The following is a 57,671-nucleotide window of genomic DNA, read 5'->3' as shown; positions in this document are numbered from 1 at the left end:
CAACATTACCTGCTGCATTTGTAAAGTCCCCAAATACAAACCAGAAGTATGTGTTCATTACGTGGTGTAAACCAATTGGGATTAATAAACGGTTTAATAAACCAAATAATCCTGAACCAATTGCACCTAAATTAACAATTCCATGAGCTAATGCATCAATACCATTTTGAATTGTGGGCCAAATTTGTGCAAATAGAATTCCTAATATCAGCATCACGACTGATGTAACAATTGGAACGAAACGTTTTCCAGCAAAGAAACCTAACCATTCTGGAAGTTTAATCTTATGGAATTTATTATAAAGAAGTCCTGCTATAACACCAACAATAATACCACCTAAGACTTTCATATCTACTTTAGTCGATAATTCAGCAGCCTTAGATACTTGTGTCATTGTATCCGCAAGCTTAGATGGATCTACATTTGCGCTATTACCTATTAAATCTTGGACTTTACCTAATTTATCTTGTAATTCAGCAGTTGAATACCCTTTGCTAAGTGCATCAATACTATTTTTCATAACAAGATAACCAATTGCACCTGCAAGACCTGCTGCACCACTACCATCCACTGAAAGACCGATTGCAATACCAATTGCAAAAATAAGTGCTAAGTTATCAAAAACTGCTGCGCCGGCCTGTGCCATAACAGGAATATCAAATACATCTGGTTGCCCTAAACGAAGCAATAATCCTGCTGCTGGTAGTACTGCGATCGGAAGCATTAAAGCTTTACCAATACGTTGTAAAAACTGCAACATTTTAATTCCCCCTAATCAAATTTATGAAATCGTTATCATTATAAGTACGCTTTAGAAAACGCTTTCTATTACATAACCATAATAACATATAGTTGTATAGATGTGTAGTTTTTATTTCTGAACTTTTTATGGATAAATCTCCTATTTCCAAACTGTTATATAAAAGGAAAATTCTCCTTTTTAAAATACAGAATACTCGAAACGAAAGACCTATTATAGCACATTGAACTTTCGTTTTATCATTCCACTTTTTCATGTTATTATTTATTTCCGAGCATATCGGGAAAAGTAAACTTAGTTAATTCAAAATAGGAGCGTTGGTACTATGCAGTGCATTGAAACAAACAACTTACAACAGTTGTTAGAACAAGTAAAACCATATACGAAAAAAGGAAAACTTGCTACTTATATCCCCGAACTAGGAAATGCAAATCCAGACGATTTAGGGATTGCCATTTTCCATAAAGAAACAGAATATATCCATGCAGGCAACTCACAAACACTATTTACTCTTCAAAGTATTTCCAAAGTAATTACACTTGCCCTTGCCCTTTTAGACCGTGGTGAAGAATATGTATTTTCTAAAGTTGGAATGGAACCAACGGGTGACCCATTTAATTCTATTATTAAGTTAGAAACGACAAGTCCATCCAAACCCCTTAATCCAATGATAAATGCAGGGGCTTTAGCTATTACAAGCATGCTAGCAGGAAAAGATAACGAGGAAAAAATGGAACGTATTCTTCATTTTGTACGTGAAATAACAGATAATCCTACTATTAATTATTCCTCTAAAGTTGCCGATTCAGAACTAGAGACAGCTTACCTAAACCGTTCACTTTGTTATTATATGAAACAAAACGGAATTATCGATTGTGATATTGAAGAACTTATGGATTTATATACTCGTCAATGCGCAGTTGAAGTAAACTGCATCGATTTAGCACGTATCGGCTTAATTTTTGCAATGGATGGATATGATCCATATAAGAAAAAACAAATTATCCCTAAGCATATTACAAAAATTTGCAAAACATTTATGGTCACATGTGGTATGTATAACGAATCTGGTGAATTTGCAATTCGTGTTGGTATTCCTGCAAAAAGTGGTGTAGCCGGTGGTATTTTTGGCTGCGTAAAAGGAGACATGGGAATCGGTATTTTCGGACCAGCTTTAGATGCAAACGGAAATAGTATTGCCGGTTTTAAAATTCTTGAACTTCTTTCTGCTCAAGAAGGTTGGAGCATTTTTTAATCGTGAGTTATCCTGCTATACTAGCAGGATTTTTTATTTCGCCAAAACCTCACTTTTGTCAGTTATCAATCCTCTTACAAAAACAGTGCTGAAAGTTTCTCTATATCATGCATATTTGTTCCCCCCTCCTGAATAATATAGTACAACCTAGCGCTATATGTGGAGGTGTGAAAGATGAAACTAATATTTCAAATGGGAAAACAACCTGTTCTTGAAAAAACAATCCTTCTTTTTATATTGAGTATTGTAGAAAGCTTGAAGTTAAAAGTTGTTTCACTCGACGAAGCTCACCGATACATATTCAATTTAGAAGTACTTGAATTATTAATGGATCGGAACATCGATGATCAAGTACTTGAACTTATTCATTTCGGGATGGGACTTGAAGACATTTATCATGTGCTTCCTGAAGAACTTGAGCATACGATTGAGGAATTAAAGTGGCTTTGCATTCAAGTATTAAGTGAGTACAGTATGCATGAAGAATCCGAACAATTAATTGAAGATATACGGTAAAAAAGCACCTATGTAGGTGCTTTTAATGTTTTTTTAAACTATTTTTATACGCCTCAATATTTACTGGTAGCTCTTCCTCTTCCAAAGTATGTTCATTTACATCTTTATGAATGAACGCACCTTTAGGTGGTTGATGATCATGCCCTTTTTTCTTATGATCAAATGCTTTCCCGCGTCCCATACAAATCCCCCTTTCTTAAAAGAAATCCGTATTAGTATGGAGAAAAGTACGTCGATATATGCAATCTCTTGCTGTATTTCCAAGGAAATACTCGAACCTTGTTTTCTACTCTCCTTACAACAACTGATCTATCCCAATAAGAATTAATAATAGTCCTGCGATAACTGTCGCCCATTTCCCTAAGTATTCTGCTAAAAATCGTTTTCCTACATACGCAAAACCACTAATACAAATAAAACTAAACACCCCAGAAATAGTCGCTGTAAGCCAAAGATTTAAATTTGTTACCCCTGCATCAAATCCACCTGCAATATTATTAATAGACAACGCAACTCCTAAAACAATTGCTTCTGAGAAACTAATTGTTTTAGAACCATCAAAATCTGCTTTTTCCGGATCACGTAAAATGCCCATAAGCACATTATCATCTTTAGAACCTGCAGTATTTTTTTGACCCAAGAAAGGCTGGCACAAAATAAACACACCGATTATCCCTAAAACGATTGCTCCAATCAGATTTGCTGTAAACTCTGAAATAAATAACGCAATCCAGTTCCCAAAAAATCCAGCTAGTAAAGTAAATAAAAATCCAAAGAATGCGATGATAAAATTGTTAAACCACGAAATACGAATTTTACGAATACCATATGCAATTCCAACACCTGCATTATCTAAATTAGAAGCGATCCCGATTAAAAAAATTGAAAATAAGCCTACTGTACTCATAAATAGTCACCCCTTTTTCTCACTTTTCAATGCATATTATGAAAATGTTGAGCAACTGTGCCTGTCTGTTTCATATACTTGTAATAAATGCTCAATATTTTTTCAATACTAAAAAAGGAGTGCCTACACTATGGCTAATGAAAACCCGAATGATCGGCTTGGCAAATTAATAAAAAAACTTTTAAAAGAACGCGCCTTATCTATGCGCCAACTAGGAATACTTACAAATATTGATCCTGCAACAGTCTCAAGAATTATTAACGGCAAACAACCGCCAAAACAAAAGCATCTACAAAAATTTGCAGAATGTCTTCAAGTTCCACCCCAATTGTTATTTGATGAAATGTACCCTGATTCTCCTCACATAAATAAAGAAAAAACAGATATGTACACATCTCTTGATACCATTCAGCAAACGCTGCACTCCTCTAACTTATTCGATTTCGATTACACTACAACTCGCGTAAAACAAGAACTCGAAAATTACGAACGCTATGCCCAGACAACAGAAGGCGAAAAACGTATTCATGACAGTTTCGCAAGCAAATTAGAGCAAATTGATAGTGCTGGTCCTTTTATTGAACAATTAACAGATATGTATCAACAATTTTGCAATGAAACCATTTCAAAAGAAGAACGTGCAGTTCTTGGGAGCGCATTACTGTATTTCATTTTATCGACAGATATTATTCCCGACTATCTCTTTCCAATTGGCTATTTAGATGATGCGATCGCCGTTGAATTAGCAAAAGAGAAATTACTTGAAATAAAACGAAAGACATAGCAAAATAAAGAACTATTTCAGTTGTTTATTTTCACCTCTGAAATAGTTCACTAAAAAATCGTACAAGTATACATACTCGTACGATTTTACTATACAAATCTATTTTTTCGTGTGGCACCATTCATATATAAATGCTGTTATTACTTTTGTAAATTCAATTAACTGTTCAATTTCAACTTTCTCATTTACAGAATGTGCTTCTTCTAATGTACCTGGTCCATATATAATCGCTGGAATATGAAACTCACTAAACCAACCGCCATCAGTTACCGTTGCAGACATATCTAAAATTGCATTTTTTGATAAAATAGACTCGTGTACTGAGCTAAGTTTTTTTACAGCTGCATGTTCCCTATCTACTTCTAATGAAGGGAAAATTTCACCACGATCTACAATCATTGATTCTCCGCCCCACTTAAATTGTGGCGGATTTTCACTTAACCATGGATCGGCAGCTGCTACCTTTCCAATATATTCTTCAATTTCTTTTATTATTTGTTCATGTGTTTCGTTCGGATAGAAGTGCACTGTTATCCATAACTGGCACTCATCCGCAATAAACGCCGCATGCCTTCCCCCCTCAATAACAGCTGGATTAATTGTTGTTGTTCCAGATGGATAGCCTTCATATGTTTTCATGACTGCCCAGTGACGCTCTAATTCTTGTAAGCTCTGCACAATTTTCATCATTTTTTCAATCGCACTCGCTCCAAATAAACGTCCTCCAGCATGGATCATTTGTCTGCGCGTTGCATCATGAAACGTTTGCGGACTTTTCACTGTAATCCATCCAGTAATGACACCACCTTGCCCTTGCATATGTAAATCACTCGTATCCACTACGACTGCAAAATCAGCATCGTAACCTCGCCTGCAGCATTGAAGTGTTCCTGCCTCTCCAACTTCTTCCCCTATTACTGATTGAAAGATTAAATCTCCAGGTAATTCAATACCAGCTTCTTGTAAAAGTTGAATGGCAAATAGCGCTCCAGCCAGCCCACCTTTCATATCTGCTGCGCCACGTCCAACTAACCAGCCATCTTTTATAAATGGATCAAATGGATCAGTTTCCCACGCCTCATCTGCTGACACTTCAGCTACATCCATATGACCATTAATAATAAGACTTTTATATGAGTCACTTTTTATTCCTTTTTTTACCCCAACAACGTTCGAATCATTCGGATATACATCCCATTTATTAATACTAAAATTTCGTTTTCTTAAAAACTCTGCAACAAATTCTTGCGCTTCATTTGTATTTCTCGCTGGCGGTGCTGGTGTTTCAAAACGAATTAATATTTTTGTAAGTTCTAACAATTCCTCTTTCCTTGAATCTATTTGTTTTAACAACTGCGAAATTTCTCGATTCATCGCTAATTCCCCTTTGCATACATAGTATGTTTCCAGCTTTATTTTCACAAAAAAAGAGACTGTTTACAATTTTACAGTCTCCTAATTGATCACTATTATAAACTCTCTACTTCCGTTGTATTTGTCTTTTCAATATGCTCTACATTACTTCCCTTATTTCTTGTAGCACGATAAAACAGTAAACAAACAATCATAAATGGAATACCACAATACAATGCCATTCTTTGTTCTGGAATAAAGGCCATGCCAACGATTACTGTTACATTTAATACTAACGCAAGCAGTGGTACGAATGGATACAGCGGTGTTTTAAATTTCAGGTCTTTCACATCCCCGCCCTGCTTTATGTATGACCTTCTAGCTAATAAGTTAGATAGAGCAATAGATGCCCAAACTAGTATCGCTCCAAATCCAGCGATAGAAAGCAGCCATAAATAAACTGTATCTTCCGCATAAATACCTGATAATAATGAGAGACAACCTACAATTGTGCTTACAATCAATGCATAAATAGGAACACCGTTTTTAGATAACTTACCAAAAATCGGACTAATCATTCCTTGATTAGACATAGACCATAGCATACGAGAAGTTGCATATAATCCTGAATTCGCAACGGATAGAACTGCTGTAATAATAACGAAATTTATAATATCGGCTGCATAAGGAATACCAATTTTATCAAATACAACTACAAATGGACTTTCTATTACTCCTGCTTGCTGCCAAGGGAATAGTCCAGCAAGAATAAAAATAGATAGTACAAAGAAAACAAGTATACGCCAAACTGTATTGTTAATTGCCTTCGGGATCGTTTTCTCTGGATTTTCACTCTCACCTGCTGCAATACCAACTAGTTCTGTTCCTTGGAAAGAAAAATTAACTGCAATCATCGTAATTAAAATGGCTGATAATCCATTCGGAAACAGTCCCCCGTAATCAGTAAAGCTAGAGAACATCGGTGCTGGTTCATTTCCTTTCATATCTAGAAAACCAAACATTGCCGCCCCGCCTAAAATAATAAATGCAATAATTGTAATTACTTTAATACTTGCAAACCAAAATTCCACTTCCGCAAAACTTCTTGAAGATAACGCATTAATAGCAAAGAGCAGTACCGCGAACACTACACACCAAATCCATGACGGTACATCAGGAAACCAACGTTTCATCAAAATACTAACTGCAATTAATTCAATACCTATCGTAGCAGACCAGTTTAACCATGACATCCATCCCACTACATAACCTGCTGCAGGGGAAATATGCTTTGTCGCATACGTTTGATAAGACCCTGCGTCAGGCATCGCAACAGCTAATTCTCCAAGACAGAGCATCGTTAAATACATTACAAATCCACCGACAAGATACGCTACAATTGCTCCTCCAGGTCCAGCCTCATGAATCGTATAACCTGACCCTAAAAAAAGTCCTGTACCAATAACTCCACCGAGTGCAATCATAAATATGTGCCTGCTTTTCAATTCTCTTTTTAATCCTTGGTTTTGATCCATCATATAAATCCCCCCTTTTCACTTTGCCAATCCATTTAATGTAAGCGTTTTTAAAATCCTTCACCGTAAAAATAATGATTTAAAAGAGCAAAAATACACATCACTTACATTAATCACTGCCTGTTACTAAAAGGTCATCCCTTACTGTTATTAATAACTTTTGATCAGCAATAGCTTGTCCTTCTACTACTTCTAATGATTCAATATAACCACTGATTCCTATCTTAATTTCTACTTTCTGTTTATCTATCGTTTCAATTAACGCTAATTTCTCCCACTCGTATACGTAAGAACTTTCCGTAACAAATAACTTCTCTACTTTTCCATAACAAGGACTATACACACCTTCTATAACTGTCTTCACTTTATAAATCCCTCCCTCTTATTAATTGACACCGAAACGTTGTATATCCTGTAAAAATTCATATTCTCCCCTCTAGAGATTTCAAATATTATTTATGCAAAATACGTACCAAGTCTCTAATTCATGTATTAAATGAGAGTTTCATACAAAAAAATGTGCACAACCGCAAAATTTTTCGATCATTTAAAAAGTTTTAAACGAAAAATAGCAAAAATTTTTTGCGATTTTATAAGAATTTTAATAAAATTATAAAAAGTCAGTCTTCATAGGGTGAAATGAGGAGAAGATGTTACATGCATACAGAAGAAATTAATTTCAAACAAATTATTGAAATGAATATGCTATATGAAACTTTAATCAATGAACTCGATATCGGGATTCATATTATTAATGAGGAAAGTAAAACGATTGTCTATAACCGCAAAATGATGGAAATTGAATCAATGGATCGCTTAGATGTGCTATATAAAAGTCCTTTAGAGGTATTTGCATTTGAAGAAAATAAAAATAGTACTCTTATAGAGGCATTAAAATTTGGAAAAACAAAGAAAAATATAAAACAAACGTATTTTAACAATAAAGGACAAGAAATTACAACGATTAACGATACTTTTCCTATAATAGAAAATGGAAAAATTAAAGGCGCTATTGAAATATCAAAAGAAATTAGTAACTTAAAGCAAACAATAAGAATGGGCCCTTCTCGAAAACAAAGTACTAAATTTACCTTTGATCACATAATTGGTGATTCTGAAGCTATTCAATCAATCATTACTGAAGGAAAAAGAGTAATTCGTACATCTTCCTCCATACTTCTAGTAGGAGAAACAGGCACTGGGAAAGAACTATTTGCACAAAGCATCCATAATGAAAGTCAGCGTTCAACAAAACCCTTTATTTCACAGAACTGTGCCGCTATACCTGATACACTCATGGAAAGCTTATTATTCGGTACAAACCGAGGTGCATTTACAGGAGCTATCGATAAAGCTGGTTTATTTGAAGAAGCGAACGGAGGAACTTTGTTATTAGATGAAATCAACTCATTAAGTCCAGCACTTCAAGCGAAGTTACTACGAGCTATACAAGAAAAAACAATACGAAGAATCGGAGGCACACACGAAAAAGAAATTGATGTTCGTATTATAGCAACTATCAATGAAGATCCTTTCGAAGCCATCGCACATAATCGATTAAGAGAAGACTTATATTACCGATTAAGCGTCGTTACTTTATGTCTTCCGCCTTTACGTGAAAGAAAAGAAGATATTCCAGATCTTGTTCAGCACTTTATTGAAAAATATAATACTCAATTTGGGCTCAACGTAACCGATGTAGATGTAAATGTAAGAGAATTTTTCTATGCATACGATTGGCCTGGAAACGTACGGGAGTTGGAACATATAATTGAAGGTTCCATGAACTTGATAGAAGATGAAACCATCATTACAGCTTTTCATATGCCTACTCGCTTTCGTGAACGAATAAAAACAGAATTCAATATGCAGCATGCACTAACTAATCACAATACTGATGCACCTAAAACTTTAAAACACACAATAGAAAAAATGGAAAAGAACTACATTAATCAAATTCTTAAAGAGAATCATGGCAACATTTCACAAGCTGCAAAATTTTTAGGATTAAGTAGGCAAAACTTACAATATCGAATTAAAAAACTGCATTTACACATATGAAATGAACATGTCTCCAAGTGCAAAAACAACTTGGTAAAATATGTTATAATAAACATATAACATGCTAGAAAGGGGCTATATATATGAGTAATGATAAAAAATTAAAGTTATTACAATACTTATACTTTTTCCCTGCCATGCTCTGTATGATGTTATTCATTAATGCCGATGTAAGCAGCTCTCCTTATGCAAAGCTATTAGGAACAATTTTTGGCTCCTTTGCAGCTATTATGCTTGCTGCTTTTTGGAATTTAAAGCTACGTATAAAAAATGAAAAATCTTCGTAATACTAAAAAAATCGAGCTACTTAGCCCGATTTTTTTATTTGCCATTAAAACTCAACATTCTCTAAATACAACCCACTTGCCTCAGCAAGACAATTAATTTGATTGCGCTGCTTTTCTTCTAAAATGTTTGGAATTGCTTCAGCATCTAATTGTCCTAATCCAACTTCAATTAATGCCCCAACAATTTTTCTTACCATATTATGAAGGAAGCCGTTACCACTTACTCTAATTTGTACAAACCCTGCCTCTTCCATCACATCAAGTGTATATACTTCTCGAACCATAGATTTTTTCTTTGATTTCGCATTTGAAAAAGCAGTAAAGTCATGTGAACCAACTAAATGTTTTGCAGCTGCTTTCATGCTTTTCACATTTAATTTTTTATTCACATGCATGCTGTATTTACGCATAAATGGATTTGTATGCTCTTCATTCCAAATTTTATACAGATATGTTTTTGCTTTAGAATTGTAACGAGCATGGAAACGATCATGTACTTCTTCCACATTCGTAATGCTAATATCATTAGGTAAATATTGATTTAAATATTTTTTCACTTTATGTTCCACTAACTTCTCATCACTTTGAAAGTTAGCAACTTGATTCAAAGCATGTACACCAGCGTCTGTTCTACTACAACCGATAATTTCAATTTCTTTTCCGATCATTTCAGATATGACACTTTCGATTTTTCCTTGAATCGTATTATCGTTATTACCAAGACGTTGCCATCCTTTAAAACGTGCACCATCGTACTGAATCGTTAATTTATAATTATGCATAATATTCTCCTTCATAGAAAATATTCCCTCATACCATGAGGGAATATTAATAAACTTTACTTTCTAACAAGCTTCACTACATTTTCTACATGCGCAGTATGCGGGAACATATCAACTGGTTGCACATACTCCACTTCATAGCTCTTCATTAATGCTTGTACATCACGTGCTAATGAAGAAGGATTACAAGACACATACACAACTTGTTTCGGCTTCACCTTTAAAATTGTTTCCAGTAATTTATCATCGCAACCTGTACGTGGTGGATCGACAACAATTACATCTGGACGCCATCCTTCTTTTACCCATTTCGGTAACCATTGTTCAGCTTTACCTGCTTCATATTTCGTATTTGTAAATCCGTGACGCTTTGCATTTTTTCTTGCATCTGCAATCGCTTCTGGAATTACATCCATACCACGTACTTCCGCTGCATCATTTGCAAGCCAAAGACCGATTGTACCAACGCCACAATACGCATCTACAATTTTCTCATCGCCTGTTAACGCAGCGGCTTTTTTTGCTTCATTATATAAAACAACGGTTTGCTCTGGATTCAACTGGAAGAACGCACGTGCTGATAATTCAAATGATAAATCACCAAGTGTTTCTTGAATTACTTCTTTTCCAGCTAATTTAAATGTTTTGTCGCCAAAAATAACAGATGTTTTACGCCAGTTTACATTTTGCATAATTGATTTAACCGCTGGCATCTGTTTTTGTACTTCTGCAATAAATTGTTCTTTATTTGGTAATTCTTCTTTTGTTGTAATAAGTGTAACTTGTACTTCACCTGTTTGAACTGCAGTACGTGTTACAATTGTGCGTACTAAACCTTTTTGTTTTTTCTCATTGTAAATAGAAACATTTAATTTTTCTAAAATACGTCTTACAACTTTTGTCGCTTCATTCGTTGCTTTATGTTGAATCATACAGTGAGCGATATCAATTAACTGATGTGAGTTTTGTTTATATAGCCCTGTAATAACCTTTTCGTCTTTACGCCCCACTTGTAATTGACTCTTATTACGATAATGCCATGGATTTTCCATGCCAAGCGTTGGACGAATTTTCTCTTCCATACTATTTTTCATGTACTTCTCAAATGCTTGTACAACGATATCACGCTTTTGATTCAATTGTTCTTTATAATCTAAATGTTGCAGCTGACAACCGCCACACTCCTCATATACTGGACACGGTGCTTTCACACGATGCGGTGAAGCTTTACGAACTTTTTTCACTTTCGCTTCAGCGAAGCCACGCTGAATTTTCGTTGTTTCTGCAACAACTTCTTCTCCTGGTAATGCCCCTGGAATGAAAACAACTTGTCTCTTAAAATAACCAACGCCTTCTCCGTTAATCCCAAGACGTTTAATTGTCACAGGAAACGTTTGACCAACTTCCAACTTACTCTCATGTTGCTTTTGTATCATTATTACACCTCTACTCTATACTTTTCCATAAATATAACGCTGCATAACTGCAGTATGGTTCACACTCTTGTTTCAATTTTTCTAAAAATGCATCATCAGGTTTATCATCTAATTGAAATATACCTTGCACTGCACGCTGAATCCCAATGTCCGCTTTCGGGAACATATTTTTCCGTCCAAGCCCAAACATTAAAAAGTTTTGCACTGTCCATGCACCAATTCCCCTAATTGGCAACAATTGTGCTGAAATGTCTTCTTCCGTCCCATTTTCTATACTCGCTAAATTTAATGTACCACTGACAATACTTCGACCTAATCCTACTATATATTCAGCCTTTCGCTGACTAAACTTCTGCTCTCTCAATTCTTCTATTGAAATATTTGCTACTATTTCCGGAGTGGGGAAAAAGAATACACCGTTCTTCTCTGTTCCATACCGTTTCACAAATTGTTCTGTTAACACAGTAGCAAATTTCAAATTTATTTGTTGGTGAATGATACAGCGAAGCAGACAAGCAAAATAATCAAATTCTAAAATAATTGGAGTATAAGCATATGTTTCAAATAGTGGACGTAATGATGTGTTTAAAAAATGATTTTGTATATCTTGAAACGGTTCATTCCAATGAAAAATGGCTCTCATTCGTTTCATGACTTTCTCTGGATCTCCTGTCTGACTAGAGATCCAAAACTGTGGATTTTGAACAGTACCAATCCCTTGTAAGCGAACAACAACCTGTTCCTCGTCGATACAAAGCGGGATATAAATAACTTTCTCATCTAATTGAATGACGTTAAGAGGATCAAAAGATAAACGTTTTAATACCTCTTCAAAATGATACGGATACTCTAACGTAACATGCTCGCTCCACATACGTTTCCCCATCCTTTTTACACATCATTATAGCATGAGAAAACCGTAAGCATACATGCTTACGGTTGATTGCCTTTTACTAAGTCATCTAGACTTTTAAAATGATACCCTTTCTCGCGCAAATCATCAATGATTTTTGCAAGTGCTTCTGCATTATCTTTTGATATTGCATGAAGTAATAAAATAGATCCTGGATGAATCATCGTCATAACATTATTATGCGCATATTGCCATCCTCTTTGCTGATCCACTTTCCAATCCAAAAATGCAAGTGACCAAAATACATTATAATAGCCCATTTCTTTCGTAAGAGCTAACGTTCTTTCACTAAATACACCGCGCGGAGGACGTACATATTTCACTTCTTTTTGCCCAGTTACTTTTTTAATTTCTTCTGTTACACTCGTTAATTCTTCACGAAGTTTCTCATCATTTACCGCTGTAAAATCAGGATGACTCCAAGAATGGTTTCCAATAATGTGTCCTTCATCCTTCATTCTTAACAATAAATCTTTTTGTGTTTTAATGTAATGTCCCGTTACAAAGAAAGTTGCTGGTACTTTTTTCTCTTTTAGTACATCTAATATTTTCCCTGTGTATCCATTCTCATATCCATTATCAAATGTTAAATAAATATCTTTTTTCTTCGTATCTCCTAAATAAAACCCGCCATTTTTTTGTAGTAAATCTGTATATAACTTTCCTGCATCTGGTACTGTTTCATTTTTAGGACGCGGGATTCCCCAGTTATGTGGAGTATTTGTATAAGCCAGTGCTGAAACTGGAACAAGTGCCATCATAATTGAAAAAATGAGACCGATATATAACCATTTATATTTCATAAATAGTCTCCTTTCCATATATAATCGTACTTGTAGTTTCTGTTGCAACGCATTCTTTCATGCTGAACATGTTTTTCTATATATACCAAAAAAATGCATCTCGAATCATTCGAGATGCATTTTTTATTTACTTAAATACTGGCTCTTTAAAGCTAGCTAATTTTTCAAGTGATGTCTTATCAACATCTGCATGTAAGCTATTACCATGAGAGTCCATCGTTACAACTGCTTTAAACCCGTCGATACGTAAATGCCACATTGCTTCTGGAATACCAAATTGTAAGAAATCAACATCTTTCACTTCTTTAATACATTCAGCATAATATTGCGCTGCACCACCGATTGCGTTTAAATATACACCGCCATGTTCTTCTAAAGCCGCTAATGTTTTCGCACCCATACCGCCTTTTCCAATGACAGCGCGAATACCGAATTTCTTCATAATATCGCCTTGGTACGGTTCTTCACGAATACTTGTCGTTGGACCTGCCGCTTTAATTTGCCAATTGTCATTTTCATCTTTCACAACAACTGGACCACAGTGGTAAATAATTTGTCCATTTAAATCTACTGGACAATCATTATCCATTAAATGCTTATGGATTGCGTCACGACCTGTATACATCATGCCATTAATTGTTACAACATCACCAACGCGAAGTTCACGAATTTGCTCTTCTGTAATTGGTGCTTGTAATACAATCTCACGTTGCTCTGTTTTTTCTTGTACTTCATGCTGAAGTGTATCTTCCCCTTCTTGATATAACCAATCCATAATTTCACCTGTTTCAGGATGGATTGTTACACCTAGGCGGCGATATGCCCAACAATTATACGCCACAGATACGTAGAAGCTAGCCGGCAGGCGGTTATACACGCCAATTTTACAGCCCAGTAAAGTTGTTTCTCCACCAAATCCCATTGTACCAATGCCAAGCTTATTCGCATTTTCTAATACGTACTCTTCAAGTTGTTGTAACTCTGGTACTGGATTGACATCATCTAATGTACGGAATAATTGATTTTTTGCTAATTCATAACCTGATGTGCGGTCTCCCCCGATACCAACACCAATTACACCAGCGCTACATCCTTGCCCTTGTGCTTGATATACTGCATGAAGAAGGCATTTACGAATCCCTTCTAAATCACGGCCAGCTCGTCCAAGTCCTTCTAGTTCACACGGTAAGCTATATTGAATATTTTTATTCTCACAGCCACCACCTTTTAGGATTAAACGTGCATCAATATAATCTTTTTCCCATTGTTCAAACTTAATCACCGGTGTACCTGGTCCTAAATTATTTCCACTATTATCTCCAAAAAGAGAATCAACAGAATTGGGACGAAGTTTACCATCTTTTGTCGCCCGCTCAAGCGCATTATAGATAGCTTCCTTCAACTTTAATTGATTCACACCAACTGGTGTATAAATTTTAAACGTTGGCATCCCTGTATCTTGGCAAATCGGCGAGATGTTATCATCGGCCATTTTAATATTATTTGTAATTGTGCCAAGTGCCATCGCAGAACGAGTCCCTGCATTTTCTCGCTCTTTCGCTTGTTGAATCGCACGACGAACATCTTTCGGTAAGTTCGTTGACGTTTCAACAATTAGTTGATACATGCTTTCTTGAAGCTTTTCCATTGTTACTTCCCCCTCAATTGTGAACGCTACCAAAACGTTATGAGCTGAAAATTCAATTGTTATGCTCTTTAGCTATTTATTTCACGCTATTAGAGCATAAATGAAATTTTTCACAACTTGATTATACCTCTTTTTCTATCGTCCTTCTATTACCCGAACAGAAAAAGGCTACCAAATTGGAATTGGTAGCCTTTTTAATATATTATTCGTCTTTTTTAAATTGCTCACATTTTAATTCTAATTCATCTAACATTGCAAGAAGACGATCTACATCTTCTAATTCTACTTCTTCGGGTTCAATTGTATCAATTACTTCAATGAACATATTTAAACGTTCTTTTAAATATACTAATTGTGTATCTTTATCTTGAATTGCTTTTCCCATGAAGGCACTCTCCTTTTAATTCGAGTTGCTTTTATTATACCGCAAAAACGATTGCTATGGGCATGAAATTTCATCAATTTTGTCACAGTCATCCACTATAATGTAAGCCCTCTCTCTTTTCATGCTAAAAAGTTTCACTTTATAAAAAGCACATATTCTTCTATTATAGAGAATGGACAAATTGTTATTTCAATAGTCAAAGGAGTATTTCATATGACGATATCACAAAAAATGAAGCCGATTACTCCTTCTTACGATCCATGGGAAGCGTATATGGACCTTGAAGAGTACGGCAAACTACTATTAACAAATGTTGAATTTACAACGACGACGTTATGCAATATGCGCTGTGAGCATTGCGCTGTTGGTTACACGTTACAGCCGAAAGACCCAAATCCGCTTCCGATGGATCTTTTATTAAAACGATTAGATGAGATTCCTCATTTACGTTCTTTAAGTATTACTGGCGGAGAACCTATGCTTTCAAAAAAATCCGTCGACAACTATGTAACACCACTCTTAAAATACGCCCATGAACGAGGCGTTCGCACTCAAATCAACTCTAACTTAACTATAGATTTAGCACGTTACGAACAAATTATTCCTTATTTAGACGTATTGCATATCTCTCATAACTGGGGAACAATCGATGACTTCGTTGAAGGCGGATTTGCAATGATGGAGCGTAAACCTACTTACGAACAACGTGCAAAATTATTCGAAAGAATGATTACAAATAGTAAGGCTCTATCAGATGCAGGTGTACTTGTATCTGCCGAAACAATGTTAAACAAAAGAACTCTACCACATATTGAACATATTCACCGCCAAATCGTCGAAGAGATGGGCTGTAAACGTCATGAAGTTCATCCAATGTATCCAAGTGACTTCGCGAGTAATCTAGAGATTTTAACAAAAGCTGAAATTCGTGATGCAATTGAGCATTTACTAGAAATTCGCGATGAAAATGTATGGATGTTATTTGGAACTTTACCTTTCTATGCTTGTAGCGATGACGAGCGAGACATTGCCACATTTAAAAAGTTACAAGAGAGCAAAAATGTAACTGTTCGTAACGATCCAGATGGTCGTTCACGCTTAAATGTAAATATTTTTGATGGCAATATTATCGTTACTGATTTTGGTGATGTTCCACTTCTAGGAAACATACAAACAAACACATTACAAGAAGCGTATGAAAAATGGAGCGCTTCAAAAACTGCAAAATCATTAAGCTGTCACTGTCCTGCAGTAAAATGTCTTGGACCAAATGTTCTTGTAAAAAACAGCTACTATCCGACAGAAGATTTCTTATCAAAAACAGCAAACATTACATTATAAAAAAACGTCAGCTTATAAGCTGACGTTTTTTCATGTTATTGCGAGTGGGAAGAAGAAATGAATTTAAAATACAAATGATCATGAATTGGAATAGCAGCTCCAATTCCTTGAGAAGTAATATTTTTCACAACAAGTCTTTTTTGATTTCCCTTTAATACAAGATACACTTCTCCAAATGTTACTTTTCCTTTTTCATTTACTGCTGGTGTATAAGCGTATAAATATCCGAGTTGACTCGGACTAATATTATACACACGCTCATGTCCAGTACCATAACCAATGGTCGTTTTAAACGAAAGGGGTAATTGTACTTTTTCAAGTGCTTTGAGAAGCATCATTTTTTTCACATCTGCAGCATCTTTCATATCTGCTGTTAAATCGCCTTCAACCGTCTTTTGTGTTTCTTGCTTATAGCGAAGTGGATATAAACGGTCTCCTCCGCGATTATCATACACATTTCGATTCACTTGTTTATATTCCCAATTAATCGATGTGTCTACTGATTCATAATGTAAAGCCCATTGACCTAAATAAATTTTTGCCCGATACCCTACTGCAAGCGGCGCATTTGAAATTGTCGTTTCATTAAACATCCGAATTAAGTCTGGATTTTCAATTTTAATATTAGCCGTTTTCAATAGCTCTTGAGCAAATTTACTTGGTTGCAAACGTGGCAAATCTTGCGCATCATTTGGAAATGTATTGTCTTTTGAAATATTTAAAACAGATGAAGGCATTTTTGTTCCTACTGTTGTCTTTGCAAAACTCATGTTAGGAAATAATAAAATAAACGAGACCATAGTTGAAAGACATATGCTGTATACTCGTTTCACCTGTCTGGCTCCTTCCTATGTAGGTATATATACTACTTCGTTTATTGTTTTCTCTGAGCGCAATTGTTATGCCTATTTTTCATAATAAATAAAAACCAATTCCCATAATGACATACGCCGCTAGTAAAGTGCCACCTTCAAACCAGTTTGTATCTCCATCATTGGAAATCGCAATCGTTAAGAAAACGGCTGTAATCATAGACACAAGTTCTGGTATGGTAAATACTAAAGGCATCCTTTGCGCGAAGAACATAGATAGCAATACTAATACAGGAGCAACAAACATGGCGATTTGTAATGTAGAGCCTATTGCAATTTCGACTGCAATATTTACTTTATTTTTATAGGCCATAATAATTGCAGACGCATGTTCCGCTGCATTCCCAACAATTGCAACGATAATAACCCCTATAAATAACTCTGACCAGCCAAATGACTTTGCGACAGTTTCAAAAGTATGTACGAGTGCCTCTGACACATAAGCTACTGCCAGTGTTGCTATCGCTAAAATAAGGAGCGCCTTCCCTTTCGACCACTCTGGCTCTTCTTCATGCGCTACTTCGTCACTTTTATGTTGATATACACCACGGTGCGTAACTAACTTAAATAGTAATGCAGCAAGGTACATGATAATCATAATAATAGAAACACCTATACTTAATTGATACGTCTTGCCAGCGTCCATCTTCATTGAAAAGATCTCTGGAATAACAAAGGCCACAACAACAGCAAATATTAATAAAGCTGAATTATGCCTTGCATCATATACATTAAAACTTTGTCTTTTGTATTTAAGACCTCCAACAAAGAAAGATAACCCCCCTACCAATAATAAATTTCCAAGTACAGAACCGGTTAAAGAAGCTAACACCACTTCAATTAACCCTGCTTGAAGTGCAAAAATTGAAATGATAAGTTCAACAGCATTACCGAAAGTAGCATTTAATAACCCGCCTATTCTAGGACCAGAAACAATTGCTAAACTCTCTGTTGCTCTCCCCATAAAACCAGCTAATGCGATAATCGTAATACAATACACAGCGAACATAAGTGTTTCTGGCCAATGAAGTGTTTTTCCAAGTACAGATAGTGGTACACCTATAAGTGCTACTATAAGAAATATTTTATTAAACATGCTTTTCATCCTTCCATCGTATGTATTTCTCCTCAATATTATTATTATTCTTCTCCTAACTTGTCCGATTTCATCACAATTACGTTTAAAAAATGGACTTGAAGAAAACAGTATGAAAGATATTTAAATTATCTTGTTTAAACAGAGAAAATATAAATTAGGAAAAGAGGTAAAGAATATGCACTTAAAAGAGAAAATTGCAACTATTATCCAAGGACAACGTACCGGTGTATTATCTACAGTACGTAACGAAAAACCGCATAGTGCCTTTATGATGTTTTTCCATGAAGATTTTGTACTATATGTTGCAACAGATCGACAATCAAAAAAGATAACAGATATTGAACAAAATCCTAATGTCCATGTACTACTCGGACGAGAAGGAAAAAAATTAGATGAAGATTATATTGAAGTTGAAGGGTTAGCTTCAATCGAGGAAGACTCAACATTAAAAAACAAGTTTTGGAATAATAGCTTAAAACGTTGGTTACTCGGTCCTGAAGACCCTAATTACGTATTGATAAAAATCAATCCCGACACAATTTATTACATTGATGGTGCCGGTACGACGGAGCCTGAGTTTTTACGACTATAAAATAAAACAAGCCCCCCCTTAGGTGGGCTTGTTTTGTCGAAAAGTTCTTTTAAAAAAATAATAAAATAGGTGGAACTTTCTAAAGATTCTGTTATATAATAGCAGTAACTTAAATAAACTGTATTAAAACAGATTGAGAGGAGAAATAAAATTGATGAAGAGAGAAGAACGCAAAAACATGATTGAGTTTATTGAAAAGAAAAAAGGGATTGAGCGTGACGAATTACTGTTTATGACAGACGATGAAGTAGAACATATTTATAATGTAACGTACTTTTTATATGAGGAAATTGCAGAGTAGTATAATAATCCCCACCTTATTAAAAATATAAGGTGGGGATTATTTCGTTATTTAGCCCACTATTTGCAGGCAGTAAAACTCCCACCTTAAAATTCAGGTGGAGCAAGAAGTTAAGTTGAAGTCGCGCTTTCTATAAAGCTCAATTGCTTCAACTTTATACATGAGAATGATTTTCATGTATAATACTGTAAGATTGGAGGAATTTTACTATGAGTTCGTGGCTCTTATTTGCACTATTATCAGCAATTGCTGCTGCCCTTGTATCGATTTTTGGAAAGTTTGGTTTAGACGGCATCGATGCAAACGTTGCAACAACAATTCGATCTATTATTATGGCATTATTTATGATAGGCGTTATTATCATACAAGGTAAATTTCAAAATATCGGCGACGTACTGCTAAATAAAAAAGCACTGCTATTTATCACATTAAGTGGGGTTGCAGGTGCTTCGTCATGGCTATTTTATTTTCTTGCCCTCAAAACAGGAAAGGTTTCACAAGTAGCTCCTGTCGATAAATTAAGCGTCGTATTTTCTATCATTCTCGCTATGATTATCCTCGGTGAAAAGTTAAACTTTATGACCGGTGTTGGTGTAGTCTTTATTACAGCTGGTGTATTATTTATTGCTTTCAGCTAAAAAAACCGCTATTAGCGGTTTTTCTTTTTCTTTATGTACAACCATACAACACATGTAACAACTGCTGAAATTAATAAAATCCATATTCCATAATGATGTAAACTATACTCAACGAAGCGCCACTTCTCGCCTAACTTCCAGCCAAGCCCAATAAAAACACTTATCCAAATGAACGCACCACCGTAAGCGTACAAACAAAAACGCCAAAGTGTCAAATTTGATACCCCAGCAAAATATGCCGTTAAATGACGTACTCCCGGTATAAAATAACCAATCATTAAAAGAAATGGCCCATATTTTTCAAATAAAATATGTGTTTTTTCAATGTGATGTTCTTTAATTCTAATTTTCGGCCCATATTTCTTTAAAACAGGGAGCCCAAGTTTTAAACCTAATATGTAGCTTAACGTGATCCCTAACATCGCACCAGCCATCCCACTTAAAAAAGCAGCAGTTCCTGACATAACTCCTTTTGAAACATTATAACCAACAAAGGTCAATAAAAACTCGTCTGGTATCGGTAATCCGACAATCCCACCAGCCAAAGCTATAACAATTCCAAAATAGCCATAATGCGCGATTAACTCGCCAATATGTTGTTCCATTCGGAAGACACATCCTATGCACGATCGTTATTCCACATTGTACCCTTTCTATCTTTAAGGCAAACATGGTATACATATTCACTATACATTGTTTTTATAATGAACTCTACTTCTATTCTTTCCTTTAACAGAGATAAAGTGAAACTTTAATCAGTGGGAGTTTTCTTCATCCTCTACCAATTATTAACCTAAGCCAATCTTGCTTCTACAGACATCCCGACTCCCACATGACTTACTTATATTCACCAATTTTGAGATTAGATTCTTACTGCCCGCAAATAACCCAATAAAAAATAAAAATTCATATGCGTGTTTTTTTGTTACAATAAAGGAAAGTTACTTTTCGCAACGGTTTAACTCTCAAGAAAAATGATATATCTAGCAAAAACATAGTTTGGTCTATATAATGCAACTTCTACCTATTAAAAGAACATACACCCTTTTACATACGACATCATTTTTCTAAATTATACAGGGGGGAACGAACATGACCATTGAAAATCAATTTATTCAAAAAGTTTACTATAAAACATTTTTAACAGAAGAAACTTCTACTCCTGCATCGGAAGTACTCGGTGAAGCATATATAAATGAATCTAAAAATGAATTCTCCAACATTTCTAATATTCGATTTGCTCAAGGTGAATTTTATTATCAAAATAAAGATTTTGAAGCAGCTATATTTAAATGGGAAAAAGTAAATAATGCTCTTGCACTTTGGGCGACAAAAAATATTGCAGATGCTTATTTTGAACTAGGATTCTTACCAAAGGCAGAAGAACTTTATCAATCTATTCAAACGGAAGATACAACTCTTACGATGGAGGTTTCCTTACAACTTCTTTCTCTTTATATCGAACAAGATCGTTTAGGACTCGCTTTTAAGACGATTAGTGAAGCTGTTGCATTCCAACCGGATTATCCAAATATTACTGCAATTGCACGTTCTTTCTATGAAAAACAAGAAGATTGGAACAACGCTATCGAACTAGCTGTTCAAGAAGGTATTCGAACACAATCTTTACACTGGTTTGATACGTTAATAAATTACATAAACAAAGGATTTACAAAAAATATTAAGCCTGAATATTTCTATGAGTCTTTAAAAGCTCTATATGCTGTTGATCAAGCTCAATTTAAAGAACTTGTTATTGCTCTTTGGAATAGCTATCAACATGAATCCTTATACCTTCCTTGGATTCAAAGTATCAATCATTTATTCTTGCATATTGAAACAGACAATAATGACGATTGGAATGAAATTTCTACTCGCTATCAAGAAACATACTTTGCATTAATTACCGGAAATCACTTTATGCATGAATTAAACGGACTTGTACCAAATTTATTAACAAATTGGTTCAGTTTAACGAAAGCAAAAGATTCTCTAGTTGTCTCTGCAGCAGTGTTAGCATGGAATGAAGTCTCACCTACAACTTTAGAATCATTACTCGTAAAAAGTGCTGGATCCTTACTTTCTAATACATCAGCTGAAGCAGATGTAAATATGGAAACAGTTTCTCATTTATTCGAAACAATCGCTGTATGGGCTGAGAAAAATGATGTAGATTTAAGTCATCAATTTACGCTACTAGTCCATGAACTATGTGATTTAAATATCACACCACTACTAATAGCTGGAACTAGTGACCATGATAAAACATCATTTGTTAATTCAATATTAGGAGAGAACATCTTAACTGAAACTTTAACAACTCCTATTCTATTTAAAGACGCTAGTCAAACTGAAATAACAGAATTTACCGAGTTAGATATACGAAATATCCCTAACCTTGATGAATTCCATCAAATAACGGCTACATCTGCTCAGTCAGAACTTGAGAAAAAATGTATAGAAATTAAGCTACCAAGTAGGTTTTTAAGAAAAAATAAGTTTACATTTCTTCTTACACCATCCATTCAAGAGCAATTGGATAAAAGCAATGCATACTTTGAATACTTACAAGCAGCAGATAGTCTTGTTTACGTATTAAATTCTTCTTCACCATTGCATAGTAAAGAAATTGATACATTAATTTATTTACGTGAACAAGTACCAAACTTACAAATTCACTTCGTATTACACACAAATAATACGACTACTAATGAAAAACTAATTAGTAAACTTAAAATACATTTTCCAGATGCACAATTCTTCCCATACTCTCCTTCGCAAGAGAGTAGCCAGCAACTTGGAGATGTAACAGAATCTATTCTCTCTAATCTTGCAAAGCGCGATATAGAAAAAGAACGTATAGAAAAGCTAATATGGTTTACGCAAAAGACAATTGCTTATCTCATAAATGAACGTGTGGAATTAGAAAATACATTAGTAAAATCCGTACGCTGGAATAAACACATCTCAGTGAAACTTACTGGATTTATTAATAACCTTACTGCTCTTGAAAAAGATAAAATTCGCTCTATTACCGAATCTTATCTTTTAACGAAAGAAGAAATTACACGAGATATACATTCTCAAATTCCTGAATTATTACAGAGTTGCTCTGATCTTGTTCAAGAAGATAGTGATTTCAAACTAGTTCATGAAGAATTAAATGCTGCAATGAATGAACGTGTTCAAAAGCATGTACAACAGGTACTTCTTCCTAAATTTACTGGGTCTATTCAAGAATGGATTGAAACCGCACATAATGAATTTATTCAAGCTCAAGCTTATTTAGATGAAATGAGTGAAACGTTTAATAAATTATATAAAGAAGAACGTATGAAACTTCCTTGCGATTTCAAATTATTAGATGACTGGAATCGAGATGTTGCACGAATGACAAATCGAATTACAGTAACGAACATCAATATTTTATTACGCTTTACACCGACACAGTTTTTCTTAAAAAGTGCCGGAAAATTATTTGGTAATATGCAAAAAAACCAATCTATGCTCGCCAACAAATATAAACAATATATTGAAACAGAAGACTATACAGAAATTGCTCACACAATTTCCAAACAATTCTTCCTTCAATTTGAAGTATTTGAAGGTGCATTAGAACGTGATATCATGATGTTCTTCAAAGATCCACTTAATATATTGAAACAAAATGTAGATGCAGCTCAACTTGAGATACAGGAAGACGAGCAAACATTAGCGACGCTAAGAAGTAATCCAGAAACATATCATGATCCTTTGGCGTTATTTAAGCTACAATTACTACAACATAAATTTGTTTTAAGTACTACAAAGAAACATGAAGATATCTTTGTATCAAACGAATCTCCTACTGTTTAACAAAAAAACCAAGCAAACTAAAATTTGCTTGGTTTTTTTTACTTTATTATTTTCATATGTTCAAACGGATAATAAATGCCTGCTAACTTTCCTAACACATCTTCTCTATCAATAAAACCTAAACCATTTCTACTATCTTTACTTATTAAGCGATTATCTCCCATAACAAAAATCTTATTTTTAGGAACTGTAATCGGTCCAAAGTCCTCTGTTAAATTCATAAGTTTTTTTTCTGCTTGTTTTTTATTACTATCCAAATACTCTTCATCTTTCACTTCAGAATTTACATATAATTGATCATTTCTCATCTCAATTATATCTCCAGGCAATCCAATCACTCTTTTGACATAAAAATTATCTGTTTTCACAACAATAATATCTTCTCTCCCATAGCTTTCAAATTGTTTTGCTAACTTATTAACAATCACCTTATCTCCATCTTGCAACGTTGGCCTCATAGATGCTCCTTTTACAGTCGTCGGAAAAAACACAAAAATTTTCGCCAAAAACACCAATAAACATGCAATTGCAATAGTTCCAAAGAATTCACACCAACGTTTTTTCTTTTGCATCATTTCACCAACTCATCATCTTTTTACTTTTATTATAAATAATACGACCGATGATTTTCTACAAAATTCTGAATTTTAAAATTATAATATTAGAAATTTTAAAATAAAAATACTGATCAAATTAACAAGCAAGAAAGATACTCTCAAAATAGTCTATCCACTATTTTTGAGAGTATCTTTTTATAATCCCACATATATAATACACATTTGAGCAGCTACATATGTAAACCAAATCCAAAGTGGCTCATACTTCAATTTACGCCCTCCGATATCTGTCACGCCAATAATGAAATCAGAAATTACAAACAGTAAGCCACCAAACGCTGGTATCCACCATATCCCTGTATTTTCATAATATAAGGCGAATGCAAAGCAAGCCATTCCTCCAACCCACAATCCGTAAATTAGAGCTCCTATCGTAAACAACTTATCCTGTTTATCATTTCGGATAAAGAAGAACCATCCTACAATTAGAAAGAGCCCATATACGAGTAAGCCAATCCAAAAACCATTCCATGAAATTCCTGTTTGCAAAAATGCTTTTACATAAAAGCAATGAGCAAGAGCGAAAGTAACCATCCCTCCAATTAATCGATGACCAATTGGAATCAGCCCAGCCATAAACAAATCTCCCACAGTCGATAAAGTCATACCAAGTGCAACCCACGTACTATACTCTACAGATGGATCTTGTAACCATATGCAAATTGCACTACCTGTTAAAGAAAAACTAAGAATAAGACGAATTGCTAAAGGTAACGGCATATTATCTTTCGTTCTTTTTGTCTGCCCCATTGCATAAATTGCACCAATAAAAAAAAGAAATATTTGCCCAATTAACACCACGTAAAGTAGATTCATAATATTTTCTCCTCAATAAATGCTTTTTGTATCTTTTTTCGTTACACTTAGTCTATTATCCTTTTTCTATGAAAAAAGAAGAACAGTACTGTTCTTCCATTGTAATCGCTTTTCTGCTCTCTATGCTACTTGTTTTTCTTGCTCCATTTTTTGCTTAGCTGGTGTCCTATTTACCACAATGATTCCCGCGGCTACACATGCTAAACCGAGTAGTACAAATGAATGAATTGCTTCACCTAAAATCATGCTCGATAATAACACACCAAATACGGGTATAAAGAACATGTACATAGATACTTTTCCAACCTTGTTGTACTTCATAATTGTATTCCAAATGCAAAAACCAGCTGCAGATAAGAAAGATAAATAAATTAGCATAAGTATTACATGTAGACTAAATGTAAATGGCATGACTCCAACTTGTAAAGCCCCTATACATAATAATCCTATAGAACCAAAAACCATTTGGTATGCTGTCATATAGCCAACATCTAATGTTTTACTACCTTCTTTTGCTAATATGTTTCCATATGAATACAGCATTGCTGCACTAAGAAGTAATAAGCTTCCGATCCCAAAATGAAATGATAAGCTACCATCACTCGGCACATTTACTAAAATGACGCCACAAAAACCAATCGATACCCCAATTATTTTTCTCATATTGAGAGCATCATCTTTATATAAAAAATGGGCGAGTAAAATTTGAAAGAATGATGATGTCCCTGAAATGATAGCTCCTTCAATTCCTGAACTATAACTCATTCCAATGTAAAAACAGATATATTGAAGAAACGTTTGGAATAAACCAATTTGTATTAACTGTTTCCCTGTTCCTTTTTTGAAGCTCATATCTTTTCCTAACACTTTAAAGAATAATAAGAGCATGACTCCAGATAAAAAGAAACGATAACCGGCAAATAATATTTGCTCTCCAACTTCTTGTGGTTGAATTCCAAGTTCAACATAACTTAACTTAATAAAAGGAAATGCGCTTCCCCATAAAAAAGTTGCTACTATTGCAGCAATAAATACGCCAATCGGATGGGTAAAAAATTTCTCTGTCTTCACTTGTTGTCTTCCTTTCCGACCTTTTTATGAACAATATTCATATATACCAGAGGAGTTGCGAAAACACAAGTTTTCCGTTTATACTTGAAACAAAACCGTACCATCTCATAAAAACATATGATATAATATAGAATAATTACAACATAATAACTATTAAAAACAGATTCAACAGAAATGCTGCTATCCATTATGGATGGCAGCTTTCGTCGTTTTATAGGGGTTTCGATTTTGATTATTTTTCTCAATAAGAATTCGGAAGGAGCGGGTAGTAATGAACTCAGAAGTAAAAACGTTACAGGCAAAAGAAACAATTTCCCATCCCTCTTTATGGGACACATTAAAAAAACATTATGAACTTGTATTTGCAGTAGCATCTGGTATTTTTATTTTAGTTGGCTGGTTATTCACAAAGAACGATGCAATGAATGTAGGTATTACTTGCTATATCCTTGCTTATATAGTTGGTGGATATGCAAAAGCGAAAGAAGGCATTGAAGATACGATTGAAGAAAAAGAGCTAAATGTTGAAATGCTAATGCTCTTTGCAGCTATTGGTGCTGCAATTATTGGCTACTGGGCAGAAGGAGCTATCTTAATCTTTATCTTTGCGCTCAGCGGTGCTATGGAATCTTATACGCTAAGTAAAAGCCAAAAAGAAATTTCCGCTCTTCTTGACTTACAACCCGAAGAAGCATTACGTATTTCTAACGGAACTGAGGAACGTGTTCCTGTTGGAGGGTTACAAATTAACGACATTATTTTAATTAAACCAGGTGAACGTGTTCCTGCTGACGGTACGATTCATAACGGTGAAACAAATATCGATGAAGCAGCAATCACGGGAGAACCTATTCCAAATGAGAAAAGACATGGCGATGAAGTATTTGCAGGTACTGTAAATTTACGTGGTGCTATCGAAGTTAAAATTACGAAGCCAAGCGATCAAACATTATTCCAAAAGATTATCCGTCTCGTCCAAAGTGCACAAAGTGAAAAATCACCATCACAACTATTCATCGAAAAGTTTGAAGGAACATACGTAAAAGGTGTACTACTCGTTGTTGCGCTTATGATGTTCGTTCCTCATTTCTTACTTGACTGGAGCTGGAATGAAACGTTTTATCGCGCTATGATCTTACTTGTAGTCGCATCTCCTTGTGCACTCGTTGCTGCCATTACACCAGCAACGTTATCTGCAATTTCTAACGGAGCAAGAAATGGAATTCTCTTTAAAGGTGGCATACATTTAGAACGCCTCGCTTCAGTAAAAGCAATCGCCTTTGATAAAACAGGAACATTAACAGAAGGAAAACCTACCGTAACAGATGTATATGTTCGAGAAAATATGACAGAAAAAGAAGTACTTTCTATTACAGCATCCATTGAAAGTCACTCTACACATCCTTTGGCTGAATCTATTGTTAAATATGCACAACATGCGTACGACATTACATTAAAAAAACCTGAAAAGGTTGAAGATGTAACTGGTTTTGGGCTAAAAGGAATATTGGAAAACACTGCTTATAAAATAGGTAAAGCTGATTTTATCGGTGAAGAAACAAAAACATTTCATAATGGTATTTCTGCCTCACTTGAAAAGGAAGGTAAAACTGTCGTTTATATTAGTGATGAGGGAGGCATTCTTGGACTTATCGCTTTAAAAGATACGCTTCGCCAAGAAACAATAGCTGCTATTCGTGAATTACAAAGCATTGGTGTCGAAGCAATTATGATTACTGGAGATAATGAAGAAACGGCAAAAGCAATTGCCTCTGAAAGTAATATAAAGGAATATTACGCATCATGTTTACCAGAAACAAAAGTTGAAACGATTAAAAAGTTAAAAGAAAAATATGGTACAGTAGCAATGGTCGGAGACGGTATAAATGATGCACCTGCACTAGCTACTGCTAGCATTGGTGTCGCAATGGGAGAAGGAACAGATGTAGCTTTAGAAACTGCGGATGTTGTACTGATGAAGAACGAACTATCTCGTCTTTCCCAAGCAATTCGTTTATCAAAACGAATGAACCGTATTGTGAAGCAAAACGTAATCTTTTCGCTAGCCGTTATTGCCATGCTAATTTGTTCAAACTTCTTGCAATTTTTAGCTCTTCCATTCGGTGTTATTGGCCATGAAGGAAGTACGATTCTTGTCATTTTGAATGGCTTACGATTATTAAAAGGCAGCAAATAAAACGGGTCCCTCATAGAGGACCCGTTTTTTTAATGATAGCTATTATGACCGTTCGCACTGCTACTCGTTTTATGCTTTGGATGCGAACTGCTCTTTTGTTTATTATTACTTTTATTGTTATGGTTCTTTTTATTATTACTCATGAAATATCCCCCCTGTTCCTTTTTATTATGGAACAAGAGCTCATTATTCATTACGGGAATTATTGTCACCGGTTCTATAATGGTGGAGTAAACCATTAATTTCACCGCCAAGTAAAATTACCCATCCAGTTAAGTAAAACCATAACATTAAAATAATGATACCACCGAGACCACCATATGTATTGGCGTAATTCGCAAACTTATCTACATAATAAGCAAATGAGTACGATACCACAATCCATCCTACAGTAGCAAATAACGCCCCTGAAATAACTTCTCTTCTTTTTAACTTTCGATCTGGGGCAAATGTATATAAGAAACTAAACAAAGCAAATAGCACGAAGAAACTCGCTACTAATCGTGTAATGCTCCACACGAAAGAAAAACTATCTGATAAACCGAGTGCTTTAAACACTGCTGCTCCAATAACTTGTCCGAATACCGGAACAATTAACGCAAAGACAATCATAAAAATAATAGCTAATGTAAACACAATTGATAACGCTCTTGTTGTAATAAAAGAACGTGTTTCCTTCACGTCATAAGCGCGGTTAAAAGCATTCATAACCGCATTAACACCATTTGAGGCAAACCATAACATGGATAATAAACCAAATGATAATAAACCACCATTTTGCTGGTTTACAACTTTATCTACATTTACCTCAATTAAGTTCATTGCATCATCTGGTACATAAACCTCTAATAAACTAAGCACATCCTCTGTTTGAATGGGAATAAATCCAAGAAGCGTAATTAAGAAAACGAGCCCAGGAAAAATTGCAAGCAAGAAGAAATAAGCGAGCTGTGCTGCCAAGCCCGCTACATCATCGCGCATCGTCCGGTCATATAAATCTTTACCAAACGAATAAGTACGATTTCTTCTCACCTTTTCTAAAATTTTTCTCATATATGTTTAAACGCTTTTCTTCTCTTCTTTATCTTGCTTTAACTCAATGTACGCTTCAGTTTTTTTTTCCACTGCATTTGAGTCTTTCATAAATAATTCACGCGCTTCTTTCATACCACCATCTTCAGCAACTACTGGCTCTTCTTCTGCTTTCAGCTCATCTACCTTTGGAGATACAGCTTGAATTTCAATCGTTTCTGGCTTTTCTTCTGGCTCAACTTTTTTCTTACTAAAAATTTCTTTCGTTTCTTTTAACGTCTCTACAACAGATGGCGTTAATTTTTTAATTTCTGCTACTTTCGCTTTTACCACATTGAAATCAGCAAGTTCGCGTCCTTTATCTGTAACAGTTTGCACTTTTTCTTTGATCTTTGCATTTTCACCAATTTCAATCATCTTTGTTTTTGCTTTTTCTGCTGTATTTTTTACTTTTTCACGGTTTTCTTTCTTTAACATGGATACAGCTACACCTGCCGCTACACCAATCGCAATGTTTCGAGCAATATTATTTTTCTTTGCCATATTCCTTCACCCTTTCATTTCTTATGTTAGAAAGTATTTCTTTCTAAGCTTCCTCATATTCCTTGTTCATTTCGAATGAAAGCTAATAGCTTTGCACACCCTTCTGTTACAAGGTCATATACTTCTTGGAAATTCCCTGTATAGTAAGGGTCAGGAACGTCTGTCCAGCCACCGTCTGGAACAAAGTCGGACAGCCTACCAATATAGCCTCCAGTTTTACCTAAACTTTTTAAATCTGCTATATTCTTGTTGTCCATGGCAATAATATAATCAAACTTTGTTAAGTCTTCTTTTTCTACTTGCCTTGCTTTAATTCCTTCAAAAGTGACTGCATTTTCTTTTAAAATTTTTTGTGTTCCTTTATGTGGCGGATGGCCAACATGCCAATCTCCAGTTCCTGCAGAATCAATGACAATTTTCTCTTCAAGTCCCTCTTTTACGACAAGATTTCGAAAAATCGCTTCTGCCATCGGAGAACGGCAAATGTTCCCAAGACAAACAAACAATACTTGAACCATACTTTTGTTTCTTCCCTTCTTGGTGCATTTCTTAATATATACTTATAGTATAAACAACCAATTATTAAATATAAAGGAAATCCCTACTAATTTAATGGGATTGAAAAGATTCATTAACGAAAATGATAAAAAATGTTAAGATAGCCTTATGTTATTTTAAAGGGGGACACTTCGGTGGATTTATCCGTAAAGTCAGAAGAAAACGTTGAATATATGGTCGAAGCTATTAAAGAAAAATTACGTATGGTTAATGCTGGAGCGATGAGAGCTGCTAGTTTTAACGAAGAAATGTACGAAGATTTACGTGACATTTATGATCATGTTATGAAACGTGAAACATTCAGCATTAGTGAAATGCAAGCTATTACAGAAGAATTAGGTACATTAATTAAAAAGTAAAAAAGCCTCTCTTATATGAGGCTCTTTTTTATTTCCAACAAATTCATGACAACTCATCTCTTTCCCTCAACCAACTGTAAAATATTGTACAATAGAAGTAGAACCTCATCTTAGATTTTTTCTCCATACATACTACTCACAAATAATAGCAACACTACCATTGCTAACTGTTTTTACTGGAGGTGCTTACTTATGAGCAATTGGTACAGTAAGACGAAAGATCAAACATTAATTGACCTAGAAACAAACGAACAACACGGTTTAACAGATGAAATTGTAAGTGAACGTTTAAAGCAATACGGTTCTAATGAATTAGCTACAAAACAAAAACGCACTTTATGGCAGCGTATTTTCGCCCAAATTAATGACGTCCTCGTATATGTCCTTATTATTGCTGCCCTTATTTCTGCCTTTGTAGGTGAATGGGCGGATGCCAGTATTATCGCGCTTGTTGTAGTTTTAAATGCTGTTATCGGTGTTGTCCAAGAATCTAAAGCAGAACAAGCTTTAGAGGCACTAAAAAAGATGGCAACACCTAAAGCTATCGTCAAGAGACATGGTGAACTAAAAGAAATTCCATCTGAACACGTCGTTCCAGGGGATATCGTTATGCTCGATGCCGGACGATATATCCCCTGCGATTTACGCCTTATTGAAACCGCAAATTTAAAAGTTGAAGAATCTGCTCTAACTGGTGAATCTGTCCCTGTTGATAAAGATGCAATCTACCACCCTTCCATGCAAAGTGATGAACAAGTACCACTCGGCGATCAAAAAAACATGGCCTTTATGTCTACTCTTGTAACATACGGAAGAGGCGTCGGTGTTGCTGTTGAAACTGGAATGAACTCACAAATTGGTAAGATTGCTACCCTTTTACATGAAGCAGACGATGATATGACACCACTTCAAAAAAGCTTAGCACAAATCGGAAAATATTTAGGCTTTGTCGCTGTAGCTATTTGTATCATTATGTTCCTCATCGGTTTTTTACAAGGCCGGGATACGTTAGAAATGTTTATGACTGCTATTAGTTTAGCCGTTGCAGCTATTCCAGAAGGCTTGCCAGCTATCGTTTCCATCGTTCTTGCAATTGGTGTGCAACGTATGATTAAACAAAACGTTATCATTCGCAAACTACCAGCTGTTGAAGCCCTCGGTTCTGTCACAATTATTTGTTCAGATAAAACAGGTACGTTAACGCAAAATAAAATGACCGTTACTCACTTTTATAGTGATAACACATACGATCGCTTAGAAAGTTTAAATGTAAATAATGATGCGCAACGTCTATTGTTAGAAAATATGGTGCTATGTAATGATGCGTCTTATAATAACGAATCACAAACGGGAGACCCGACTGAAATTGCACTTCTCGTTGCTGGAACCACTTTTAACATGCAAAAAGATTATTTAGAAAAAATACATGAACGTGTTAACGAAGTACCTTTCGATTCAGATCGTAAAATGATGTCAACCGTACATACATACGATGAAAGCTACTATAGCATGACGAAAGGCGCTATCGATAAGCTCTTACCTCGATGTACCCATATTTTTAAAAACGGCAAAATCGAGATTTTAACTGATTCTGATAAAAATCAAATATTAGAAGCTGCCGGAGCAATGTCTCAAGAAGCTTTAAGAGTACTTTCATTCGCATTTAAACAATACAATTCAAACGATATGGATATAAATCATCTTGAAGAAAATCTTATCTTTATTGGTCTTGTCGGTATGATTGATCCACCACGAACCGAAGTGAAAGATTCAATTAAAGAATGTAAAAAAGCCGGTATTCGCACAGTTATGATTACTGGTGACCATAAAGATACCGCCTTTGCAATTGCCAAAGAACTTGGCATTGCTGAAGAAATATCGGAAATTATGATTGGAACTGAATTAGATAACATTTCTGATACAGAACTAGCTAGCAAAATTAATCATTTAAATGTATTCGCTAGAGTCTCTCCAGAGCATAAAGTGAAAATTGTAAAGGCATTACGCGCGAAAGGAAATATCGTTTCTATGACTGGTGATGGTGTCAATGATGCACCATCTTTAAAGCAAGCTGATGTTGGCGTAGCGATGGGCATTACAGGAACAGACGTTGCAAAAGGGGCAGCAGATGTCGTGTTAACAGATGATAATTTCTCATCTATTGTGAAAGCCGTTGAAGAAGGTAGAAATATTTATCGTAACATAAAAAAATCAATTCTCTTTCTACTCTCTTGTAACTTCGGAGAAATTATCGCTTTATTTTTAGCGATTTTACTCGGCTGGGCAACACCACTACGACCTATTCATATTTTGTGGGTGAATTTAATTACAGATACACTGCCTGCATTATCACTTGGGGTTGATCCTGAAGATCCAGATGTGATGAAGGAAAAACCACGACATGCGAAAGAAAGCTTATTTAGTGGCAGCGTTCCTTTCCTGATTTTCAATGGAGTTATCATTGGACTTTTAACGCTAATAGCTTTTATCGCCGGAGCAAAATTCTATACTGGAGATACAAATTTATTCCCTCTTTTCCCAGAGCGAATTGATGACGATGCTCTATTACACGCTCAAACCATGGCATTTGTCGTTCTTAGTTTTTCTCAGCTCGTTCATTCATTTAACTTGCGTTCAAGAACGAAATCAATTTTTTCAACTGGGATCTTTACAAATAAATATTTAGTCTTCTCCCTTCTTATCGGTGTTCTTATGCAAGTTTGTATCATCTCCATCCCGCCCCTTGCAAGTATATTCGGTGTACATGCATTAACGATGCGAGATTGGGGATTTGTTCTCTTATTAAGTATCATTCCACTTGTTGTGAATGAGATTATTAAATTAGTGAAGAGAAACTAAAAGGCAATGAGGACTCTTCCTCATTGCCTTTTCATTTACCCTTGTAATTCTTTTTTAATGTTCTCAGTTAATGTAGCCATACGTTTGCGGCTTTCTTCACGCTCACGTTTGTTTTGCTCTTCAATTTGTTGTGTTTCTTGCATACCTCTTGAAATAATGTTCCAAGTTTCCTCAAGTGTTTCCATCTTAATACTAGAAGAACCTGATAATCTCGCTACTTCTACACTTTGCGTTGCGATATTTTGTGCATTTTTCTTAAGTAATTCATTTGTACGGCGATCCAGTTCAGCCATAGAATCTGCAACAAGCTTTTGACGCTTCGCATTTACCGCTTGAATGATACCATTTTTAAAGATAGGAATCGTTGTAATAAATGCTGTATTGATTTTACCAATTAATTTATTATTACCACGTTGAATCATACGAATTTGTGGTGCTGTAAGTAGCGCAACCATACGCGCTTTTTCTAAATCATCAATACGTTGCTCTAAAATTTCAACAGAGTTTTTAAGCGACTCTAATTCAATACCTGCTAATTGATCATTATTACGCACACGCTCTTCATACATCGGAACTAATTCTGTATTTAAACGCTCTAATAGCATTTCTCCTGCTACTACGTACTTCTCTAAGTCTAAATAATATTTTAAGTTTTGCTCATACAAGCCATCTAACGTACCAATTGATTTTTTCATCTCATCTTGGTACTTCGTAATTTCCACATATACTTTATCAATTTCACGGCCCATCGTTTGATACTTGCTAAAAATTTGTTCTATCATTTTATCCGCTTTTTTGAACATACGTGAGAAGAAACCACTTTTCTCTTCCGCAAAGTCTTTGCTATCAAATCTGTCCATAATTTTACCAAGCTGTTTTAATAATTCACCAGAATCTTCTATCTTTGATAATGACATTGTATGTAAAATTTGATCAGCAAAACGTGAAATTTCCATAGAAGGTTCTTTTCCAAGTTCAATTAATTCTAATTGATCTTTAATATCTACCGCATTATAAATACGTTGTACATCCGCATCTTGTCTAAGTTGTAAGCGAACATCTTGTGCTGTTTGCTCATTTAATTCTGTTTTCGGATCTAGTACGACTGGGTTATTCATATAGTATTCTCCCTTTCCTTATAAAAATGGACGAAATAGTCCTTTTATTGTTTGTGATAAATTTTTATAAGCTGATGAACCATGAAACTCAAGATCGAAATTAACCTCTTCAAGCCAATGGGAATCAAATGCCCCCGCTTCAATATACGGTTCAATATCGTTTCTTCCCGTTGGATTGAAATGGAATACATCTACTCCAATTTGATTTAAAAATAGTAATAAAACAGCATCAGAACGAGTTAACTCTCCACTCTTCTCATTATTAAATATAACAATTTTCGGTACATCTTGTGAATAATCAAATTTCTCAAGCTGTTCTAAAATATTCGGTGGTATTTGAGAAAGTTGCGCGAAAACATATAGCGCTACATCTTGTTTCGTCTCTTTCGCAATTGGTTTGCACATTTCACTTTCACACGTATGGATAATCGCTTCTGCAATACCATGTTGTAAACCTTCCGGTAAACGCTTATGCGGCCACCAATGGCTATTCATAATTAGATCCGGATGTAATTTCCCAGCTCGGTCCAATGCATCTCGATAATGATATTGGAAGTTTGCTTTTTGCTCTTTCGTAAATGGGAATGTATTAATTAGTAAACTGTTATCAAATGATGTAACAGCCTTTAATCGTTGAAAATACTCTTTATCATTCTTTGAAACACCTGATATTTTCGCAAATAAAGAAGGGATATAAATGTGTTTATTTTCAACAAAGAATGTCGGGCGTACAAACGCCTTTTCTTTCGTAATTAAAAAGAGTTCATCATATGTTGTTTTTAGTGTACGAGCTACAGGCGTATAGGAACGGAATTGCCACGGCTTGTACAGCAGTGAATTATCGTGGTGAAGTACTTGCTCAATTTCTTTTGAAGCTTGATACGCTACTGTTGCCACACGCTCGCGGCGGCGATCTGGAAATGGTTCAAGAGAAATACGGCCTGGATGAGACACAATAAAGGTCCTTCCCTCTTCATCGACATTCTCAAATCCATCTTTTCCTTCTGGATGATAATAAAGCACATCACAACCGAGCATAATAAGAAAGTATAAGAAATATATACGGCTTTCCTGTGCATCACCATACCAAACGATACGCGGCATTTGTTTCTTATAATTAATCGTAGAGAACCACTTCGCTACATAATTTTCGCTTAGTTTAATTATGTCGATTAAGAAACGACGGAAGCCTTCTGTCTTTAACGACTGATTATGTTGTTTCTCATATAATTTCAATAGTGAAATAAACGTCGTATGTATGTAATGCTGTAAATCAGGATTGTCTACTTTCGGTAAAAGTTGTTTCCCAGATAAGTGTGCAACTAACCTATTTACTGTCAGACCATTTGGTGCTTCTTGATGTAATCCGAACACTTCTTGAATATGACGAAGCTTTTCCGAATCAATCACTTTGTTTAAATTTTGTTCGTGTAAAACTTCGATTCCTTTCGCTTCACTATAATCAAACAGTTCATTAAAATATTCATCTACATCATTAGGAACGCCAAGGATTCGACATGCTATATAACTAAATTTCATCTCATTCTCTGTCAGTTCATATTGTGGACGTTTTTCTAAAAGCGTTTCAAATTGCTTTAAATCTGATTCATCTTTTAATGCATATGGTTGAAGTGTAAAACGTGAAAACACAACAGTTCACCTCCAAAAACATTTACGTTTTTTCTAAGTCCTTCTTCTATTATAAACTATTTTTGGTTATAAAAAATGGGCGCTCACAAAACGAGCAAACCCATTTCAATTATTTATTGTCTTCTTTAGTAACTGCAACTTCTTCTTTAGCTTGTCCAGAATTCTTCATGTAGTGAATTATAAATGTTGCTCCAAATGCTACAACTAAAATAATAAAGAATAGTGTATGACTAATCTCAATCTCGATTAAAGACAGTAACATTTTCGATGCAATAATTAAGATTAAAATGTATGCTGTCGTTTCAAGCTCTGGAATACGCTCTAACAATTTCAAGAATACACCGGCAATACCACGCATCATTAAAATACCTAGCATTCCGCCTAATAATAAAATCCAAACTTCATTAGATACACCAAATGCAGCAAGTACACTATCTACAGAGAATGCGATATCCATTAATTCGACCATTGCAACTGTTCCCCAGAAGACACCGAACATTCTGAAGAAAATACTGTTTTGGTTCATACCATGAGCTTCCTCTTCTTCACCTGCACCTTTACGCTTATCAATAAAGTATTTTACTGATAACCAAGCAAGGTAAAGTGCACCAAGAAGTTTTACCCACCATAATTTAATTAAGAACATTCCAATTCCAATTGCAATAAAGCGGAATATATAAGCTCCAATAAGTCCATAGAATAATGCTTTTTTACGTTTCTCTTCAGGAAGGTGTTTTACCATTACTGCTAACACAAGTGCGTTATCAGCAGATAACAACCCTTCAAGTACAACAAGTGTACCAATTAATCCCCAAGATACTGGATCTTGCAACACTTTAATCCACATGTCCAAGTCAAAAAACTGAGCATACGTATCAAGGATTCCTTGCAAAATACTCATCTTACCTTTATCCCCTATTCTTTGCTAGATTTATAGAAAGGTCAAAAAAAGGAAACGAATATCGTTTCCTTTCTATGCATCCAAGCCATACGCTCTTACAAGCGCACCTAAACCACCTTGGAATCCACTTCCTACTGCATTAAACTTCCACTGTCCATTATGACGGTATAATTCACAAAAGACAACTGCTGTTTCGATGGAGAAATCTTCCCCTAAGTCAAAACGAAGAACTTCTTCACTCGTTTCTTCATTCGCTAAACGAACAAACGCATTTCCTACTTGCCCAAAGTTTTGACTACGGCCTTCTGCATCATAAATCGTAACTGTAATAGCAATTCTGTGCACATCTGCTGGAACTTTCTTCAAGTCCACAACAAGTTGCTCATCGTCACCTTCACCTTCACCTGTACGGTTATCTCCTGTATGTAAAACAGATCCACAAGGAGACTGTAAATTATTATAGAAGATAAAATCAGTTTCCTTCGTACATTTTCCGTTTGCATCTAATAAAAAGGCAGATGCATCTAAATCGAAATCAGCTCCACCGTCATAAGATTTAATATCCCATCCAAGACCAATTACTGCTTTTGTTAAACCAGGGCTTGTCTTACCTAAATCGATTTTCTGGCCTTTTTGTAATTGAATAACCATCTATATTCACCTCTATATGTTTATCTTTAAAAATATATCCATCAGTAAACATACATTTCACCAATGGATATATAAATCAAATCTATTACTCTACATCTAAACCAAAGTTATTACATAGAGACGCTAATCCACCTTGGAATCCACTTCCGATTGCATTGAATTTCCAGTCACCTGCATGACGATATAATTCACCTACTACTACGGCTGTTTCAATAGAGAAATCTTCTCCTAAATCGTAACGAATTAATTCTGCATTCTTTTCTTCATCTAAAATACGTACGAAAGAATTAGAAACTTGTCCGAAGTTTTGGCTACGGCCTTCTCCATCATAAATTGTAATTGTGAAACAAATACGTTCGATGTGAGCAGGAACATTTTTCAAATCTACTTTAATCGCTTCGTCATCGCCTTCACCTTCACCAGTGCGGTTATCTCCTAAATGCTCTACAGCACCATTCGCACCTTTTGGATTATTATAGAAAACGAAATCTTCAGCTCCTGAAACTTTACCATTCGCACCTACTAAGAAAATACTAACATCTAAGTCGAAATCGTTTTGTCCGTCATAACGATTCGTGTCCCAACCAAGTCCTACAAGAACTTTCGAAAGACCTGGATTCGTTTTTGTTAAGTCTACCTTTTGTCCCTTTTTCAATGAAATTGACGCCATATACAATTCCTCCTCAGTTTATTTTATTGATAACGTGATACAATCTCACTTAAGTTTTTATCTTGCGTTCCTTCTCCAACTGCTGAGAATTTCCATTCACTTCCTTGACGATACATTTCACCTGCAATTAGAGTCGTTTTGCCAGCATAATTATCCGATAAATTATAGCGTGCTAATTCTTCACCAGTTTGCGGGTTTTGAATACGAATATATGCATTACGAATCATCCCGAAATCTTGACGACGATTTACACAGTCATAAATATTTACAACGAATACTAAACGATTAATACGGCTCGGAACTTTATGTAATTCTACGAAAATTGTTTCGTCATCACCAGCGCCTTCACCTGTTAAATTATCTCCTGAATGAATAATACTACCACAAGTAGAAAGTTTATTTCCGAAGTAAACTAAATCATTTTTGTTTAAAAAACGATCTCCTTCTAACATAACAACAGATGCATCACAATCTACATTTGGTTTACTTCCAAATAATGAAGACAGAAATCCACCTGATTGCCCAATTGGATCCCAGCCTAAGCCAACCTGTAGTTTTGCTACTTTTGGTTGTCCTTTCGTTAAATCGATCTTTTGACCTTTTTCTAAAATAATAGGCATGAAGTTTCTCCCTTTCTACAAAGCATTTTCCAAATCGGAAAATATTGTATTCTTCTCTTATATTGTAGCATTATTTACCTAGCGATAAAAAGGATAAATTCTCAGTTATATGAAAACATTCATATAATTTACTTATGATGATGTAAGAAGTGGTAAATAGCACCAATCATTCCTGCACAATTACCGTTTTGCGCAAGTTCAATCTCACAATTATTATAAATCTCTTGATTTAAGTATTTACTGATCTCTTCTTTTACTTCTTTTAAAAACTCATTTCCTCTATCGGTAATTCCTCCACCAATAATAATCGTTTCTGGATTAAAAATATAAGCAAGATTACTAATTCCGATTGCCAAATGTTTAAAAAAAATCCCAACTGCTTGAGCAACTTCTCTATCTCCTTTATCATACAACTCGAAAATTCTTTTCCCATTCCACTCGCCTTTGCCTTTATATTTTCTTACAAGCCGAATTAATCCTGAAATCGAAGCAACCTCTTCAAACGTTTTTCCTTCTATTAGCATATTCCCCCATTCACCAGCACTAAATGAATGTCCTCGGTACAATTCTCCATCTATAAAAATTGCTCCCCCAATCCCTGTTCCAATGGTGAGCATAATAAAGTTATCTTTCTCTCTTCCACTACCATTCCACTTTTCTCCAAACGCTGCACAATTCACATCATTGTCAATCGATACTGGAACTTTTAATATCTCTTGCAATCTATCAATAATAGGAATCGTACTATATCCCGGAATATGATCCGCACCTCCCGTCACAATTCCTTTATTAATATCAACAATTCCCGTAGTGCTAATACCAATTCCTGCAATAGTATGTTCATTCATTATTTTTTGGGATACATATGTAAGTTTTTGAATAATTTGTTCTCCGCCTAAATGAATTTCTGTTGCAACTGTTTTACGCTTTAATACTCTCCCTATTTCTGAAACAATACCATACTTAATTTGCGTACCGCCAATATCAAACGCTATATACTCTTTCATCTGCTGCCACTTCCTCTACCGTTATGAATGTAAATTCTCCCCCTCTACTATTTGTAGAAAATCTACATTAACTCTTTTCTGCTTTGACAAATACACCACCTTTTTCTATATATAGTTTTTTTTGCATAAAACTCTTTTTCCTAAGAAATATTACAAAGGGATGTATTGATGGAATATTAATTTCTTAGGAGGAAAACCATGACGAAAATCTTCATTTTAGCATCAACACTCTCTTTATCTTTTTTTAGCGGTTTAAATATCGGTAATGCTGCAACTGAAAACTTCCAACCATTAACAAACGCTATTGTACAAAATAGCGATCATTTTGCAGAAGGAAACTCAAAGGATAATAATAAACCTCCAGGAAATAACGGTTCTCAGGACGATAGTGGTTCTGGTGACAATGGTTCCGGCGGTAACGGTTCTGGTGGCAGTGGCTCTGGTGGCAATGGTTCCGGCGGTAACGGTTCTGATGGCAGTGGTTCCGGCGGTAATGGTTCTGGTGGCAGTGGTTCTGATGGCAATGGTTCCGGCGGTAATGGTTCTGGTGGTAGCAGCTCTGACGACAATGGTTCCGGCGGTAACGGTTCTGGTGGCAGTGGCTCTGACGGCAATGGTTCCGGCGGTAACGGTTCTGGTGGCAGTGGCTCTGACGGCAATGGTTCCGGCGGTAACGGTTCTGGTGGCAGTGGCTCTGGTGGCAGTGGCTCTGGTGGCAGTGGCTCTGGTGGCAATGGTTTCGGCGGTAACGGTTCTAGCGGTAACGGTTCTGGTGGCAATGACTCTGGTGGCAGCGGTTCCGGTGGCAGTGGTTCTGGCGGTAACGGTTCTGGTAGCAACGGCTCTGGTGGCAGCGGTTCTGGTGGCAGCGGTTCTGGTAGCAACGGCTCTGGTGGTAACGGTTCTGGTGGCAGTGGCTCACACGGTGGGAATGGCTCTCAAGGTAGCAATCGCGTTAAAGGTGATAGCAGTTCTCAAGGGGGGAATGGCTCTCAAGGTGGCAAGCGTGTTAAAGGCGATAGCAATTCTCAGGGGGGGAACGTAAAAGATAATACGAAAAAACAAGGTGATAAATTACCGAATACAGCAACACATTATCCTGCATCTATTTTAATGGGTCTTTCAACATTCCTAATTGGTATGTTACTGTTTATTCGTCGTAAAAACGTAAAATAAGAGCAACATACTTCCATCTAAAGAATACATGAAATACTGTATAAAACTAAAAAGGACTTTGGATTGCACTTTATTATGCAGCCCAAAGTCCTTTTTATCACCTATCAGAAAAAGTATTAATACGCTTTTCCCCAATACACCATTTGTTTAGCTTCTTTACCACAACAAATACATTCTTCAGCTAAATGCTCTTGCTCAAAAGGCATACAGCGAGAAGATACTCCAACTTCTTCTTTTAGTTTCTCTTCACAAGCTAATTCCCCGCACCACATCGCTTTAATAAATCCTTGCTTTTCGTCAGCTATTTTTTTCATCTCTTCGAAATTTGTCGCAACATACGTATTCTCATCGCGAAATGCTTTTGCTTTATTAAATAAAGCAATATGAATTTCTTCAAGTAATGCTGGAATACGTTCTTCTAATTGATCCATTGGTACAAACTCTTTTTCCTTCGTATCTCTTCTTACAAGTACAACTTGATTCTTTTCAATATCTTTAGGGCCAACTTCTAATCGAATTGGAATCCCCTTCATTTCATACTCATTAAATTTCCAGCCTGGTGTTTTATTACTAGCATCTATTTTTACTCGTGCAACCTTTTGAATATGTGCTTGTAACTCTATTGCTTTTGCTAAAACTCCTTCTTTATGCTGAGCAATCGGTACAATAACAACTTGCACTGGAGCGACTTTTGGTGGCATTACAAGTCCATTATTATCACTATGAACCATTATTAGCCCGCCTATCATTCTTGTTGATACACCCCAAGATGTTTGGTGCACATATTGCCACTTACCGTTACGATCTAAAAACTTAATATCAAATGCTTCTGAGAAATTCGTGCCAAAGTTATGAGAGGTTCCTGTTTGAAGTGCTTTTCCATCATGCATTAAACTTTCAATTGTATAAGTTGCCTTTGCTCCAGCAAACTTCTCTTTTTCTGTTTTTTGTCCTTTAATAACTGGTATTGCTAAATAATCCTCACAGAAAGAAGCATATAAGTTTAAAATATTTAATGTTTCAGCCTGCGATTCTTCTGCCGTTTCATGGATTGTATGACCCTCTTGCCATAAAAATTCAGTCGTACGAAGGAACGGCCTAGTTGTCTTCTCCCAACGAACTACTGAACACCACTGATTATATAACTTTGGCAAATCATTATAGGATTGCACAATTTTTGAAAAATGCTCACAGAATAAAGTTTCAGATGTAGGACGTACACAAAGTCTTTCCGCTAACTTTTCATCTCCACCATGCGTAACCCATGCTACTTCAGGAGCAAATCCTTCAACATGATCCTTCTCTTTTTGCAATAAACTCTCTGGGATAAACATTGGCATATATACATTTTCATGGCCAGTTTCTTTTAACTTCTCATCCATCACCTTCTGCATATTCTCCCATAAGGCATAACCATACGGACGTAAAATCATGCACCCTTTTACACTTGAATAATCAACAAGTTCGGCTTTTTTTACAATATCGGTATACCACTGTGCAAAGTCCTCTTCCATCTTCGTAATGGCTTGCACTTGTTCTTTTGCCATAGTCAGTCTTCCTCCTTCTAGAAAATACAAAAAAGCCCGCGTCCCTAAATAGGGACCGAGCTTTGCCGGCGTTACCACCCTGATTCATGCACAAAAATTGCGCATGCTCTCTTTTTGATAACGGGAAATTCCCGCTGCATATGCAGAACTCAAAGGCAGGTTCCATATTGCCTTTTTAAGAATCTTTCAGCCTGGCGGATTCTCTCTCTGCTAAAAAGGTTGAACATGTACTAGTCCTTTTTCATCGTTATAACGAAATAAATTTGTTGATTATCATAATACAAATTCTTTTTTAAAACAATAGCTAATTTTCTTATTATTATATATTCTTTTCATTTTTTGCAGTTTTATACGTAGCTTTTCCGCGTAATTTTCACAAGTTGATGTGCAATCATACCGATAAGTGTACCAAGTAGGACGAAGAAACCAATAAATCCATATCCCATTCCTTCCCACCCACCAATAACCATCATTGTAACGGGAAAGGACGCTAAGCAAAGAAGTATTAAACTAAGTGCAAATATAATATCGAACTGTTTGTCTGGAAACCGTTTCTTTAGTAAATATGAAATAGCAAATACAAGGATAATCGTGATTCCACCAATGATGTAAAAGATACCAAATCCATCTAACCAATCCATAGTGTTTCCTCCTTCCATAGATTCCCTTATACTTAATTATATGTTTAATTTTTCTGAAAATAAATAATAAATTTTCACCTAAAAATATATTTTTATTACTAGGTATTAATAGTAATATATAAGAATAGGTTTTATATAATCAGGAGGGAACTTTATGGGTAAAGCATTAACAAACCATGTCATTATTTTATCATTCGACTGTTTATCAGCTTTAGATTTTCCTATACTACAAAAACTACCTCATTTCCAATCTCTAATAAAAAAGGGCACGGTTGTCGAAAAAGTAGAACCAATTTATCCTTCTGTAACATATCCAAGCCACTCAACAATCGTAACCGGTAATTACCCTAACAAGCACGGTGTTGTTAGCAATACGTTACTTCAACCAGGGCGTGAATCACCTGATTGGCATTGGTACCGAAAATCAATAAAAGGAACAACATTGTATGATGAAGCGCGCAAAGCAAATTTAACGACAGCCGCCCTTCTATGGCCTGTTACTGGAAGAGCGAACATCGATTAAAATTTACCAGAAATTTTCCCCAATAGACCTTGGCAAAATCAAGTGTTAGTTTCCTTATTTAGCGGTAGCCCAATAGACCTTGGCAAAATCAAGTGTTAGTTTCCTTATTTAGCGGTAGCCCACTATACCAATTAGATTTAAATCGTCGTTTCGGCCATATAAGAAATGGTTTATCACAACCAGAGCTGGATGATTTCGTCCTCGCCTCTGCTGTGCATACAATCCAGACGAAAAAGCCTAATGTCATGTTTGTACATTTCACCGATCTAGACACCCAAAGACACTATCACGGCTTTAAATCTAACGAAACAATAGCTGCTATCCAGAGACATGACGAACGTCTAGGGAAAATTATTCAAGCACTAAAAGAAAGTGACCTATACGAAGAAAGTACAATTATTGCCCTTGGTGATCATAGCGCTTTAAGTGAAAACAAATCCATCCAATTAAATGTGCTATTCCATCAAAGAGGACTTATATCTCTTAATAAAAAAGGAAAATTAGTAGACTGGAAAGCCTATTGCCAAAGTTGCGACGGCTCTGCCTATGTATATGTAAAGGACAAAAATGATACGGATACAATTCGGGAGGTACAACTACTCCTTGAAGACCTACTTCAAAATAAACAAAACGGAATTGAATTTATACTTCATGATGAAGCTGCGAAAGACTGCGGTGCAGACGGTAATTGTTTATTCATGTTAGAAGCACGAGAAGGGTATTATTTCACTGAAAACTATACAGGAGATTTCATAAAAGAAATTACCGAAAAAGATGTTACGCCTAGTAAAAAATATACATTTGGTACGCATGGATACTCTCCAACAAAACCTAACTATGAAACAATTTTTATCGCTGCCGGAAAAGGCATAAAAAGTGGTGTGACAATCCCATATATGAGACTTATTGATGAAGGTCCAACTATCGCTAGACTACTAGGTTTACACTTAGGTGAAACAGACGGAGCAATTGTAGAGGATTTACTCCAATTGTAAAGAACTGTGTATATATGTAAAAGTTATGTAAAATTCATCACTGTTTCTCTTTTTATAATTTTTATTTTTGTACACTGTTAGTAAAACAAATTTAAGGGGGAACATTATATGAAAAAAATGTCCAGACAAGAAAAAAGCTGGATATTATACGATTGGGCGAACTCTGTATACTCGCTCGTCATTACAACTGCATTATTTCCAATTTACTTTAAAGCAGCTTCAAAAGAAGCTGGACTATCTGGGGCAACTTCAACAGCATATTGGGGATATGCAAACTCATTCGCAACACTTTTAATTTCTATACTTGCCCCTATTCTCGGCACAGTTGCTGATTATAAAGGATTTAAAAAACGATTTTTCACATTCTTCTTTGGACTTGGTATCGTATTTACAAGTATGTTAGCAATTGTTCCAACCTCTCAGTGGTACTTATTGCTAGCGTGCTATATGCTCGCCTTAATCGGCTTTGCTGGAGCAAACATTTTCTATGATGCATTTTTAGTGGACGTCACTTCTGAAGATAGAATGGACCGAATTTCTACAAGAGGATTTGCATTAGGTTATATCGGGAGTACAATTCCTTTTATCGGTTGTATCGCTCTTATTATTCTTTCTCAAAAAGGAACTATTCCCTTATCGGTCGGCATTGCTAGTCAAATTTCCTTTGCGATAACAGCTCTTTGGTGGGGGTTATTTACAATTCCAATGCTAAAAAACGTAGAGCAAACACACTATATTGAGCGTCATCCAAGACCTATTAGAATGAGCTTCAAACGTCTTGCTGATACTTTTAAAAATATTAAAGAATATAAAACTGTATTTATGTTTCTAATCGCTTACTTTTTCTATATTGACGGAGTCGATACAATTATTACTATGTCTACCGCTTACGGAACCGATCTCGGTATTAGTGCAACGAATCTATTAATCATATTATTTGTAACACAAATTGTCGCTTGTCCATTTGCTTTACTATACGGAAAATTATCTGAAACATTTACTGGCAAAAAAATGTTATATGTCGGTATCATTATTTATATCATTATTTGCACATATGCTTATTTCTTAAAAACGACACTTGATTTTTGGATTTTAGCAATGCTAGTTGCTACATCTCAAGGTGGTATTCAAGCACTAAGTCGTTCATACTTTGCAAAACTAGTACCAAAAGAATCTGCTAATGAATTCTTCGGATTTTATAATATATTTGGTAAGTTCGCCGCAATTATGGGTCCGGTATTAGTCGGTGTTACAACGCAATTAACAGGAAAAACAAACGCTGGTGTTCTTAGTATTATTGTTCTGTTTATTATCGGAGGATTCTTACTAACTAGAGTTCCAGAAAATAATACATCCGTTACACCACCTAGTCCAAAGACTAAAACGCTATAAGAAAAGATCCTCTTCTCATAAGAAGAGGATCTTTTTTATTTTTAAAGGTGCGCCTTATAACGAACGACTCTACTGCTTGTACAAAAATAATTTATCAACAGTTGTCCCTAATACTTCAGCTAAACGGAATGCTAACGCTAAACTTGGATCATATTTATTATTCTCAATTGCATTTATCGTTTGTCTAGAAACCTTACATTTATCAGCTAATGCGCCTTGTGAAATATTATTTTCAGTGCGTAATTCATGGATTTGATTTTTCACACCATTGCTCCTAATCTGTAAAATTATTTTTACAACATCAGTATATAATTGGCTCATATAGTTGTCAAAAGTTCCTCAAAGAAAAAGAGAGCAATTTTGCTCCCTTACAATAGTTATTTCGAAACTAACGAATTTGTTAGTGCCTCTTTATTAGCAACATCTTCTTTTTTTATTTGCATGCGTACAACTGGCCCTATCGCTAATAAAATAAGTGCCATTGCTATACAAAACACAGTAACTAGTGAAGTTAGTTCCTTTAATCCTCCAGCTAGTGAAGTTCCAATTAGCATTGCCCCCATAAACAGTGGTAAAATCGTCCCATTTACTCTTCCAACCATATTTTCTGGTACAAGTTGAATCATAAGTGTACCGATAACGATATTAACACAAGCTAAACAAATACCTGTTCCAAATCTCATGAAACTAGTAATCCAAAATGATGTAGATAGCCCTTCTACTAAAAATGACATCGCTAATATACCCATACCAAATACAAACATCTTTTTCGGATTCACTTTTGAAGCGAAAACTGCAGCAACAATACCACCGAGTAACATACCTATTCCGTCAGCTGCCGCTAAATATTGAACAGCTTCTTTTTCCATGCCTAAACGTTCAATTACAAGGAATACTTCTAATGGATTCGTTAATCCAACAGCTAAACCCATAATTGTAAAAGTGATCGTAATCATACGTAAATTTTTCGTATGAAGAACATACTTCCAACCTTCTTTTATATCATTTTTTAATGAGTCTCTCGCCACCTGCTCTTTTTCAACCCATTTTGGTAAGAATGAAAGGGCGATAGCTGATAACAAAAATAAAATGATTAAGCTATATAGTGACATAAATAAACCAAGTTGTGTATACACAAGCGATCCTACCACTGGTCCAAAAATCAGAAATAATGACTGTAATGTTTGGTTAAATGCAATCGCATTTGCTACCTCTTCTTCTTTTACATAGCGCTTAAATATACGCGAAGATGAGGGCTGAGAAAACTGACCTACAATCGCGGAAATGAGTGTTGCAAAAAATATAGCCTGCCAATAATCCATTTTTAACAACAAGACAATTCCTATAATAGACAGTACACTTAATACATCTCCAGCGACCATTGTTCTTTTCGGATTCCAGCGATCAGCTAGCGCACCACCGATAAACGAGAAAATAAAAATAGGTGCATATTCCATAACTGATAACAACGAAACAGAAACTGGATCATTATTCGTTCGCTCCATTATAAAATACAAAAGAGCCATATTTCTGATCCAAATTGCAAATTGTTGTAAAATATCAGACGCCATAACGAGCATAAATGCTCGGTTTTTAAATAAAGCGTTCATTTTCATTCCCCTTTCACAAACCGACCGTTCGGTCTAATTTATTTTGTAAGAAAAGCAACTGACCTATTATTCAGCTGCCATTCCTTTTAACAATACATCTATTGCCTTTTTATAAATACGTTTCAGCTCTTTATAATCTAATTCGTAGTAAAGCACTCCAAGTCCTGATAATAATCCGTTTACAATATACATAAGATCACGAGTATTATCTTCACGGAACTCTCCAGACTGTATACCTACTTCAATTAATTTCTCAAACATAACATATGATTCTCTAGTTAAAGCTAACAGTTCATCCAGAATCTCTTTACTTACAACTTGGCTCATAGAGAATTCCTCTATTGCATTTGAAATTGGTTGCTGTATGTCCTCTACATGATATTCTGCGAGACCATATAGTTTTTCAGTACTAGTGCTATACAACTTCTCTTTTTCATTCCATTTTTCAATCCAATCATACGTATGCTGTTTCACTACAAATAAAAATAATTCTTCTTTACTTTTAAAGTGATAATAAATACTTCCTTTACTTCGCTCTGTAATTTCACAAATCTCTTCCATAGATGTAGCTGCGTAGCCCTTCTGTGAAAATAGACTTTCTGCTTTATATGCAATTTCTTTCTTTATCTCTTCTGCGCTTCTTCTCATATTCACACCTCTTTAAACCGACCGTTCAGTCTAATAATAACAAATCAAAAACCTCTATCGCAAGAGGCTATATTCCTTATTTAAGAAAACGTACTTTCAAACCAAGTTCGAATCATATGTATGGTTCCAAATTTAAATGCTAATTTAACAAGAAATACGCCTCCCGCAGCTAATAAAAATAACACTACTTTCCCCTTATTTTTCACTTTCGGTTCCCTTTTCATTTCCATTCCCCTTAGTATGTTAAAAATATTAAACAAACGTTTGTTTAACTGTGTTTATGCATATGTAAGCCGACTAATCAAACGTTTGTTTAAAAAGAAATACGCCTAATATAAGGCGCATTTTTATCAATCACCACCGCCACCGCAGCTTCCTCCGCTATCTCCACCAAAAGATCCTCCACAATCATGTGAGCCGCCATCATGCGAGCTATCATTATCAGATCCAGCAAAGAAAAATAATGGTGATGAGCTGTTAGATGAATTATGAATGTTATTTTGTTTTGTAAGATTTACCTTCTTCTTGTTCGATCGAACTGCTGTTACGATTGTTCCAACTACAACAAATAATAGTATGACAATAATAAATTCCATTTAAAAGCCTCCCTTATTCCTCGAATAATTGAATGGTTCTCTCTAGATTTTCAAGTGAAATGAAGCGTGATTCACGAAGAATTTCTTTTCCATTATGAAATAATAAAATTGTTGGCCCTGTAAATACTCCATATCGCCCCGCAATCTCTTGCATGTCTTGTAGTAATATCTCTATTTTCTCTACGTAATCATAATTCTCTAATACGCAATTTACTTTTCTTAGCATAACATCACAAACACCACAATTTTCCGTTTTAATAAACAGAAGTACCAATTGTTGTTCTTCGATATAGGTCGCTAATTCTTCTATCGTTTTAAATGTATTCATCTTATCCCTCTTAACGTAATTTACGAAATACTTTGTCTTGATACATACGAAAAGCTGAACTATCTTTAATCTTTCTCTTTTCCATTACCTGCTGAAAACGCAGAGTTTTTGCTGTTAACTCTTCTCGTAATTTCTTTCTCTCTTCTTCATCATAACAGCAAGCAATTAGATCTTCTATTTTTAATATATCTTTTTGTAGTTCCATTTCTGGTGGAATCATTCCCGCATTTTTTAAAATTTTATAACTCATTCTAAGTTCTGGAGGTACCATTGAAAGATCTTCTAATTGTAGTGGTTTTCCTTTTCCCGGAATATAATCAAGATCACCATTCCGTATTGCTTGTCGAATTTTCTCTTCAGCAATGTTCAAAAACACATCCACACTATTCCCTCCTTTACATATTTTTACTATTATTTTACATGATATTTCCTTATCTTTCTACGTCTTTAATAATTGGCTCCATACAATTTTTTCTCAAATTTATTTATAATGAGCTTTTTCCTCCCATACCGATTTTTCGTTTTCATATATAGTTTGTATTCAAGCCTTTTTGTATTGAGAAAGTCTTTTTCAACTTAATAAAGCGTTTACACTAAATCTTACATTTGTTACGATTTAATCACCCCAGCTCCCTTGTATAGACTTCGTGATGTCTGATCATTTTATCTAGACGTTTCACACGTCTAGATTCATTTTGATTTATTGGCGTATGCCTTTAAATATATCTTTTATTTTGAAAGGAGAAATGGCTATGAGGTCTCAAAAATTCACACTGCTATTACTATCCCTACTACTTTTCTTACCTCTTTTTCTCACAAATTTTATTACTCCAAATCTCGCATTAGCAGATTCACCAAAGCAAAGTCAAAAAATTGTTGGGTACTTTCCTTCGTGGGGCGTTTACGGACGTAATTATCAAGTTGCTGACATTGATGCATCAAAACTTACTCACCTTAACTATGCTTTCGCGGATATTTGTTGGAATGGAAAACATGGAAACCCTTCTACTCATCCTGATAATCCAAATAAACAAACGTGGAACTGTAAAGAATCTGGTGTACCATTGCAAAATAAAGAGGTTCCTAATGGTACTCTCGTACTCGGGGAACCATGGGCTGATGTTACCAAATCGTATCCTGGCTCAGGGACAACTTGGGAAGATTGCGATAAATATGCCCGTTGCGGAAATTTCGGTGAACTAAAACGATTAAAAGCTAAATATCCTCACTTAAAAACAATTATTTCCGTTGGTGGCTGGACTTGGTCTAACCGCTTTTCTGATATGGCCGCTGATGAAAAAACAAGAAAAGTATTTGCTGACTCTACAGTAGCTTTTCTTCGCGCATATGGGTTTGATGGCGTAGATTTAGACTGGGAATATCCGGGCGTTGAAACGATTCCTGGTGGTAGTTACCGTCCTGAAGATAAGCAAAATTTCACTCTCCTTCTTCAAGACGTCCGAAATGCTTTGAATAAAGCAGGTGCTGAAGATGGCAAACAATATTTACTAACAATCGCTTCAGGCGCAAGCCAACGCTACGCTGATCATACAGAGCTAAAGAAAATTTCTCAAATACTCGATTGGATTAATATTATGACATATGATTTCCACGGCGGATGGGAAGCTACTTCTAATCATAATGCAGCTCTATATAAGGATCCAAATGACCCAGCAGCAAATACGAATTTTTACGTAGATGGTGCTATAAATGTTTATACAAATGAAGGTGTTCCAGTCGATAAACTAGTATTAGGCGTACCCTTTTACGGACGTGGCTGGAAAAGTTGTGGCAAAGAAAATAACGGACAATATCAACCTTGCAAACCAGGTAGTGATGGGAAACTTGCTTCTAAAGGTACTTGGGATGATTATTCTACCGGTGACACGGGTGTGTATGATTACGGTGATTTAGCAGCCAATTACGTTAATAAAAATGGTTTTGTACGCTACTGGAATGACACAGCTAAAGTACCTTATTTATATAATGCAACTACAGGCACATTTATTAGCTACGATGACAATGAATCTATGAAATACAAAACAGACTATATAAAGACGAAAGGTTTAAGTGGAGCAATGTTTTGGGAACTAAGCGGAGATTGCCGCACAAGTCCAAAATATAGTTGTAGTGGTCCAAAATTACTTGATACGCTAGTAAAAGAATTACTTGGTGGACCTATTAGTCAAAAAGATACTGAGCCACCAACGAATGTTAAAAACATTGTAGTTACGAATAAAAATTCAAACTCAGTTCAATTAAACTGGACTGCATCTACTGATAACGTAGGAGTTACGGAATATGAAATTACTGCTGGAGAAGAGAAATGGAGTACAACAACAAATAGCATTACAATTAAAAACTTAAAACCTAATACGGAATACACATTTTCAGTAATTGCCAAAGATGCTGCTGGAAATAAATCACAACCTACCGCTTTTACTGTCAAAACAGATGAAGCTAATACAACACCTCCTGATGGAAATGGTACTGCTACATTTTCAGTCACTTCGAATTGGGGCAGTGGTTATAACTTCTCGATTATAATTAAAAATAATGGAACGACTCCTATTAAAAATTGGAAATTAGAATTTGATTATAGCGGCAATTTAACACAAGTTTGGGATTCTAAAATTAGTAGTAAAACAAATAATCATTATGTAATTACGAACGCAGGATGGAATGGTGAAATTCCTCCTGGTGGATCTATTACAATTGGCGGTGCAGGAACAGGTAATCCTGCCGAACTTTTAAATGCCGTCATTAGCGAAAACTAGACGTAATATCCATTAATTACTTCACTAAAGTTTGAATTTAGGTTTGAGTAATACCTCCTAAATTCAAACTTTTAATTTTACGGAAAATCAAATTATAATAATAACTTATTATAATTATATTAAGTTTATTACATTCATTTTATAATATGAAGTTTATATGAAGTTCATTTGAATTTTACATGAATTCCCTTTAATTTCTATTGTCTTCCTATAATATCCATATTATTCTTTACATATAGGAATTATTTTCATTCCACTTTGAACTATCTATATATATAAAGAAAGATAGTCACCTGTTAGGGAAAGGCTTTCGTATTATTATAAATATAACAAAAGAAAAAGCACGCTTATAAGCGCACCATAAGAGTGCTTCTTCATACAATTCTCATGTAAGAGTTCTCGAAAATCATGTTAATCACAAAGAAAAGGCATTAGCTCATAAAAGCTAATGCCTTTTCTTTATTCATATTGTTGAGTATTCCATTCTTCTATATTTCATACTTTTGTTATCCACGATTCATAGAAAGAAGGTTCATGTGAGACAATTAAAACCGTTCCTTTGTATTGTTGTAACGCTTCCTGTAAATCCATCTTAGTTTCTACATCCAAATGATTGGTCCGTTCGTCTAAAATTAAAACATCAGCTTTTTCTATTTTTTCATATAAGGAGCTAACACACTTAAAATCTCTTCTTTATCCTTTTTTAATTCGAGTGATGTTAACATATCCATCGTTCTCGGTCTAGGTAATTTCACTTGTACCTCACCAACTATTGACGCTGGTCTTTGAGATAAAATAAATACGCGATCTGAAAGCAAGATTGCCTCATCTAAGTCATGTGTAACCATAATGATTGTTTGCTTCTCTTGATGCCAAGAGTTTAAAAGCCAGCTATGTACTTCCATTTTTGTAAATGCATCTAACTTTCCAAAAGGCTCATCAAGCAGCATAATTGGCTTTTCACATAAATATGTGCGCAGAAAACTAATTCTTTGACGCATACCACCAGACAATTCATCTGGATAATGGTCTGCATATTCATCTAGTTCGAACTGCTTTAATGCTTCCATTCCTTCTGTCAGCCTTTGCTTTTTCGGCTTTCCTTCAATTTCTAACGGAAGAACGATATTTTGCAAAGCTGATCGCCACGGTAGTAATAAATCTTGTTGTGGCATATAACTAACAACATCTTGCTCTTGTACTTGCTTATCTTTATACGTTACGTTCCCGCTTGTTGGTTTTTCAGCATTTGCAATCATGTTTAATAATGTGCTTTTCCCGCAACCACTCGGTCCTACAAAGGAAACAAACTCTCCCTCTTGTATAGAGGCACTAATATTCTCTAATACATTCTTTCCGTCGAAAGATTTCACTATATTTTTTATTTGTAATCCGCTCATTTTTCACTTGGAAGGAATTCATTTGTAAAAGCATCTTTTACATCGATTTTCTTTTTAATAACTTTGTTGTCATATAAGAAATTCATGTAATTCGTCCAAATTTCTTCCTTCTGTACTCCCCATGCTTTAGCATCATCTTGATACTTCGTACTTAACCATTTTTGGCTTTCTTGAACTAAATCTTTATTCACATCTGGAACAGCTTTAATTAAAATATCAGCAGCCTCTTTCGGTTCCTTAATTGCAAAATTATAACCTTCTGTCGTTGCACTCATAAACTTTTTCACAAAGTCTTTATCTTGCTTCGTATGTTTTTCACTCGTAATAATAACAGGACTATAGAAATCAAGCGCTGGATCTAAGTCCTTCACCATAATCGTATTTAACTCTTTTCCTTGACGCTTCGCTTCAATACCATCCCATCCGTAATAAATCCATTCAAAGTCTGCATCACGGCCAATTGATTTAAAGAAATCGGTTTGTCCTAAGATGATTTTTTCAACTTTATTAAAATCAGCTTGATGTTTATCCATAATCGTCTTTAATGTCGCTTCTTCTGCTGGTCCTCCCCAGCCGCCGTAACGTTTACCTTCAAAATCTTTCGGGGACGTCATATTGTCTTTCTTAAGCGATGCAAACGCTGAAGTGTTATGCTGAATAATCGCTCCTACAGATACAACAGGAATTCCTTCTACACGAGCTAACGTTACATTTTCTTGTGCGCTTATTGCGAAGTCTGCTTTTCCTGATGCTATCATTTGCTCTGCTGTTACATTGTCACCTGGTTGAATAATTTCTACATCTAATCCTTGCTTTTTGTAATAATCTTTCGTTTGCGCTACATACAAGCCAGTATGATTCGTATTTGGAAACCAATCTAATACTACTTTTACTTTTTGATCTTTACTTGCACTTTCTTCTTTCTTCGCCGGATTACATCCAGCCACACCTACCGCTACTAAGGCAGCTAACATAACTTTCAAACCTTTTTTCATTTTCTGCCGTCCTTTCTATATATCCATGGTGCTGTTATTCTTGCCATAAACTCTACGATAAAATACAGGAATAATGTCACTATAACGATGATTGCTGCAACACCAAATACTCGGGCAGTCAAAAAGGATTTTGTAGCCCTCGTAAGCATAACGCCTAATCCTTCACTTGCACCGAGCCATTCTCCGATAATTGCCCCCATTACGCTATATGTAACTGCAATTTTTAAACCTGAGAAAAAGTATGGAAGCACTGCTGGAAATTTTACTTTCTGGTAAACTTGCCATTTTGTCGCCTTCATTGTTTGTAACAGTTTCAGCATGTTTTTATCTACTGTTTGAAAACCTTCTAAAATACTAAGCGCAATTGGGAAGAAACAAACGAGTATTACGACCATTACTTTCGGTAACATCCCATATCCAAACCAAATAATAAATAGCGGTGCAAGTACAACAATTGGAATTGTTTGCGAAATAACGAGCAATGGATTTATTAAAATACGAAATAACGGTATAACGTCCATAATAATTGCGATGCTCGTCCCCAATAAAATTGCAAAGAATAGTCCAATTATAACTTCCTGCAGTGTTTGCATCGTATTTGGTAATAGTAAATCTTTCATCCCAATTAATTCTTGAACAATGGCAGAAGGCTTTGGTAAAATCCACGGTTCGATTTTAAATAATGAAACAGATCCTTCCCATATCGCAATGAGAAGGATAAGCCAAATAGTTGTAATAAGTTTAGATTGCTTCTGGTTTTGCATATTCATCACGGTACTTCCAAACCTTTTCATCTATCGTTACACCAGTGCTTGGACGATAATGGATTTTAATAGAAGTAATCACTTCTTCTGCTCCAGCGTCGACGCAAGCTTGTTGCGCACGTTTAACGACATCAAGAAGTACATCTAATTCTCCTTCCAAAGTTGTTTCCATTGCCCCTACTTCATAACGAACTCCCGATTGTTGCACAACTTCAATTGCTTTATCGACAACAGAATATACATCTTTCGTTTTCGCTTGTGGTACTACTGAAAATGACATTGTAACTTGTTGTGACATAATAAAATCCCCCTTATAAAATTAAATTTCAAAAATAAGAAAAGGCTTTCCTACTGCGTAGGAAAGCCTTGTATGCAAGTTATTACAGAATAACATATGCTACATCACTTTAAGTAACTCCCTACGCTGGCATTATCCAGATCAGGTTGAGGGTCGATGTTTACTTACATCCTCTCAGCCAATTGGCTCCCCGGTCCTTAATTCGTTTTCATTGTAGCATGATTTATTTTATTGAACAAACAAAAGCATGCATAATCATTTCATTATTTTTGGAAAATAACCAACTTTTTCACCATGAGCTAATAACTGCTGAATAAATTCTTTATTAATTGCTGGTACTATCAATTCTTTTTTCTTAATCCATTCATTCGTTCTACGCGTACCCATTACAATTTCAGATTGCTGCGCTCCATCTCCTGCAACTTGAGAAGCAATTAACTCTGCTATTACTTCATTTCCCTTCGCTAATGCAAGTCCGGTATTTACATATTCTGAAAGTGGAACCATTTCAAGATTGTATCCACACTCTCCAATTAGCTGTATAAATTGTTCAAACTCAATTTGATGTGGATGACAAATATGTAACGTCTCTCCTACAATTTGCGCATCTTGTAAATACGATACAATTGATTTACTAGCAAAATCAATTGGTGTGAAATCAACTTTCCACTTCACATTTGGTGCTTTCCCAATTAATAGCATTGTTTTAATAAGACGATAAAATGCGTTTCCTTCAATATTTTGTTGGAACGAACCTGTTTCTGAATGACATGCTAAATTACCTGCACGATAAATATTTCCGCGCAAACCATTTTTCATTGCTTCACGAACAATGTTTTCCGCTTGTAGTTTACTATTTGAATATACATTCTCTAAGTCTACACTGTAATTAAAATCACCAGTTTTCATGTATGTATCCCATTGATCTACCGCTAATTCTAACGGGATACCAATTGTAGAAATAAAATGGAATGTAGCACCTTTCTCCGCTAATGCTAGCATACGGCTAGTTCCTTGGACATTTATATTTTCAAATTGTTTTACATCTCCAAAATGTCTTACATCTGCACCGCAATGAATTATCGTATCCATCTTAGAACTGATGAACATAAATTCTTCTTCGCTCATCCCAAGATACTCTTCTCCCAGATCACCAGCTACGGCCTGTATACGCTGTAACCATTCTTCA

Annotated in this window: 58 protein-coding genes, 3 pseudogenes, 1 riboswitch and 1 other annotated feature (2 of these 63 only partly in view); of the genes and pseudogenes, 17 read left to right on the top strand and 44 right to left on the bottom strand. The window is 35.4% G+C overall.

The annotated features are described in order from the left end of the window. Nucleotides 1–760, bottom strand: the 5' portion of a protein-coding gene (nagE, locus tag MHB52_RS02540) for an N-acetylglucosamine-specific PTS transporter subunit IIBC (RefSeq protein ID WP_000938893.1). It extends 743 nt beyond the left edge of the window; only the first 760 of its 1,503 coding nucleotides appear in the window; it begins with the start codon at nt 758–760; the stop codon falls past the left edge of the window. Nucleotides 761–901: 141 nt separating this feature from the next. Next, nucleotides 902–1,016, bottom strand: a pseudogene (locus tag MHB52_RS02535) (transcriptional regulator). Nucleotides 1,017–1,085: 69 nt separating this feature from the next. Between MHB52_RS02535 and glsA the strand changes: the two are divergent. Next, nucleotides 1,086–2,015 (top strand): glutaminase A, encoded by a 930-nt coding sequence (gene glsA, locus MHB52_RS02530; RefSeq protein WP_001149850.1) that lies wholly within the window; start codon nt 1,086–1,088, stop codon nt 2,013–2,015. Nucleotides 2,016–2,189: 174 nt separating this feature from the next. Then, nucleotides 2,190–2,531, top strand: coding sequence for a DUF3969 family protein (locus tag MHB52_RS02525; protein ID WP_000766604.1), 342 nt, complete (start codon nt 2,190–2,192; stop codon nt 2,529–2,531). Nucleotides 2,532–2,553: 22 nt separating this feature from the next. Here MHB52_RS02525 and MHB52_RS02520 read toward each other — a convergent pair whose 3' ends face one another. Both MHB52_RS02520 and ytaF read right to left on the bottom strand, forming a co-directional pair. Then, entirely contained in the window at nt 2,554–2,712 is a 159-nt protein-coding gene (locus MHB52_RS02520) for a hypothetical protein (protein ID WP_000532409.1), read from the bottom strand. A gap of 114 nt (nt 2,713–2,826) precedes the next feature. Beyond that, nucleotides 2,827–3,438 (bottom strand): sporulation membrane protein YtaF, encoded by a 612-nt coding sequence (gene ytaF, locus MHB52_RS02515; RefSeq protein WP_016117123.1) that lies wholly within the window; start codon nt 3,436–3,438, stop codon nt 2,827–2,829. 130 nt (nt 3,439–3,568) lie between these two features. Between ytaF and MHB52_RS02510 the strand changes: the two genes are divergently transcribed. Then, a complete protein-coding gene (locus MHB52_RS02510) occupies nt 3,569–4,222 on the top strand; it encodes a DUF1232 domain-containing protein (RefSeq protein ID WP_061663405.1) in 654 nt (217 codons plus the stop codon). 99 nt (nt 4,223–4,321) lie between these two features. Here the strand turns inward: MHB52_RS02510 and MHB52_RS02505 are convergent, their stop codons facing one another. The 3 genes from MHB52_RS02505 to MHB52_RS02495 form a co-directional block, all read right to left on the bottom strand. Beyond that, nucleotides 4,322–5,596 carry an acetylornithine deacetylase gene (locus MHB52_RS02505; protein WP_061663404.1) on the bottom strand — a complete coding sequence of 425 codons (1,275 nt, stop codon included), beginning with the start codon at nt 5,594–5,596 and terminating at the stop codon, nt 4,322–4,324. Between the two features lie 95 nt (nt 5,597–5,691). Beyond that, entirely contained in the window at nt 5,692–7,113 is a 1,422-nt protein-coding gene (locus tag MHB52_RS02500) for an amino acid permease (RefSeq protein ID WP_000969250.1), read from the bottom strand. Between the two features lie 106 nt (nt 7,114–7,219). Further along, nucleotides 7,220–7,474 carry a biotin/lipoyl-containing protein gene (locus tag MHB52_RS02495; RefSeq protein WP_000859489.1) on the bottom strand — a complete coding sequence of 85 codons (255 nt, stop codon included), beginning with the start codon at nt 7,472–7,474 and terminating at the stop codon, nt 7,220–7,222. Between the two features lie 293 nt (nt 7,475–7,767). Between MHB52_RS02495 and MHB52_RS02490 the strand changes: the two genes are divergently transcribed. Both MHB52_RS02490 and MHB52_RS02485 read left to right on the top strand, forming a co-directional pair. Further along, complete coding sequence (locus tag MHB52_RS02490; RefSeq protein ID WP_061663402.1) at nt 7,768–9,171, top strand: sigma-54 interaction domain-containing protein; 1,404 nt, start codon at nt 7,768–7,770, stop codon at nt 9,169–9,171. Nucleotides 9,172–9,254: 83 nt separating this feature from the next. Beyond that, nucleotides 9,255–9,458, top strand: coding sequence for a hypothetical protein (locus MHB52_RS02485; RefSeq protein WP_000063861.1), 204 nt, complete (start codon nt 9,255–9,257; stop codon nt 9,456–9,458). A 44-nt stretch (nt 9,459–9,502) separates the two neighbouring features. On the opposite strand, the gene truA is transcribed toward MHB52_RS02485, so the two are convergent. The 6 genes from truA to MHB52_RS02455 form a co-directional block, all read right to left on the bottom strand. Next, nucleotides 9,503–10,240 (bottom strand): tRNA pseudouridine(38-40) synthase TruA, encoded by a 738-nt coding sequence (gene truA / locus MHB52_RS02480; RefSeq protein WP_000553114.1) that lies wholly within the window; start codon nt 10,238–10,240, stop codon nt 9,503–9,505. Between the two features lie 56 nt (nt 10,241–10,296). Further along, on the bottom strand, nt 10,297–11,676 hold the full coding sequence (rlmD, locus tag MHB52_RS02475; protein WP_000615200.1) for a 23S rRNA (uracil(1939)-C(5))-methyltransferase RlmD: 1,380 nt from the start codon (nt 11,674–11,676) through the stop codon (nt 10,297–10,299). Nucleotides 11,677–11,686: 10 nt separating this feature from the next. Beyond that, nucleotides 11,687–12,550, bottom strand: coding sequence for a DNA-3-methyladenine glycosylase family protein (locus MHB52_RS02470; protein WP_000269421.1), 864 nt, complete (start codon nt 12,548–12,550; stop codon nt 11,687–11,689). 59 nt (nt 12,551–12,609) lie between these two features. Next, entirely contained in the window at nt 12,610–13,392 is a 783-nt protein-coding gene (gene pdaA, locus MHB52_RS02465; protein ID WP_000875956.1) for a delta-lactam-biosynthetic de-N-acetylase, read from the bottom strand. A gap of 127 nt (nt 13,393–13,519) precedes the next feature. Continuing rightward, nucleotides 13,520–15,040 (bottom strand): class I fumarate hydratase, encoded by a 1,521-nt coding sequence (gene fumA, locus MHB52_RS02460; RefSeq protein WP_061663400.1) that lies wholly within the window; start codon nt 15,038–15,040, stop codon nt 13,520–13,522. 202 nt (nt 15,041–15,242) lie between these two features. Then, nucleotides 15,243–15,425 carry an SE1561 family protein gene (locus MHB52_RS02455; protein ID WP_000513558.1) on the bottom strand — a complete coding sequence of 61 codons (183 nt, stop codon included), beginning with the start codon at nt 15,423–15,425 and terminating at the stop codon, nt 15,243–15,245. A gap of 213 nt (nt 15,426–15,638) precedes the next feature. Between MHB52_RS02455 and yfkAB the strand changes: the two genes are divergently transcribed. Next, nucleotides 15,639–16,766: a radical SAM/CxCxxxxC motif protein YfkAB gene (yfkAB, locus tag MHB52_RS02450; protein ID WP_000156023.1), complete on the top strand. Its 1,128-nt coding sequence runs from the start codon at nt 15,639–15,641 to the stop codon at nt 16,764–16,766. Nucleotides 16,767–16,801: 35 nt separating this feature from the next. Here yfkAB and MHB52_RS02445 read toward each other — a convergent pair whose 3' ends face one another. Next, on the bottom strand, nt 16,802–17,599 hold the full coding sequence (locus tag MHB52_RS02445) for a YfkD famly protein (protein ID WP_002102695.1): 798 nt from the start codon (nt 17,597–17,599) through the stop codon (nt 16,802–16,804). Nucleotides 17,600–17,678: 79 nt separating this feature from the next. Next, the gene (gene cax / locus MHB52_RS02440; protein WP_000482139.1) at nt 17,679–18,734 is read right to left on the bottom strand and encodes a calcium/proton exchanger; all 1,056 of its coding nucleotides are present in this window, start codon (nt 18,732–18,734) and stop codon (nt 17,679–17,681) included. A 178-nt stretch (nt 18,735–18,912) separates the two neighbouring features. Here cax and MHB52_RS02435 point away from each other — a divergent pair, with 178 nt between their 5' ends. From MHB52_RS02435 to MHB52_RS02425, 3 genes are all read left to right on the top strand, one after another. Further along, on the top strand, nt 18,913–19,329 hold the full coding sequence (locus tag MHB52_RS02435; protein WP_000550220.1) for a pyridoxamine 5'-phosphate oxidase family protein: 417 nt from the start codon (nt 18,913–18,915) through the stop codon (nt 19,327–19,329). Between the two features lie 154 nt (nt 19,330–19,483). Beyond that, entirely contained in the window at nt 19,484–19,630 is a 147-nt protein-coding gene (locus tag MHB52_RS02430; RefSeq protein ID WP_000817786.1) for a BH0509 family protein, read from the top strand. A gap of 209 nt (nt 19,631–19,839) precedes the next feature. Next, on the top strand, nt 19,840–20,268 hold the full coding sequence (locus MHB52_RS02425; RefSeq protein WP_000100296.1) for an EamA family transporter: 429 nt from the start codon (nt 19,840–19,842) through the stop codon (nt 20,266–20,268). An 11-nt stretch (nt 20,269–20,279) separates the two neighbouring features. Here the strand turns inward: MHB52_RS02425 and MHB52_RS02420 are convergent, their stop codons facing one another. Continuing rightward, nucleotides 20,280–20,873 carry a DedA family protein gene (locus MHB52_RS02420; protein ID WP_000434874.1) on the bottom strand — a complete coding sequence of 198 codons (594 nt, stop codon included), beginning with the start codon at nt 20,871–20,873 and terminating at the stop codon, nt 20,280–20,282. Between the two features lie 487 nt (nt 20,874–21,360). Between MHB52_RS02420 and MHB52_RS02415 the strand changes: the two genes are divergently transcribed. Next, on the top strand, nt 21,361–24,123 hold the full coding sequence (locus MHB52_RS02415; protein WP_016117117.1) for a tetratricopeptide repeat protein: 2,763 nt from the start codon (nt 21,361–21,363) through the stop codon (nt 24,121–24,123). Nucleotides 24,124–24,161: 38 nt separating this feature from the next. Here MHB52_RS02415 and lepB read toward each other — a convergent pair whose 3' ends face one another. The 3 genes from lepB to MHB52_RS02400 all read right to left on the bottom strand — a co-directional run bounded on the left by lepB (nt 24,162) and on the right by MHB52_RS02400 (nt 26,627). Next, a complete protein-coding gene (lepB, locus tag MHB52_RS02410; protein ID WP_000983301.1) occupies nt 24,162–24,698 on the bottom strand; it encodes a signal peptidase I in 537 nt (178 codons plus the stop codon). Between the two features lie 177 nt (nt 24,699–24,875). Then, a complete protein-coding gene (locus MHB52_RS02405; protein ID WP_001051070.1) occupies nt 24,876–25,556 on the bottom strand; it encodes a lysoplasmalogenase in 681 nt (226 codons plus the stop codon). A 120-nt stretch (nt 25,557–25,676) separates the two neighbouring features. Next, entirely contained in the window at nt 25,677–26,627 is a 951-nt protein-coding gene (locus MHB52_RS02400) for a DMT family transporter (RefSeq protein ID WP_000845706.1), read from the bottom strand. A 271-nt stretch (nt 26,628–26,898) separates the two neighbouring features. On the opposite strand from MHB52_RS02400, the gene MHB52_RS02395 reads away from it, so the two are divergent. Continuing rightward, nucleotides 26,899–28,824, top strand: a complete 1,926-nt coding sequence (locus tag MHB52_RS02395; protein WP_001083770.1) for a heavy metal translocating P-type ATPase — start codon at nt 26,899–26,901, stop codon at nt 28,822–28,824. Nucleotides 28,825–29,010: 186 nt separating this feature from the next. On the opposite strand, the gene MHB52_RS02390 is transcribed toward MHB52_RS02395, so the two are convergent. The 3 genes from MHB52_RS02390 to MHB52_RS02380 are packed head-to-tail and all read right to left on the bottom strand — an operon-like array spanning nt 29,011 to nt 30,917. Further along, nucleotides 29,011–29,877 carry a YihY/virulence factor BrkB family protein gene (locus MHB52_RS02390; protein WP_001226536.1) on the bottom strand — a complete coding sequence of 289 codons (867 nt, stop codon included), beginning with the start codon at nt 29,875–29,877 and terminating at the stop codon, nt 29,011–29,013. Between the two features lie 6 nt (nt 29,878–29,883). After that, nucleotides 29,884–30,399, bottom strand: coding sequence for a DUF4075 domain-containing protein (locus tag MHB52_RS02385; protein WP_001085388.1), 516 nt, complete (start codon nt 30,397–30,399; stop codon nt 29,884–29,886). 53 nt (nt 30,400–30,452) lie between these two features. Then, entirely contained in the window at nt 30,453–30,917 is a 465-nt protein-coding gene (locus MHB52_RS02380; protein WP_000250916.1) for a low molecular weight protein-tyrosine-phosphatase, read from the bottom strand. A 174-nt stretch (nt 30,918–31,091) separates the two neighbouring features. Here MHB52_RS02380 and MHB52_RS02375 point away from each other — a divergent pair, with 174 nt between their 5' ends. Together MHB52_RS02375 and MHB52_RS02370 are read left to right on the top strand one after the other, a co-directional pair. Then, complete coding sequence (locus tag MHB52_RS02375; protein ID WP_000366196.1) at nt 31,092–31,316, top strand: DUF1128 domain-containing protein; 225 nt, start codon at nt 31,092–31,094, stop codon at nt 31,314–31,316. A 192-nt stretch (nt 31,317–31,508) separates the two neighbouring features. After that, a complete protein-coding gene (locus MHB52_RS02370; protein WP_061663398.1) occupies nt 31,509–34,175 on the top strand; it encodes a cation-translocating P-type ATPase in 2,667 nt (888 codons plus the stop codon). A gap of 35 nt (nt 34,176–34,210) precedes the next feature. Here the strand turns inward: MHB52_RS02370 and MHB52_RS02365 are convergent, their stop codons facing one another. From MHB52_RS02365 to MHB52_RS02335, 7 genes are all read right to left on the bottom strand, one after another. Next, complete coding sequence (locus tag MHB52_RS02365) at nt 34,211–35,293, bottom strand: toxic anion resistance protein (protein WP_001064409.1); 1,083 nt, start codon at nt 35,291–35,293, stop codon at nt 34,211–34,213. An 18-nt stretch (nt 35,294–35,311) separates the two neighbouring features. Continuing rightward, nucleotides 35,312–36,943 carry a YceG family protein gene (locus MHB52_RS02360; RefSeq protein WP_000492866.1) on the bottom strand — a complete coding sequence of 544 codons (1,632 nt, stop codon included), beginning with the start codon at nt 36,941–36,943 and terminating at the stop codon, nt 35,312–35,314. 109 nt (nt 36,944–37,052) lie between these two features. After that, nucleotides 37,053–37,844 (bottom strand): TerC family protein, encoded by a 792-nt coding sequence (locus MHB52_RS02355; protein ID WP_016117113.1) that lies wholly within the window; start codon nt 37,842–37,844, stop codon nt 37,053–37,055. Between the two features lie 72 nt (nt 37,845–37,916). Further along, nucleotides 37,917–38,495, bottom strand: a complete 579-nt coding sequence (locus MHB52_RS02350; protein WP_000236643.1) for a TerD family protein — start codon at nt 38,493–38,495, stop codon at nt 37,917–37,919. An 85-nt stretch (nt 38,496–38,580) separates the two neighbouring features. Further along, nucleotides 38,581–39,165, bottom strand: coding sequence for a TerD family protein (locus MHB52_RS02345; protein ID WP_000146726.1), 585 nt, complete (start codon nt 39,163–39,165; stop codon nt 38,581–38,583). Nucleotides 39,166–39,188: 23 nt separating this feature from the next. Further along, nucleotides 39,189–39,785: a TerD family protein gene (locus MHB52_RS02340; protein ID WP_016117112.1), complete on the bottom strand. Its 597-nt coding sequence runs from the start codon at nt 39,783–39,785 to the stop codon at nt 39,189–39,191. Between the two features lie 128 nt (nt 39,786–39,913). Continuing rightward, nucleotides 39,914–40,792, bottom strand: coding sequence for an ROK family protein (locus MHB52_RS02335; protein WP_061663397.1), 879 nt, complete (start codon nt 40,790–40,792; stop codon nt 39,914–39,916). A gap of 198 nt (nt 40,793–40,990) precedes the next feature. Here MHB52_RS02335 and MHB52_RS02330 point away from each other — a divergent pair, with 198 nt between their 5' ends. Further along, on the top strand, nt 40,991–41,968 hold the full coding sequence (locus MHB52_RS02330) for an LPXTG cell wall anchor domain-containing protein (protein WP_340767299.1): 978 nt from the start codon (nt 40,991–40,993) through the stop codon (nt 41,966–41,968). Between the two features lie 116 nt (nt 41,969–42,084). Here the strand turns inward: MHB52_RS02330 and proS are convergent, their stop codons facing one another. Next, a complete protein-coding gene (proS, locus tag MHB52_RS02325; protein ID WP_001040974.1) occupies nt 42,085–43,515 on the bottom strand; it encodes a proline--tRNA ligase in 1,431 nt (476 codons plus the stop codon). Nucleotides 43,516–43,562: 47 nt separating this feature from the next. Further along, nucleotides 43,563–43,769 (bottom strand) — a binding site (T-box leader). Between the two features lie 93 nt (nt 43,770–43,862). Then, nucleotides 43,863–44,156, bottom strand: coding sequence for a YesK-like family protein (locus MHB52_RS02320; RefSeq protein ID WP_000383853.1), 294 nt, complete (start codon nt 44,154–44,156; stop codon nt 43,863–43,865). Nucleotides 44,157–44,310: 154 nt separating this feature from the next. On the opposite strand from MHB52_RS02320, the pseudogene MHB52_RS02315 reads away from it, so the two are divergent. Together MHB52_RS02315 and MHB52_RS02310 are read left to right on the top strand one after the other, a co-directional pair. Then, nucleotides 44,311–45,674: pseudogene (locus MHB52_RS02315) on the top strand (alkaline phosphatase family protein). 108 nt (nt 45,675–45,782) lie between these two features. Beyond that, nucleotides 45,783–47,066, top strand: a complete 1,284-nt coding sequence (locus MHB52_RS02310; RefSeq protein ID WP_016117108.1) for an MFS transporter — start codon at nt 45,783–45,785, stop codon at nt 47,064–47,066. 69 nt (nt 47,067–47,135) lie between these two features. Here MHB52_RS02310 and MHB52_RS02305 read toward each other — a convergent pair whose 3' ends face one another. The 7 genes from MHB52_RS02305 to MHB52_RS02275 form a co-directional block, all read right to left on the bottom strand. Beyond that, entirely contained in the window at nt 47,136–47,387 is a 252-nt protein-coding gene (locus MHB52_RS02305; protein ID WP_080119155.1) for a helix-turn-helix transcriptional regulator, read from the bottom strand. 56 nt (nt 47,388–47,443) lie between these two features. Beyond that, nucleotides 47,444–48,676: an MFS transporter gene (locus MHB52_RS02300; protein WP_016117106.1), complete on the bottom strand. Its 1,233-nt coding sequence runs from the start codon at nt 48,674–48,676 to the stop codon at nt 47,444–47,446. 66 nt (nt 48,677–48,742) lie between these two features. Then, nucleotides 48,743–49,324, bottom strand: coding sequence for a TetR/AcrR family transcriptional regulator (locus MHB52_RS02295; protein ID WP_001254434.1), 582 nt, complete (start codon nt 49,322–49,324; stop codon nt 48,743–48,745). 80 nt (nt 49,325–49,404) lie between these two features. Further along, complete coding sequence (locus tag MHB52_RS02290) at nt 49,405–49,548, bottom strand: hypothetical protein (protein ID WP_000817981.1); 144 nt, start codon at nt 49,546–49,548, stop codon at nt 49,405–49,407. Nucleotides 49,549–49,674: 126 nt separating this feature from the next. Further along, nucleotides 49,675–49,920, bottom strand: a complete 246-nt coding sequence (locus MHB52_RS02285; RefSeq protein WP_000394369.1) for a hypothetical protein — start codon at nt 49,918–49,920, stop codon at nt 49,675–49,677. Nucleotides 49,921–49,933: 13 nt separating this feature from the next. After that, complete coding sequence (locus MHB52_RS02280) at nt 49,934–50,248, bottom strand: thioredoxin family protein (protein ID WP_001091336.1); 315 nt, start codon at nt 50,246–50,248, stop codon at nt 49,934–49,936. A gap of 10 nt (nt 50,249–50,258) precedes the next feature. Next, a complete protein-coding gene (locus tag MHB52_RS02275; RefSeq protein ID WP_000382367.1) occupies nt 50,259–50,630 on the bottom strand; it encodes a DnaJ family domain-containing protein in 372 nt (123 codons plus the stop codon). Between the two features lie 370 nt (nt 50,631–51,000). Here MHB52_RS02275 and MHB52_RS02270 point away from each other — a divergent pair, with 370 nt between their 5' ends. Continuing rightward, entirely contained in the window at nt 51,001–53,025 is a 2,025-nt protein-coding gene (locus tag MHB52_RS02270) for a glycosyl hydrolase family 18 protein (protein ID WP_016117105.1), read from the top strand. A gap of 495 nt (nt 53,026–53,520) precedes the next feature. Here the strand turns inward: MHB52_RS02270 and MHB52_RS36720 are convergent. The 6 genes and pseudogenes from MHB52_RS36720 to MHB52_RS02245 all read right to left on the bottom strand — a co-directional run. After that, nucleotides 53,521–53,679, bottom strand: a pseudogene (locus tag MHB52_RS36720) (ABC transporter ATP-binding protein); the annotation flags it as partial. After that, complete coding sequence (locus MHB52_RS02265) at nt 53,676–54,425, bottom strand: ABC transporter ATP-binding protein (protein ID WP_016117104.1); 750 nt, start codon at nt 54,423–54,425, stop codon at nt 53,676–53,678. The pseudogene MHB52_RS36720 and the gene MHB52_RS02265, both read right to left, overlap by 4 nt. Next, nucleotides 54,422–55,420 (bottom strand): ABC transporter substrate-binding protein, encoded by a 999-nt coding sequence (locus MHB52_RS02260; protein ID WP_000715573.1) that lies wholly within the window; start codon nt 55,418–55,420, stop codon nt 54,422–54,424. The genes MHB52_RS02265 and MHB52_RS02260 overlap by 4 nt, the downstream gene beginning before the upstream one ends. Next, nucleotides 55,417–56,190 (bottom strand): ABC transporter permease, encoded by a 774-nt coding sequence (locus MHB52_RS02255; RefSeq protein ID WP_001057165.1) that lies wholly within the window; start codon nt 56,188–56,190, stop codon nt 55,417–55,419. The genes MHB52_RS02260 and MHB52_RS02255 overlap by 4 nt, the downstream gene beginning before the upstream one ends. Beyond that, complete coding sequence (locus MHB52_RS02250; RefSeq protein WP_000082906.1) at nt 56,162–56,482, bottom strand: MTH1187 family thiamine-binding protein; 321 nt, start codon at nt 56,480–56,482, stop codon at nt 56,162–56,164. Before MHB52_RS02250 ends, MHB52_RS02255 begins: the two co-directional genes overlap by 29 nt. 101 nt (nt 56,483–56,583) lie before the next feature. Continuing rightward, nucleotides 56,584–56,685: riboswitch (TPP riboswitch) on the bottom strand. Between the two features lie 52 nt (nt 56,686–56,737). Next, nucleotides 56,738–57,671 carry the 3' portion of a non-ribosomal peptide synthetase family protein gene (locus MHB52_RS02245; protein WP_016117103.1) on the bottom strand. It continues 2,648 nt past the right edge of the window, so 934 of the gene's 3,582 nt are visible here — the last part of the coding sequence; its start codon lies beyond the right edge, outside the window; the stop codon is at nt 56,738–56,740.

The organism is Bacillus sp. FSL K6-0073, assembly GCF_038006085.1.
Lineage (GTDB): Bacteria > Bacillota > Bacilli > Bacillales > Bacillaceae_G > Bacillus_A > Bacillus_A cereus.
This window is presented reverse-complemented; position numbering and strand designations above follow the sequence as displayed.

Coding starts and splice junctions, on each gene's coding strand:
- proS (WP_001040974.1), bottom strand. CDS start 43,515: ATGGCAAAAGAACAAGTGCAAGCCATTACGAAGATGGAAGAGGACTTT.
- MHB52_RS02260 (WP_000715573.1), bottom strand. CDS start 55,420: ATGAAAAAAGGTTTGAAAGTTATGTTAGCTGCCTTAGTAGCGGTAGGT.
- MHB52_RS02300 (WP_016117106.1), bottom strand. CDS start 48,676: ATGAACGCTTTATTTAAAAACCGAGCATTTATGCTCGTTATGGCGTCT.
- MHB52_RS02310 (WP_016117108.1), top strand. CDS start 45,783: ATGAAAAAAATGTCCAGACAAGAAAAAAGCTGGATATTATACGATTGG.
- MHB52_RS02520 (WP_000532409.1), bottom strand. CDS start 2,712: ATGGGACGCGGGAAAGCATTTGATCATAAGAAAAAAGGGCATGATCAT.
- cax (WP_000482139.1), bottom strand. CDS start 18,734: ATGTTTAATAAAATATTTCTTATAGTAGCACTTATAGGTGTACCACTA.
- MHB52_RS02355 (WP_016117113.1), bottom strand. CDS start 37,844: ATGAGTATTTTGCAAGGAATCCTTGATACGTATGCTCAGTTTTTTGAC.
- ytaF (WP_016117123.1), bottom strand. CDS start 3,438: ATGAGTACAGTAGGCTTATTTTCAATTTTTTTAATCGGGATCGCTTCT.
- MHB52_RS02425 (WP_000100296.1), top strand. CDS start 19,840: ATGAGTTCGTGGCTCTTATTTGCACTATTATCAGCAATTGCTGCTGCC.
- MHB52_RS02340 (WP_016117112.1), bottom strand. CDS start 39,785: ATGCCTATTATTTTAGAAAAAGGTCAAAAGATCGATTTAACGAAAGGA.
- MHB52_RS02490 (WP_061663402.1), top strand. CDS start 7,768: ATGCATACAGAAGAAATTAATTTCAAACAAATTATTGAAATGAATATG.
- MHB52_RS02385 (WP_001085388.1), bottom strand. CDS start 30,399: ATGGCAAAGAAAAATAATATTGCTCGAAACATTGCGATTGGTGTAGCG.
- MHB52_RS02405 (WP_001051070.1), bottom strand. CDS start 25,556: ATGAATCTACTTTACGTGGTGTTAATTGGGCAAATATTTCTTTTTTTT.
- lepB (WP_000983301.1), bottom strand. CDS start 24,698: ATGATGCAAAAGAAAAAACGTTGGTGTGAATTCTTTGGAACTATTGCA.
- MHB52_RS02305 (WP_080119155.1), bottom strand. CDS start 47,387: ATGAGCCAATTATATACTGATGTTGTAAAAATAATTTTACAGATTAGG.
- MHB52_RS02255 (WP_001057165.1), bottom strand. CDS start 56,190: ATGAATATGCAAAACCAGAAGCAATCTAAACTTATTACAACTATTTGG.
- MHB52_RS02435 (WP_000550220.1), top strand. CDS start 18,913: ATGCACTTAAAAGAGAAAATTGCAACTATTATCCAAGGACAACGTACC.
- MHB52_RS02525 (WP_000766604.1), top strand. CDS start 2,190: ATGAAACTAATATTTCAAATGGGAAAACAACCTGTTCTTGAAAAAACA.
- MHB52_RS02345 (WP_000146726.1), bottom strand. CDS start 39,165: ATGGCGTCAATTTCATTGAAAAAGGGACAAAAGGTAGACTTAACAAAA.
- MHB52_RS02430 (WP_000817786.1), top strand. CDS start 19,484: ATGAAGAGAGAAGAACGCAAAAACATGATTGAGTTTATTGAAAAGAAA.
- rlmD (WP_000615200.1), bottom strand. CDS start 11,676: ATGATACAAAAGCAACATGAGAGTAAGTTGGAAGTTGGTCAAACGTTT.
- MHB52_RS02455 (WP_000513558.1), bottom strand. CDS start 15,425: ATGGGAAAAGCAATTCAAGATAAAGATACACAATTAGTATATTTAAAA.
- MHB52_RS02285 (WP_000394369.1), bottom strand. CDS start 49,920: ATGGAATTTATTATTGTCATACTATTATTTGTTGTAGTTGGAACAATC.
- fumA (WP_061663400.1), bottom strand. CDS start 15,040: ATGGAAAAGCTTCAAGAAAGCATGTATCAACTAATTGTTGAAACGTCA.
- MHB52_RS02270 (WP_016117105.1), top strand. CDS start 51,001: ATGAGGTCTCAAAAATTCACACTGCTATTACTATCCCTACTACTTTTC.
- MHB52_RS02505 (WP_061663404.1), bottom strand. CDS start 5,596: ATGAATCGAGAAATTTCGCAGTTGTTAAAACAAATAGATTCAAGGAAA.
- MHB52_RS02390 (WP_001226536.1), bottom strand. CDS start 29,877: ATGAGAAAAATTTTAGAAAAGGTGAGAAGAAATCGTACTTATTCGTTT.
- MHB52_RS02420 (WP_000434874.1), bottom strand. CDS start 20,873: ATGGAACAACATATTGGCGAGTTAATCGCGCATTATGGCTATTTTGGA.
- glsA (WP_001149850.1), top strand. CDS start 1,086: ATGCAGTGCATTGAAACAAACAACTTACAACAGTTGTTAGAACAAGTA.
- MHB52_RS02370 (WP_061663398.1), top strand. CDS start 31,509: ATGAGCAATTGGTACAGTAAGACGAAAGATCAAACATTAATTGACCTA.
- MHB52_RS02510 (WP_061663405.1), top strand. CDS start 3,569: ATGGCTAATGAAAACCCGAATGATCGGCTTGGCAAATTAATAAAAAAA.
- truA (WP_000553114.1), bottom strand. CDS start 10,240: ATGCATAATTATAAATTAACGATTCAGTACGATGGTGCACGTTTTAAA.
- MHB52_RS02365 (WP_001064409.1), bottom strand. CDS start 35,293: ATGAATAACCCAGTCGTACTAGATCCGAAAACAGAATTAAATGAGCAA.
- MHB52_RS02470 (WP_000269421.1), bottom strand. CDS start 12,550: ATGTGGAGCGAGCATGTTACGTTAGAGTATCCGTATCATTTTGAAGAG.
- MHB52_RS02415 (WP_016117117.1), top strand. CDS start 21,361: ATGACCATTGAAAATCAATTTATTCAAAAAGTTTACTATAAAACATTT.
- MHB52_RS02350 (WP_000236643.1), bottom strand. CDS start 38,495: ATGGTTATTCAATTACAAAAAGGCCAGAAAATCGATTTAGGTAAGACA.
- MHB52_RS02485 (WP_000063861.1), top strand. CDS start 9,255: ATGAGTAATGATAAAAAATTAAAGTTATTACAATACTTATACTTTTTC.
- MHB52_RS02320 (WP_000383853.1), bottom strand. CDS start 44,156: ATGGATTGGTTAGATGGATTTGGTATCTTTTACATCATTGGTGGAATC.
- MHB52_RS02250 (WP_000082906.1), bottom strand. CDS start 56,482: ATGTCACAACAAGTTACAATGTCATTTTCAGTAGTACCACAAGCGAAA.
- MHB52_RS02500 (WP_000969250.1), bottom strand. CDS start 7,113: ATGATGGATCAAAACCAAGGATTAAAAAGAGAATTGAAAAGCAGGCAC.
- MHB52_RS02280 (WP_001091336.1), bottom strand. CDS start 50,248: ATGAATACATTTAAAACGATAGAAGAATTAGCGACCTATATCGAAGAA.
- MHB52_RS02395 (WP_001083770.1), top strand. CDS start 26,899: ATGAACTCAGAAGTAAAAACGTTACAGGCAAAAGAAACAATTTCCCAT.
- yfkAB (WP_000156023.1), top strand. CDS start 15,639: ATGACGATATCACAAAAAATGAAGCCGATTACTCCTTCTTACGATCCA.
- MHB52_RS02265 (WP_016117104.1), bottom strand. CDS start 54,425: ATGAGCGGATTACAAATAAAAAATATAGTGAAATCTTTCGACGGAAAG.
- MHB52_RS02295 (WP_001254434.1), bottom strand. CDS start 49,324: ATGAGAAGAAGCGCAGAAGAGATAAAGAAAGAAATTGCATATAAAGCA.
- MHB52_RS02335 (WP_061663397.1), bottom strand. CDS start 40,792: ATGAAAGAGTATATAGCGTTTGATATTGGCGGTACGCAAATTAAGTAT.
- MHB52_RS02330 (WP_340767299.1), top strand. CDS start 40,991: ATGACGAAAATCTTCATTTTAGCATCAACACTCTCTTTATCTTTTTTT.
- pdaA (WP_000875956.1), bottom strand. CDS start 13,392: ATGAAATATAAATGGTTATATATCGGTCTCATTTTTTCAATTATGATG.
- MHB52_RS02290 (WP_000817981.1), bottom strand. CDS start 49,548: ATGAAAAGGGAACCGAAAGTGAAAAATAAGGGGAAAGTAGTGTTATTT.
- MHB52_RS02380 (WP_000250916.1), bottom strand. CDS start 30,917: ATGGTTCAAGTATTGTTTGTTTGTCTTGGGAACATTTGCCGTTCTCCG.